This is a genomic window from Candidatus Arsenophonus phytopathogenicus, assembly GCF_056113345.1.
In genome coordinates this window covers 1-57671 of record NZ_JBUIOB010000019.1, presented here as the reverse complement: position 1 = coordinate 57671, position 57671 = coordinate 1, and the positions used below count along the sequence as shown (strand labels likewise).

Sequence of the window (57671 nt, the reverse complement as noted above, 5' to 3'; positions counted from 1 at the left end):
AGACGGAAAAGAGATGGATGGCATCCTCATACTGTTAGGTAATATAGTATTGATTTTTATCATAATATTATGGCCTAAGCTAAAAAAGTAGTTCACACCAGAACGGCATTATCCCCCCTGATCAATATCGCTTAACAAACATCCATATTCATTCATCAATTTTAATATTGAAGGATAACTATATGCAGAATTTAATCAATAACCGGAGAAATCCTATGAATAACGTCCATCAATACCGAACAACGTTACATCATGTAAAAGCTGGTATACAGGTTATTTATCATGGTGAGATGATGAAAATAATTAGATTGAAGGAGAAAAAATTAACAAACAAGGGGTTGATATATCAATTTGATACCGATGGAGAAAGTAAAACATTAACCGGAAATGGCGGCAATAAAATCACTGTATTAGAAAAAATAGACGACTTGCATAAAAGTAAAAGCTGGTATGTTTAGGAGATGAAGTGAAGTATGACCTGATACTCCCAGACCCACCCTGGCAATACCAAAACAAAGCATCAAACAAGGAAAAAAACCCTATGAATGAATCCCCTTTTATCAAAACCAGTGAACTTGCAAAAAGGTACAGAGTGTCAACTCACACTATCAGACTGTGGGCGGGTAACGGATACCAAAGACGGGAAGGTTTTCCACGCCCTCGATTTAGATCTGATGAGCTTAATTTCGCCCGGCAGGATATTCTGGATTGGGAGAGGGGTAAACGATTTGATTAACTTTATTCCACCAGCGCTCATAAGCCTCTCGCTGTTCTTCCAGGTAGGTATGCTTATCGCATACCTGCCAAACTCCCGGTAATTTATGACCTAACATGATCTCAGCAACATGGGGCTGCGTTAACTCCGCGACACCCGTACGCATAGTTCTGCGCAAATCATGAATTGACCAGTGAGTATAGTTCTCAAACCCTCGAGCCATCTTTTTGTTGAGATTACTAATAAAACCAATGTGCCCATTGACACACAATGGTTTTCCCCCAGAGACGCTAAACAAATAATCGCTGCCATTACTCAACTGTTGAGCAGCTTTTATTAGTTTTTCTGCCGCTGGAATGATTGGACGGATAATCGGCTTTTTGCTTTCTCGCCCTGTTTTATGATTTTCGGGCGGTACTGTCCATATTCCTTTAGTCAAATCGTTCATTTTTGCTTTTAGCAATTCGCCTATCCGGCAACCAAACAATAATGCTAATTTGATTATCAAAGCGTTTCTTGGATTGTAGTCTGGCGCATCAATTAACGTAAATAGTACCCTGAGCTCATCGTTGCTCAACACCCTTTCGCCCTGTTGTGCTTTTACCCCTAAATCCTGTGATGTTACATCGATAAGTGGATTTGAAGAAATAATCCCCCTACGTACCCCCCATCGATGGGCGGTTTTGGCATACATTAATAACCGTGCCCCTATCGTAGGTTTTACTTTTACCACCTCTTCGATTAGTGATAACCAGACATGCAGATAAGTTTCGTCATGAGGCAAATTGCCGATCTCGGGGAAAACATAAATTTCAAATGACCGTAGTATCTCGCCAGCTTTTACCTGTGCATTTTTTAGCGATTTATCCCACCAGTCGCGAATAACCAATTCAACCGTGTGCGCATAAATCGACTGTTGTTTACGCGTGCGTTTGACTACTTTAGGGTCTCTGTGTTGTTCCAGTTCATGACGGTAAAAAAGCGCACTATCACGCGCATCTTTTAAACTCATTGCCGGATACGTTCCAATGTCTATCCGATCACCTTTCCCCTGCCAGCGATAACGATATTGAAAAATCACTTTACCTTTTGGAGTCAGGCGAACTGATAAACCCTCTCTGTCTGATTTAGTCACCATTTTAGCTTGCGGTTTGCCACTTACCGCTCTCAACCATGAATCACTCACCGCCATATTTTTTTTCTCCTTGAATCTACTTATTACACGATAATTCATGTACACCAATATGTACATGAATTTGATGACACAAGGATTATAATAGGTGACTAAAAACAATCATTCTATACTGAGATAAAAAATAAAATAATTATAAAACAGAGTTTTAATTATAAAACATCCGTTATCGATGACTGTTAACGGCTATTACTGATAGATGCATAGTATTTGCGCGACTAATAGCAATACCCGCAATTAGATAAGATAGGGTTTTCCCCACTCCGGTTGGTGCTTCAATAACCAGATGACGGCCTTGTTCACCTGGTAATCTCTTAGCTACTTCGGCGATCATTTGCCGTTGGGCAATACGTGGAATAAAGCCGTCAATATAAGTCGATAGCGATTTATACCAAAGACTTATCTGATTTTTAATTGTGTTAGATAGCGCCATAGAAATCTTATATAAAAATATCAACCATTTTGATGAGTATAAAACGATAAAAATATTAAATTTATCATAGTGTTTTATCAATAAGATATAAATTTAATCCAGATTTAATTTCTCACAAAAAATCGATATACTAGTTTTAGTTAACACTCAACCCCAAGTTAAATTATTTGCTTATTATAGAAGGGTATTATGTACGAAGCATTTTTTGTTAGCCCGCAATGGCTTCATCGGCATTTAACGGATGAAAATATTGTCCTAGTTGATGCTTCTGCGCCGCCACCTACCGCTCCAACTGATTATCAGCAACAATATTATCAAGAACATATTCCCAGTGCGCAATTTTTCAATTTGGAGATTGTTGCTGACCAAAGTAATAATCTGCCTCATATGTTACCTGATGAAATAACTTTCACTCAAGCGGTTGAGCAATTAGGCATCAACAATCATCATCAAGTTGTTATTTATGATCAAGGCGCACTATTTTCCGCCCCGCGCGCCTGCTGGACCTTTAAAACATTAGGCTGTAATAATGTCAAAATTTTAGCCGGAGGGCTATGCGGATGGAAAAAAGCAGGCTATTCGCTAGACTCCGGTATGTCTGCGGTACGTGAAAGACAGCAGTTCACTGCTAAATGTATTACTGATCAAGCTTTATCCCAACAACAAGTTATCACCCTTCTTCAACAACCTAATGTCCAATTTATCGATACACGCCCCACTGCCCGTTTCAGCGCACAGCAGCCAGAACCGCGCCCAGGATTACGGATGGGACATCTGCCAGGCAGCAAAATGTCCCTTGGAATTGGTTAGTCAATAAAGGTTGTTATAAATCACCGGCAGAGTTAAAAGCTATTTTTGCCAAACAACAGGTTGACATTATGCAGCCCACAGTCATTAGCTGTGGTTCTGGTATGACTGCCGCTGTAGTATTACTTGCTTTAATACTTTTGGGTAATAAAAATGTCAAACTTTATGATGGCTCATGGGCTGAATGGGGCCAAGATAATGGATGGCCGATTGAAACGAAGTAAGATAAAAACATAATTGCCAGTTTAGCAGTTATTTTTTATATGAGAAATTCTTATTATCTTTAGATAGTGGGCTATGGGCGACCGACCAGACCATGCCGGCGATAAAAAGGACAACGATAGTACCGATTACGGCAACAATAAAACTGCTTAAATTCAAACCATCCACTTTGCCTTTACCAAAGAAGGTACTGATATAACCGCCGACAACTGCGCTGACAATACCGAGGATAATGGTCATGAGAATCCCCCATATTGTAAGCACCTGGCATGACCCACTTAGCAATAATACCAGCGATCAAACCAAAAATAACCCAGGACAAAATACCCATACACACCATCCGAAATATCCAACAGATCAAATAAGTTAAAAAACTCACTTGCTAACATTTCAAATATATGAACACTTTTTAGTAAAGAACCTAACCGCCAGAAATGCAAATAGATAAGCTATTTTTTATCAAAAATTTGTGATAATCATTTTATATTAGTCGATTAGGCGTCTTATAATATATTGTATTTTATGCTGTTTTTTTTAAGTATGTTGTGACAAGTCAACAAAAAGTATGACGTTCAATCATATTAGCAATAGCGGCTGATTTTTTCTCTACTCTGATCTGATTAAATAACTCAGCCGCTTCAACATACTTTTTACGCAAATAACCTAACCACTGTTTAATACGCGCTGCGTGATATTGACCTCTATCACCTTGTTTTTCCAGCTGAATATATTTAAACAGAATTTGCATAACCTGCGGCCAAACCAGCGGTTCAGCTTGATATTTGATCACCTGAGTCCAGGTTAGGAACATGTAATCCACCTCAGCCAATCATCAACGCGTCACAGCCGGTTATCGTCCTGCACTCATTTGCACTATGCCAATCCCAGATTTCGCCATTGGCGATAACCGGTATAGTTAATTTTTGGCGTATCCGGCCAATGGTTAGCCAATCGATTTTTTCTGCCCGATACCCCTCTGCCTTAGTTCGACCATGAATGATAATTTCTGTCGTGCCAACCTGTTGCACCGAATCGGCAATTTCAAATGCCAGACAACGATCATCCCAACCTAATCTGACTTTTACTGAAGTAGGTAAATTCGTAGGTACTGCCGCCCGGATCGCCTTAGCAGCCTGATATATCCGCTCAGGATCCTTTTAGTAGTATCGCCCCACCGCCATGGCCATTAACTGTCGGAGAGGGGCAGCCACAATTGAAATCCACTCCCCAAGAGCCTAACTCTACTGCTCGTGCCGCATTTTCAGCTAACCATTGCGGCTGCTGACCCAGTAATTGAATACGTACTAATGTACCTGATACAGTTTTACTTGCTTGATATAATTCAGGGCATATTCGATAAAATGTTTTGCTTGGCAATAAACTATCCACCACCCGTAAAAATTCCTTGATACAAAGATCATATTCGTTAACTTCAGTTAATAAATGACGCACCAAAGAGTCGAGAGCCCCTTCCATCGGGGCGAGTAATATTCGCATTTATCCGCTACCTGGATTTCTTTGGTGCTAAAGCTTTAGTATTAACGTTGCTGGTTGTCGGTTGTTTTAGTGGGTTACTCTTAGCATAAGAAGCTTTTGTTACCGATTTACGTCTGCGTTGTTTGCTTGCTGGGCTCTTTTTTGGCGTTGGTTCTGGCTTAATAGTCGGATCAGGTTCATAGCCTGCGAGCGCTATACGCGGGATACTCTGTTTTAACAATCGCTGTTAATAAACTTTGCTCATCAATAGCAACTAGCGAAACTGCCAAATTGATAGTATGCCGATAGTTATTCAATGGGTAACCTATTTGATCCCGGCTCGTTACTTTGTTAGTAGTTTACAAACTATATTTCTGGCCGGTGACATTTATGTTGTCCTGTTGACCAATTTTCTTTTATTAGCCACCACCGCCATCATCTTTATTGGGCTCACTGCATTAAAAACACGTCGCAGACTTGATTAGGGAGAGAATATGCTACATCGTCTCTATACACTGATTATCAAAGAATTACAGTCACTACTACAAGGGCCTCAAACCCGCGCAATATTGATCCTAGCGGTTATTTTCCAAATAATCTTATTTCCACTGGCCGCTACTCTAGATGTCACTAACACAACAATAGCTATCTTTAATACGGATAAAGACCAAGATTCGATTGAATTAACACAACGATTGGCAAAATCGACGACTTTCCCTAAAGTATTACTACTCAATAATAATCAACAAGTTGCTGAAAAAATCAATAATCGTAAAGCACTTTTAGTGGTACATTTTCCACAAAATTTTAGTGCTCAGCTGGCACAGGGAAAATCGACGCCGGTTCAACTAATACTTGATGGTAGAAATTCTAATAGTGCTCAAATCGCCGCTAACACAGTTAGCCAGGTTATTGAAAATTATCAACAACAATTAACAAACCAGCAGATAGCGCATAATAATAGCGAATTAATCATTCGTCATTGGTATAACCCTAATCTTGATTATAAATGATTTATTGTTCCATCCCTGGTAGCATTAATTACTACCATTGGTGAATTAGTCATCACTTCATTGTCAATTGCCCGTGAGAGTGAATAAGGCACACTGGATCAGTTACTGGTTTCACCCCTGACTACCTGGCAGATCTTTATCGGTAAAGCAGTGCCGGCATTACTTATTGCCACCTTTCAGGCAACATTGGTGCTGATTATCGGGATTTTTTGTTACAAAATTCCATTTTCTGGTTAATTGTTTGTTTTTTATACTACGATGGCAATTTATGGTTTGTCATTAGTGGGTTTTGGTTTATTGATCTCCGCTATATGCTCAACTCAGCAACAAGCGTTTATTGGTGTGTTTGTCTTTATGATGCCGTCAATATTGCTATCAGGTTACGTCTCACCTATAGAAAATATGCCGGTTTGGTTACAAAATGTCACCTGGATTAATCCTATTCGACATTTTACTGATATTACTAAACAAATTTATTTAAAAAATGCCGATTTGGGCGTACTATGGCACAACTTGTGGCCATTACTGATTATTTCATTATTTACCACAAGCCTGGCTTATTGGTTATTTCGCCGAAAAATTGCCTAAATCGTAAAATAAAAAATCCCGCTAACATTATTTATCAGCAGGATTTTTTTAACAAACAGGTTAAATTAACGGCGATCGCCTAAAATACGTAACATCATTAAGAACAAGTTAATAAAATCTAAATAGAGTGTCAATGCACCAAGAATAGCGTATTTACGCATACCTTCTTGATCACCTCTATCAATTTGGCTGCCCATGTCTTTCAGTTTCTGTGTATCATAAGCCGTCAAACCTGCAAAAATTAATACACCCGCGTAGGTGATAACCAACGTTAAGCCAGAACTTTGCAGCCAAATATTGACCAATGAAGCAATAATTAGCCCGATTAGTGCCATAAATAAGAAACTACCCATACCACTTAAGCTACATTTGGTTGTATAACCATAAAAACTCAGTGCCCCAAACATAGCAGCAGTGATAAAGAAGGTGCTGGCAACCGAAGCGCCAGTGTAGGTAACTAATACGAGAGAAATGGTTAAGCCTGTCAGCGCCGAGTAGAGCATAAACATGGCCGTTGACAGCGCGCCACTCAATTTGGGCAACAGAAATAATAATCCTATGACTAATGCAAATTCAGCAACAATAAGGCCTATCAATACCCAACTATGCGTCGCCAGATACATAATAATATTACTATTATTAATCGCATACCAAGCAACAAAAGCAGTTAATAACAAACCTACCGTCATCCAGCCGTATACTTGCGCCATATAGGTTTGAATACCTGCGCCAGCGCGCTGGACGATTGAATCATTTTGATGTTCAAATCGATCCATGATGATTACCCTCATCACTTGCGTTAAAGATAAAGCCATTTAGTAAACTAAATAGCTCAGTAAACTTAAGTTAAGTCTATCATAATTTCTGGCTAAAACCATGGTTTGATATGCGCAAATAAGAGAAGGTTTTACATTACTTTTACTTTATTTAGCTAAATATCAATAAATTGAAATAAATCCAATAAAAATTGTGTTACCAACGCTGAAATGCGGCTTGATCACTCGCTCTGGCCTCAACCCAACGACTGTTTTGCCCTTGCGCTAAATGCTCTTTTTTACAAAATGGCGCTTTTGTTTTCATATATCCATAATAAATTCTGCCGCTAAAAAAGCAGTGTTACGATGGCCGCTAGTAACTCCAACAAACACGATTTCCTCACCCGGCTGTAAAGTACCAATCCGATGAATAATACAGATACGTTGCAACTGCCAACGACCACGCGCTTCATTGGCAATATCCTGTAACGCTTTCTCTGTCATGACTGGATAATGTTCAAGAGTAAGAGTGTTAATACTATCACCCAAGTTGTGACTACGCACTTTACCGGTGAAAGTAACCACAACCACCGCACCATCATCATGACATTGTGCTAACATTCATATTGTTCACCGACATTAAAATTCGCTTGTTGAATAAGCAATCGTGTATTTGTCATTTATCCTCCCGTTACCGGTGGAAAAAATGCGATTTCATCGCCAGCAGTTAATGGATGATCTGACTGTACAAAGGTATGATTAACCGCAAAAAGCAGCTTTTTGTGTTCTAGTGCTAATGCCCAGCGCTCAACGCGTTGGCTTAATGCATCACCTAATTTCTTCTACGGTAGAATAACGATTTTCTAACTCTAATCTATCAGTGCCTGTCAATTCACGGACTTGGGAAAAAGAAAAGTAATTAAATCATGGTGTTACCTTAAAATCACCGGATTTACCACCCGTTTTTTCCAATAATCTAACCGCACTAATCAGCATATCTTTCTGCACCGCTTTACACATGTCATAAATGGTTAATGCGGCAATTGATGCAGCGGTCAACACTTCCATTTCAACGCCAGTTTTACCGGATAACCGACAATATGACTCAATTCGAATGCGATTATTGCTTGTTTGTACTTCCAGTAAAACTTCCACTTTACTGAGTATAGTGGATGGCAAAGCGGGATCAGATCCCACGTCTTTTTGGCGGCCTGAATACCAGCAATCCCCACAGTCGCAAAAACATCACCTTTATGATGACTACCATTGATAATCATATTAAGCGTCTTAGCATTCATTGTTATAAATGCTTCAGCCCGCGCTTCGCGTATGGTTTCCGCTTTAGCAGCCACACCCACCATATGCGCTTCACCCGCTGAGTTGATATGGGTTAATTGAGACATTTTAAGCTCCTTAAAATCGCTAAAAATCGCATTTATCCCCCAATAATTGAAAGATTTGACGTGATACCACTATCTCCTTGATGAAGAAAATGGCTTGCACGTTTTAACTGTAATTCTGCCCGAATACGTGCTTTTAATGCCTCAGATTGGGATGCATCAACCAATAGATCGCGTAAAATAATACTGCGCTCGCCAAACAGACAGAGATGAAGATGACCGATAGAAGAGACCCGTAAGCGATTACAACTTTGGCAAAAATTCTGCTCATAAGCACCATAGTAATCAGGGTGCTTAAAAACCTGGGCCGGTCCATCAGAACAACAGCGTGGTATTTGCTGCCAATTTTGCTCTAATAAGCGCCGCCGGATCTTTTCGCCTGAGACATGGTGACGACAAAATATTTTATCACTCTCGCCAGTTTCCATTAATTCAAGAAATCGTAGTTGGATTGGCCGCAATTTGATCCAGTTGATAAAACTCGCTAAATTACTGTCATTGATGTTTTTCATCAACACAACATTGACTTTTATTTTGTCATAACCTGCCTCTAAAGCAACATCAATCCCGGCCATGACTTGAAAAAATTTATCTTGCCCGATAATGGCTAAAGACTGTCGCGGATCAAGACTATCAACACTGACATTAATGTCCGTTAAACCGGCATTTTTCCACTGGCTAACATTTTTGGCCAATCGATAACCATTAGTAGTTACGGCAATTTTCTTGATCGCATGGTTTTGTTTGATGGTAGCAACAATGTCAATAAAATCACGGCGCATGGTAGGTTCGCCGCCGGTTAAGCGAATTTTTTCGGTACCAAGCTCAGCGAAAGCTTTAGTCAAAAAAGCAATTTCCTGCAACGATAAAAAGGCTTGATCACCATTCGATTTATATCCATTTGGTAGACAATATGTGCAGCGAAAATTACATACATCCGTTATGGATAGTCTTAAGTAATAGAATTTACGGGCAAAAGTATCAATAAGTTGAGTCATAATAACACCTTTCCAAATACGGGAGATGCAGACATTTCTACCTTGCACCCTGGTGGCTGATAAATGCCACGGCCTTAATACCCTATTTAAATGTTAAGTTCACAAACTTAGGTAAAAAGGCTAGGAGTTAATAACACCACATACAATAATAGCGTAATATGATGATTGCTATAAATCTTATTGCTAAATATTTATAAAAGCGATTAAGCACTCAAATCTATAGGTTGTAATTCAACAAGTTAATCAATTAGCGGAAAATAAAATAGGGGAAGTAATGCATAATCGCAGTATTCTTAATAATTTAGGGCAAGTTGTCGCGCTGGGTGGTGGTCATGGTTTGGGTCGGGTGATGTCATCCCTTGCATTTCTAAATTCTCAATTAACAGGGATTGTCACTATAACTGATGATGGTGGCTCTACCGGTCGAATTCGCCGTTCTGAGGGTGGTATTGCCTGGGGAGATACACGCAACTGTTTAAACCAATTAATTACGGAACCGTCGATTGCATCAACTATGTTTGCATATCGTTTTACCGGTAACGGTGAACTTGGTGGCCATAATCTGGGTAATTTAATGCTAAAATCGCTTGATCATCTCAGTGTGAGGCCGTTAGATGCGATCAACTTAATCCGTAGTCTATTAAAAGTGAAGGCGCATCTTATTCCTATGTCCGAGCAACCAGCTGATTTACTGGCAATCGATTTGATGGGCAATGAAATCTATGGCGAAGTTAATGTTGATCAACTCACCTCACTACCACAAAAATTAATGTTATCTCCTCAGGTAAGTTGCACGCCAGAGGCTCTCGATGCTATCCATAATGCTGATTTGATCATCATTGGCCCAGGTAGCTTTTTAACCAGCATGATGCCTTTATTTCTAATGAATGACCTAACGCAAGCATTACAAGCATGCCGGGCAGCAATCATCTATATTGGTAATATTGGTAAAGAACTAAACCAACCCGCTGCCAATATGCAACTAACCGAAAAAATTGCAATGATTGAAAAACACATTGGCCAACAGAAAATTGATGCGGTTATCCCTGGTCCAGTAACCGATACATCAAGCCTACCAGATCGAATCGTGATCCAAAGAAAACTGGCTGACCAAAATGTCTGTTACCATCATGATCGAGACTTATTGCGCCAGGCTATTGAAGACATGGCACACAAAATTCATCAACTTAAACCTTTTAACTTATCACCATACCCGAATGCCAGCTAACGGCTTGCTTGGCACCCATCCCGCCTTAGAGGGCGTGGCTGCACCGCACTGCGGATAAAAATTGTCTAATGCTTTAAGAATTAGCAACAAACTGTTCACGTAGCAATTGAATTTGATCGCGTAAACTGGCTGCTTGTTCAAATTCAAGATCTTTTGCATAACGATACATTTGCGCTTCTAACGCCTGAATTTTAAGCTCCAATTCTTTGGTCGAAAGTTTCTGATAATCTTCGATAATCGGTGATACTTGCGGTTGTTTATGTTTACCTTTTGCCGATACTGGTACACCGACTTGTAAAATATCGCCAACTTTTTTATTTAAACCTTTAGGCACAATACCATGCTGTTGATTAAAGGCGATTTGCTTTTCGCGACGACGTTCCGTTTCTTTAATCGCTTTTGCCATTGAATCAGTAACCTTATCGCCATATAAAATAGCTTTACCTTTCAGGTTACGCGCTGCACGCCCAATCGTTTGAATTAATGAACGTTCTGAACGTAAAAATCCTTCTTTATCTGCGTCTAAAATAGCAACTAGTGATACCTCTGGCATGTCCAACCCTTCACGCAACAAGTTGATGCCCACTAAAACATCAAATAAGCCTAATCGCAAATCACGAATAATTTCGACCCGTTCAACGGTATCAATATCTGAATGCAAATAACGAACCTTTATGTCATGTTCTTGCAGATAATCGGTCAAATCTTCTGCCATTCTTTTGGTTAACGTTGTTACTAGCACTCGTTCATTTACCGCTGTACGCAAATTGATTTCAGATAACAGATCATCAACCTGGGTGGCTACCGGACGAACTTCAATTTCGGGATCGAGTAAGCCAGTTGGCCGGACAACTTGCTCAATAATTTCATTTGCCGATTTTTCCAATTCATACTTACCTGGCGTGGCAGAAATATAAATTGTTTGTGGGGAAAGTCCTTCAAATTCCTCAAAACGTAACGGGCGATTATCCAACGCCGAAGGTAAGCGAAAACCATATTCTACCAATGTCTCTTTACGCGAGCGATCACCTCGGTACATACCACCAATCTGTGGGATGGCGACATGCGATTCATCAATAACTAATAAACCATCTGCGGGTAAATAGTCAAACAATGTTGGTGGTGGTTCACCAGTTGCACGGCCAGAAAGATAACGTGAATAATTTTCAATACCAGAACAATAGCCCAATTCATTCATCATCTCTAAATCAAACTGAGTACGCTGTGTTAACCGCTGCTCTTCAACTAGTTTACTATTTTCCAGTAGTAATTTACGTCTTTGTGCCAATTCAGTTTTAATCTGCTCCATGGCTTCAAGGATACGCTCACGTGGAGTTACATAGTGGGTTTTAGGATAAATGGTAAATCGCGGTACATTATGTTGGATCTGTCCGGTTAAGGGATCAAAAAGCGCTAGCCGTTCTACTTCCTCATCAAATAATTCAACTCGTAACGCATATTGATCTGATTCGGCAGGAAAAATATCAATCACTTCCCCCCTAACTCTAAATGTTCCTCGCTGAAATGCTTGATCATTGCGGCTATATTGCAAATCAGCCAGGCGGCGTAAGATAGCTCGCTGATCAATAATCATACCTTTGGTCAAATGAAGCATCATTTTTAGATAGCTATCAGGATCACCTAAACCATAAATCGCTGATACCGAAGCAACAACAATAACATCACTCCTTTCAAGCAGTGCTTTAGTGGCAGAGAGTCGCATCTGTTCAATATGTTCGTTAATAGAAGCATCTTTTTCAATAAAGGTATCGGAGCTTGGAACATACGCTTCTGGTTGATAATAATCATAATAAGAAACAAAATATTCCACCGCATTGTCAGGGAAAAAATCCTTCATCTCACTATATAATTGTGCAGCCAACGTCTTATTGTGAGCCATTACCATTACCGGGCGGTTAACTTGCTCAATAACATTAGCGATAGTGAATGTTTTACCCGATCCGGTGACACCAAGTAAGGTTTGATGAGCCAATCCATCATTAAGACCTTCGATTAATTTCTTTATCGCTGCAGGCTGATCACCGGCAGGTTGAAATTCAGCATGCAATTTGAAGACTTTACTCATCTAACCCTCTCTACTAAAAATATTTCTTTATCATACTGGATAAAAAAACAGTTTCATAAACAACCAATTATTTACATATATTTATTATTTTAATAACTTAGTTATCCCCAAGCTTTTTTTACCTTGAATTATATTTTATGCTAATCAGCCAATGTAAAACTTTATTATATATCATTTCAGACTTGATTTTATATAACATGTTAATATTTATAAAATTTTAATTCAGAGCAGAGAATGGCATCAACTGCCCGCCAAGCCTCGTCCCATCTCGGTTAGCGTAACTTTTCTAGATTTAATACACAAAGTTATCCACAGGAATAGTGGATAACTCAAGAAATTCTTTTCAGCATCAATAGTTGTAAGATTTTCACTTGAGCATTGGCAAAAATTTTTGCCAAAAAATAATCACAAAAAAATTTTTTTATAAGCAAAAAAAGAAAAATAGCATTTCATTTATTGCAATTAAGCTAATTCAAGCAAAAGATGGCTAAAGCGGTATAACGCTTCAGCCGAAAAATTATTCCTATTACAGTAGGTTATCTAAATTGACAAATTTGCCAATCGAATGAGATTGCCTATTCGGCAAATGCGGAATAACTCCTAAACATGGCGCTGACAGCCGTTGCTGTAATGTTAACAAATAATCCTGCTGATATTGACCCGGTAAAACAATTTCATTAGCCACCCAGCCTGCCAATAATAAGCCACTTTGCTCAATGGCCTGTGCGGTTAATGTTGCATGGTTGATACAACCCAATTTAATGCCAACTGTTAATATCACTGGCAATTGCTGTTGTATAACCCAATCAGCCAAAGTGTGTTCAGCACAAAGCGGTGTATACCATCCACCAGCACCTTCGACGATAATCCAGTCAGCAGATTGTTTTAATTTATTTAATCCTGTATGCATTATCTGCCAATCGATAAGCTCCCCTGTTAGTTGACTAGCAATATGGGGTGACGTTGCTTGAGCAAAAACGATCGGATTAACATCATGGTAATTCAGTTTCACGCTACTATTTTTTCTTAATAACTGAGCATCTGAATTTCTTAAGCCAATGGTTAACTGTTCACTGCCTGAGGCTACCGGTTTATAGCCCGCTGTTTGATAACCCTGATCGGCAGCTGCTTGTAGCAGCGCACAGCTGACGACAGTCTTACCCACATCTGTATCAGTTCCAGTGACAAAAAAACATCTATTCACGATATAATATTCCATAAACCAGTTGATAAGTTAAGGGAAATTGCTGATTAATATGAGGATAATGATCAACCAGTTTAGCTAACTGGTTTTTTGTCATTAGACCCTGCTGCTGACGCCCATCCGTTAGATAAGTCGCGCCAATACCCTTTATAGATTGAAGTAAACAAGCAAATGTAGGGTAAGTTAAATGCCAGCAACGCTGTTCTAAACTATGCTGCCAATCACGACAAGCCTGCTTAATTTGTTCAAAAGCCATAAAAGAATTAATGTGCCGGTTATTATCAACTTTTTGCCAACACTGTTGTAGCTCTTGTAATGAGCCATCGACTAAAGTAGAAAAAGCAACAACCCCACCCTTTTTAGTAACACGATATAACTCACTTAATGGGGTAGATAAATTACTACACCACTGAATAGCAAGATGACTAAAACAGAGATCAACACTTTTATCGGCGAATGGTAACCTATCCATATCGGCCTGGATATAGCTCATAGCCGCTTGCTTTTGTTGAGCAATGGCTAACATTGATGCAGACAAATCGAGGGCTATAACCCGTTTTCCGGCTAACTGCCACTGCGCACTGAAATAGCCGGTACCACAGCCAGCATCCAGCACTGTGTTACCAGGTATTGCAGATAAGCAATCAAACAGGTGTTGGCCACTTTGTTGTTGAAATAAGGCAATATTGTCGTAATTTTTGGCCGCCCGCCCAAAAGCATGAGCAATCGCTTGCTTATTCATCGGCGTCGTTGTTAAAGAAGTCATTTAATGTTTCCATTAACTGTGCAATATCGGCTAATTGATGATTTGCCATCAAGGTGATCCTTAATCTTGCACTACCCGCTGGTACCGTTGGCGGCCGAATAGCTTGCACCCAAAATCCTTGCTGGCGTAAAAATTGAGATAACTGTAAACAGCGTTGATTACTACCAACAATGAGTGGCTGAATTGCGCTAGCGGAATTTAATAGTGGCAATTGATAGTGGTTAGCTAATTGACGAAAATAATCGATATTGCGCTGTAAATTGGCTCTTAATTCATCTGCTTGACGAATTTGTCTAACCGCCTCAGTTAATGCCACTGCTTGAGCCGGAGGCATTGAAGTACTATAAATCAAATGGCGAGCATATTGCAGAAAATAGTCAGCGGTTTTTTCATCACAAAGCAGTGCCGCACCACTAAGACCAAAAGCTTTACCAAATGTCACCACCAGCAGTTCAGGTTTTATCTTATGTAGATAACAACTACCTCTGCCTTCATGGCCTCTTACGCCAATACCATGGGCATCGTCCACTAATAACCACGCCTGCGCTTGCCTCGTCACTGCCTGCAATTGAGCTAAAGGGGCACTATCTCCATCCATACTAAATATACCTTCAGTAGCAACCAGTGTTTTACCAGTATGATTGGTCGCCAAAAGATGCCTTAAGGCGTCAGGTTGATTGTGGGCAAAACGTTGTAATCTAGCTGGCGATAACATCGCGGCTTCCAGTAAGGATGCATGACTGAGTTTATCGGCCACAATATGATCATTTTTGTTCATTAAGGCCGTTATTACACTTTGATTTGCCGCATAGCCGGAAATAAATAACAAAGCACGGGGGTAACCTAACCAATCGGCAAACTGTTGCTCTAATTGGGCGTGAGCGCAATTAAAACCGATAACATGACCAGAGCTTCCACTACCTGTTCCATATTGGCTTAATCCTGTTTGCCAGGCTTTAATAATTGCCGCATGATGACTTAATCCCAGATAATCATTACTTGAAAAATTGACATACTGCTGTTGTTCAAAGATTAGCGTACACCCATCATTTTTTTTTATTAGCTGCCGCTGCCGCCACAATGCTTGCTGCTTGCGCCTATTAAGTTGACGAGTTAAAAATGTTGACCAATTCATTATATAGTGCCGCGTTATAAAACTGTTCCGTATCCACCTGCATCATCGCTTCTTCCAGCTGCTCAATTTGCTGGTGGTGAGTCAAGGCGGTTTCAATCGGTTGAGGATTAATATTTAGCTTGCGAAAAAGTTGCTGATCTTTATCTTCTTTGGAATTAGCGACCGTCAATAACTTACAGCCATAAAAGAGGGAGTTAGCCCCGGCCATAAAACAGAGTGCTTGCATCTGTTCATTCATCTGTTCACGGCCAGCAGAAAGCCGGACAAAAGAGGTTGGCATCATAATACGGGCAACAGCGATGGTTCGAATAAAGTCAAAAGGATCGACATCTTCATTATCTTCAAGGGGAGTGCCTTTTATTTTTATTAGCATATTAATCGGCACACTTTCAGGAGCCTGCGGTAAATTAGCTAATTGAACCAATAGCGCCGCTCGATCAGTAACCTTTTCACCTAAACCAACAATTCCACCAGAGCATACCTTCATGCCTGCCTGACGAACCACATCAATCGTATCCAGCCTTTCTTGATAGGTTCGAGTGGTAATGATGCTGCCATAAAATTCAGGTGAGGTGTCTAAATTGTGATTGTAATAATCAAGTCCAGCTTCCGCTAACCGGTGTGCTTGCTGATAATTTAATTTACCCAGTGTCATGCAAGTTTCTAAGCCTAACGCTTTGACTTCTTTCACCATGGTTTCGAGATAAGGCATATCGCGTTCATGGGGATTGCGCCAGGCAGCGCCCATACAAAAACGGGTTGAACCGGCTTTTTTGGCTTGTTTAGCCGATTCGATCACTTGCTGGACTTCTAATAGTCGCTCGGCTTTTAATCCGGTTTTATAGCGAGCACTTTGTGGACAATATTTGCAATCTTCCGGGCAGGCGCCGGTTTTAATAGAGAGTAAAGTACTAATCTGGATCTGTTGCGGATCAAAATGTTGACGATGAACTTGCTGAGCTTGAAAAAGTAATGCAAAAAAAGGTAAATCAAATAGTGCTTGTGCATGGCTAAGTGTCCATGGTTTTTCCATCTTCACCATTCTCTCTTATGAAACAAAAAGTATTGCCAGTTTAAATAACTGCGTTATAATGTCAACTAAAACAAATATAATTAGTTTACTATGGATAATAAAAATCGACGATATTAATTTTGATGCGAAACATATTTGGCACCCATACACTTCAATGACCAAACCAATACCAGCCTATCCTGTCGTGCGCGCTTCAGGTGTCGAACTTGAATTAGCTGATGGCAGAAAATTGATTGATGGTATGGCTTCCTGGTGGGCAGCAATTCACGGCTATAACCATCCCGCACTCAATCAAGCCGCTACAGAGCAATTAACGAAAATGTCCCATGTAATGTTTGGCGGCATCACACATCCGGCAGCGACTGCTTTGTGCCGACAATTAATCGATATAACTAATGATAAATTAGAGTGTATTTTTCTGGCTGATTCCGGCTCAGTTGCGGTCGAGGTGGCATTAAAAATGGCATTACAATATTGGCAGGCACGAGGCGAAGCGCGCCGCCAGTTTATTGCCTTACAACAAGGATATCATGGTGATACCTTTGGTGCTATGTCAGTTTGCGATCCGGAAAACTCGATGTATAGTCTTTATCGCGGCTATCTACCCGAACATATTTTCGTGCAAGCGCCTCAATGCGGTTTTTATCAACAATGGCAAGCTGACTCTCTGATCCCATTAGAAAAAATACTAACCGAACAGGCCGACAAAATTGCTGCCATTATCGTTGAGCCGATCGTTCAGGGAGCGGGCGGTATGCGAATTTATCACCCTAATTATTTGACGGCAGTGAGAGAATTATGCGATCACTATAATATTTTGCTGATTGCCGATGAAATCGCCACCGGTTTTGGCCGTACCGGCAAATTATTTGCTTGTCAACACAGCGGCATTGCGCCGGATATTTTATGTTTAGGTAAAGCGCTAACCGGTGGTTATGTTACTCTGTCAGCCACTCTGACCAGCCGTTCTATCGCAGAGACTATCAGCCTAGGTAAAGCCCGCTGTTTTATGCATGGGCCCACTTTTATGGGCAACCCACTAGCCTGCGCGATCGCTGATGCGAACATAACATTACTAAGGAATAGCCCATGGCAAAAATGGGTGAAAAACATTGAAAATCAATTAATGGCTGAACTCTACCCACTGCGAGATCAACCACAAGTTGCTGACGTGCGAGTTTTAGGCGCAATTGGTGTTGTTGAAATGAAAAACCCCGTCAATGTGCCTGAATTACAACGTCATTTTGTCGCTGAAGGAGTCTGGATCCGGCCATTTGGTAAATTAATTTATTTAATGCCACCCTATATTATTACCGCTGAACAGCTGACTAAGTTAACGCAAGCGATAAAAAAAATAGCCATCAAGCTGTAAATTAAAAAATAATTTATTTTTCAATTATATGGGTCGTGATCCACATCGGCCCTTTGCCAACCGGATACCGATCTAATGCTTGTAGCACGCCAGTCACCGCATCTATTTTATAAACCGCAATATGATCGGACTTTTGGCCTGCGGCCAGCAAAAAATGACCGCTTTGATCAATATTGAAGCCACGTGGTTGAGTTTCGGTTGCATAAGCTGCCATCGGCGTTAATGCTAACCCCTCTGCTGTCACCTCGAAGTGGCGTATTATACTGGCAGAACGTTCACTAGCATAAAGATGACGACCATTTGGCGTAATATGGATATCGGCAGCCCAAGGTTTACATGCCGCTCCGGCAGCTAAAATGCCACAATTTTGCTTTTGCTGATAAGGTTCAAATACAGAATATACATTAATGGTGGCATCTAGCTCATTTAAACAATAAAAAGCGTTGTGGTTGGGCGAAAATGCCAAATGGCGGGGCCCTGCGCCTTCATTAGTTGTGATCCGATAGGCAACCTGTTCGGTTAAATGTCCATTGTCATTAATGGTATAAACGCGGATCTGATCTTCCCGTAGACAAGGTACAAACAAGTATGAATTATCAAAACTTACTCCCGATGCATGGGGATGTTTTAAATCGCCAATAACTTGAATTGGTGATTGAGCGATCCCCTGTTGATCAACCGGTAACACCATTAAATTACCCTGATGGTAAGAGGGAATAAATAACCAATGACCCTGATTATCAATTTCAATATGGGTTGGCGTGGCGGGAATATCGGTAATGGCCTGTTGGCTGAGTTTTCCTGCAGTTGAAATAAGATAAGTAATAATCGCAAAATCAGGACGGATACCAACATAAAGGTGTCGACCATCACGACTAATCTGCATCGGCTGTACTTCACCTGGTAATGTCAACTGTTGCAATAATATCAGTTTGCCCTTTTCATCCATTGACCAAACATGAATTTGCTTGCTTTCTGGACTGGCAACATACACCACCTGTTTCATTGCTTAACTCCTCAGAAATGATTCTACAAAATAGCCTCAATTATCATATCCGATTTGCTGCTAAATAATGACAAAATAGCCAAATGGTTAATAAAAAAATTTATTCATCAGCTAACTGATGTCACTATGTTGCAGGTTTTTATAAATTATCACTCTGTGACTAAAGTTTATATTTACCGATAATAATTTCACAACTGTTGAGAGCCATTGAATATAGCCTTATTCAACTAAATTTAGTATTCAGATTATCACCAATTAAATTAAATCCTATAAAAAATCTGTTGCTAAAAAGTAAAAAAATAATATTATATAAATATATAAGATATTTATTTTGTTAATAAAAATTTTTTAACAAAAACGCAATATAATCAATACATCCATTAAATATTTAATATAAATTTCAGATTATTGTTTACTGTAAGCAACATATAAGCCGAGTTTATTTGACCAAGCGCTTTATATAGATTTTATCAGTTTCGCATAATTAAGTCATAAATAACATCAGAAAGCCGTGAGCAAAATTTTAAAATAATAAACCGAAAATATCAGGATGAGCAGATTAACACCATTAAGTGTTAATAAAAAATTAAGGAATAGTAATGAAACCCCGCGAAAATTTAATGGTAGACTTAGAAACCATGGGAATGGGTAGTTGCGCCGCCATTGTAGCAATCGGTGCGGTTTTTTTTGATCCTACAACCGGTGAAACCGGTGCTGCCTTTTATCAAGCTGTCGATCTCTCTTCATCAATGTCTGCCGGTGGAACAGTTAATGGCGAAATCATAAAATGGTGGTTATGCCAATCTAATGAAGCTCGAGCAACGATTGCCAAAAAAAGTTTACCATTAATTGATAATGTTCTGCGTGAATTACATTTCTGGGCGCGCGAAAATGCACAAGAACGAATGGATGGTTTAAAAGTCTGGGGGAAAAGCGCTAATTTTGTCTTAAGAGGCGCTTATGAAAGATCAAATTTAACCCCTTTTTGGCATGTCGGTAATGATCGTGATGTACACACTATTATCGATATAGGAATGAACCGTGGCTTTAATCTACAAAATGAGTTGTCAATGGTTAAAACGCAAGATAATGCGCTTAATTGTGCGCTTTATCAAGTGAACCATGTTGCCAATATTTGGCAAAAAATTATCCAATATGAGGGGTGAAAATTTATTCATGCTAATGAAAATTACCAATGATTAATATCAAATACCAATAAACTCACATTACGCTAAATTATTTGATAAAAGCTAGCTAAGTAGAAATAGCTAGCAATTAATAATAGTAAATATTGCATAATACAAAAGTTTGCAAATCTGATTTGAAATTATAATATTGGTTACTTCACACACTAAAAATGGCTATTAATATTATTTAGCTTGCATATCCACATCGACAACTTGATAAAAAGCATTTGCCGTATCAGCAATTGACCAAACACCTAAAATGACTTGATAACCAGTGCGTTGTGGAACATCACAATCAAAATAAATCTGATCTTTAGCTGGCATCTCACCACCGTCAAAACGCTCACAGAACGGTTTTAAATCAAAAGAGGCACGGGTTAATGATGCATTGGGATTCCAATCCTGTTTAGTAATAAAAAACTCCCATTTTTCTGTTCTGTGAGGCTGGGTTAGCGACCAACGAAAGGTGTTTTTGCCTGAAGTTAGCGGTACTTTTTTCCAGCGATCAACACTTTGTTCGTTGAGTTTATAAAATGATGAATTATCACCACTGGCTATCTTACCATCACGAGCACCGCCTTGCGGAAAACCTTTCGGCCCTTCAGTAGAAATAGGATCATATTCAACAGCGCCACAATTATTATTTTCATGTATCCAACATAAAACTACCCGGCTCTTAGGTTCAAAAATAAAACCATGCTGTGGTTCCGGTTTTGCAGATGCAGTTGCAATATTGGTAGCGCACATGAGTGCTAACGGAGCTAATATTAATTTACTTTTCATTTAATACATCCCTTAAATAATTTCTACTTTTAATAATTAACACTATTTTTATATAACATTACATACAGCTGGCTAAATTATTATGCCAATAAAACTAAAATATCAATTTAATTAATCTATTTTTTGCTTAAAAAACATTTCACTTAAATATAAATAAAATAAAAAAATTAATATATTGGCCTTTATGTGAAAAATAATGACCATCAAATAACAAATAAAAATAATATATTAAATAGGATATAAATATAATTTCAGCAAATCTTATCTAAATTATTCTAACGTTCGTTATATTTAATAATAAGAAATTTAATTCATAAATAATCCATTTTTATAAAATATAATAAATTAATATCTAATTTATCATCTAACCAAAATATCAGTTAAAATTAACAACCATCGGCATAATAAATTTAAATACTAATATTAAAATAAGCTGTTCAGATAGAAGCACTTATTGTTAAAAAAGGCAATAAATATCGATTTAAAATTAACAACATTGACATTAAATTAATAAAATGGCCATCTATTAACTCAACGGGCCAAAATTTTTGCTGCTTATTAATATTCAATTATGTTGCTAGTTTATTATCCACTAAGGTAATTATTTATTTTTTCTGGTTTAGTTAACGACTATTATTCGATATGATTAGATTCGGAAAAATTTATCGGTTTGCACCTGTAAGATAAATAATTTACTAAGTTACATTGTTTAAAATTACTAGCTAGATTAAATGCTATATCACTATTTAATGAGGCTGATTTATGTCATATCGCGTCATCGTTTTAGATCTCGATGGTACCCTATTGGATCCACAAAAACAGATCTTGCCACAATCTTTAGCAGCTATAAAGCAAGCTCGTCGCCAAGGGATCAAAGTTATCATTGCTACCGGCCGCCATCACGCTGCTATTCACCCATTTTATCAAGCACTGAATTTGGATACGCCGGCAATTTGTTGCAATGGTACTTATCTCTATGACTATCATGCTAAAAAAGTGCTGGAATCGGATCCGTTATCAGCAGCAGAAGCGACTAAGGTAGTTGCCTATTTACAAGGTACCGATATCAACCACTTGATGTATGTTGATGACGCCATGCTATATCAACAACATAATGATGCTATTGAACGAACATTGAAATGAGCAGATTCTTTACCTGAAAATCAACGTCCCAATATCCATAAAATTGACAATTTTAATACAGCAATCCAACAAGTTACGGCTATTTAGAAATTTGCCACTTGTACGCCTGATATCGAAAAATTACGTACTTTTAGCCAAACTATTCAACAAGAGCTGGAGCTTGCTTGCGAGTGGTCATGGTTTGATCAAGTTGATATTGCTAAAAAAGGCAATAGCAAAGGTTTGCGTTTACAACGTTGGGTCGAATCTCAGGGTTTAGCGATGAAAGATGTGATAGCTTTTGGTGATAATTTCAATGATGTCAGCATGCTAACTGCCGCAGGTCTCGGCGTTGCAATGGGTAATAGCTGTGATGAGGTGAAAAAACATGCTGATATAATTACCGATCAAAATAGCGCGCCAGGGATCGCTCAAGTGATCGAAAAATATGTGCTATAAAAGGCTGTAAAGCTATTTGCACAACTGGCTAACAATCTTTGTTCACAAATATTGCATCATTAATAGAATTAAAGCCGACGAGTTAGCGATAGACTCTTGATTTGGGCATAAACCCATTTATCCGGCTTTATTTCTAGCTCATCTCTTGCCCAACCCGTGATCCTAGCCCAGATAAAGTAGCTATTTAGTGCTAACTTAACATCCACTTGCTCGCTGTCATCAATGCACTCACTACTTTAACCCTTAATATATTACGAATAGTCGTTTGCGTTGGCTTATCTAAGGTTAAAGAAACGTCTGCGGCATCAATACGGATCCGAACCGATTGACCTAATTGATATTGCAACTGGGGAAGCCACAATCGTTGATCCTATATAGCAACCGATGTCATCGTATAAAGGCTATGATGCTCGATCACCTTAACATTTAATATACTACTTAATGTATCAGCTTGTAACCAGGGACGGAAAACACTGCTCGACCAAATATCAGCTAACGGCGCGACTGCTTCAATTTTACCTGCTGACATAACAATTACATTATCAGCCAGCCGGACTATTTCATCCAGATTATGACTGACATAGAGAATAGGGATTTGGATATCTTGCGATAACTTCTCCAAATAGGAAAGTAACTCTCTTTTGCGTGGTAAATCTAACGAAGCTAATGGCTCATCCATTAATAATAATTCAAGCGCGGCAATAATGTTTTAATACCGAGCAATTGAACAATATCATCAAAGTTTGATTTCATTGCGCCAGACATGCCATATTGCAAATTACCTTTGACGCTATAATGTGGAAACAGGCGCGCATATTGAAAAACATCACCCATTTTACGCCTTTCTGGTGGTACAAACAGATCTTTATCCGTATCGACTAAAATCCGATCATTAAAAATAATCTGTCCTTTATCAGGTCTGGTAAGCCCACCTATCAGATTTATCAGGGAGGTTTTGCCAACACCGGAAACGCCAAAAATAGCGGTGATCCCTTGAGTCGAAAGTGCGGTATCAACAGAGAGCGATAAATCCCCTAGCTGCTGTTGCAGACGCAAAGCTAACACATTGCCCCCAAGCGTTTTCTGCCACAACGAGTTAACCATTCAGAAAAGCGTAACGACAGCAAGGCTCAGATGATAGCAATAATACATAAACGAGCCGCGGCTATTTCTGCGCCTGGTGTTTCAATTAGAGTATACATGGCTAATGGAATGGTTCTGGTTTCACCTGAAATATTAGAAACAAAGGTAATCGTGACACCAAATTCACCTAATGAACGAGCAAAAGCCAAAACCATACCAACAATAATTCCCGGTAAGATGATCGGTAAGGTGATGGTAAAAAAAACCGTAATGGATTAGCGCCTAATGTTCGGGCGGCTTGCTCAAGGCGTCTATCAACGCCTTTCAATGCTAATCTTATTGTTCTAACCAACAATGGAAAAGCGATGATAGCAGCAGCTAAAGCGGCACCTCGCCAACTAAAAGTAAAACTAAATCCAAACCAATCGTATAGCCATTCACCCATTGCCCATGGCGACCAAATGACATTAAAAGCAGATAACCTACCACTACTGGCGGTAATACTAGCGGTAAATGGATCAGACTATCGAGTAATGTTTTGCCCGGAAAATGACAACGCGCCAAGATCCAGGCCATTAATATTCCTAAAGGCAGACTGACCAATACCGCAACACTCGATACTTTTAAGCTTAAAATAATAGCTTGCCACTCATATTCACTTAGCATCTGCAAGAATTAATTTCCTATAATGGAGTAAAACCATAATATTTAAATATTGCCGTCACGGCCGGCGTTTTTAAATAGGCAAAAAAATCGTTAACCTGATTAGTCTGATGATTTTTAACAATCGCCATCGGGTATTCGATAGCGTTATAACTGTTCTCTGGAAATATGCCAACTACTTTAACCTTTTTACTCACCCCCACATCAGAGCCATACACTATGCCTAAAGGTGCTTCATTCAACTCAACTAATGCCATACCACTGCGAACATTATTGGTTCTGGCTAACATCGTATCAACGGTTTTCCAGGCGCCTAAAGCAACTAGTGCCTGTTTAGCATAGATACCAACCGGGACATGATCAGGATCACCGACAGCAATTCGTTCACCATTGGCAAGTGTGCGCCAATCGGTTTTTTGGCTAATTGTGATTGGTTTTAGTGTTGAATTTATTGGCGCAATAAGGACTAAATTATTACCTAACAAAGTATGGCGACTGGCATTAACCATAAGTTGTTTCTGTTGCACATAATCCATCCACTGTTGAGCAGCAGAGATAAAAATATCGGCCGGATCACCCTGTTCAATTTGTCTGGCTAACGTTGAAGAGGAAGCATAAGAAGCAATAATTTTAGTATTATGATCCTTTTGATATTGCGTTACGATATCATTTAAGGCATTGGTTAACGATGCGGCAGCAAAAACGGTCACTTTATTCTCCGCCGCCCAATTTTGGCCAATGACCAACAAAAAAAGTGCAACCGTTGCCATTATTTTGGCAATATATTTTTTCATCATTGATACCTTTTTCATTATTTTTATCGTTATATATCAGGGTATAACGAATAATGAAAACCGTATGATATCGATAAAATTAAATTGTCCTAGTTAGTTAAAAACAGTGGTAAACAGAATAAATGAGCGGTATAACAATTGCTAAACATCTGTTGTTAAAAAATAATTAGCAACAAAATACAAATAATTATATCATCTTGATAGTTAATAAAAAAATCAGCTTAAAATTTCAATGGCTAGAATTAGCTGATAAAAAACCGTTATTTTGCTTATCATTTAAAGAAAGTTATTTATACAAATTTTATTTATTAAAGAATATAAAAAATTGGCAATTAATTATTAGAGGCCTAGCTAATTAATTCAATATTATCTTCCACCCTGCTATAATTGTGTCACCATAAGTTAAATAATGATATTTTAAAAATAATAAACCGCTAACCCTTGCTGAATAAAATAAAACAACATTGGACAATCTATGAACGACAAACCATTATCATCGGCAACAAACATAGATCAAGGACAACTCAAACGAGGTTTACAAAATCGCCATATTCAACTAATTGCTATAGGTGGTGCCATAGGCACAGGATTATTTATGGGCTCAGGCAAAGCTATCTCTTTAGCTGGCCCATCCCTTATTATTTATTTAATTATCGGCTTTGTTTTGTTTTTCGTAATGAGGGCCATGGGGGAACTACTCCTTTCCAATTTAAATTATAAATCCTTTAGTGATTTTTGTGCTGAACTATTAGGCCCATGGGCCGGCTTTTTCGTTGGCTGGACTTATTGGTTTTGTTGGGTGATCACCGCAATCGCAGAAATTGTTGCTATTACTGCCTATATTGGTTACTGGGCACCTGATTTTCCGCCCTGGCTGACTTTATTACTTTGCATACTCTAGTTATTAACCCTTAACCTGGTCTCGGTTTCCTTATTTGGTGAAACAGAATTTTGGTTTGCGATTATCAAAATCATTGCCATTGTCTTTCTTATTTTGATTGGCGTAATATTAGTGATTATCGGCTTCAAAACGCCTACCGGTCATATTGCATCCTTCAGCCACCTGTGGAATGATGGCATCTTTCCCATGGGCATTAACGGTTTTTTTGCCGGTTTCCAATTAGCCATCTTCTCTTTTGTTGGTATTGAAATCGTTGGCGCCACCGCTGCCGAAACGCGCGATCCAAATCGAGTGTTACCAAAAGCGATCAGTGCCATTCCGTTTAGATTTATCGCCTTTTTCCTTTCTTTAGTGGTTATTATGTCAGTCACCTCTTGGCGTGAGATTGCTGCCGATAAGAACCCATTCGTCGAATTGTTTGTCTTAATTGGTGTACCGGCTGCGGCCAGTATTGTCAAATTTGTGGTGCTGACTTCAGCCGCTTCCTCTACCAATAGTGGCGTCTTTTCCACCAGCCGGATGTTATGTGGGCTAGCCAAGGAAGCCAATGCCCCCAGCCAATTTAGTCAATTATCGAATAAAGCAGTGCCAGTTAAGGGATTATTTTTACCTGCTGTTGCCTGAGTATGGCAGCGTTATTGTTATATATTTGTTTTTAATACTATTTTTTGTGTTTTTTTTAATATTGCTAACCTTAGAAAAAGATACTCGCCAGGCGCTATTGGCGGTACCCATTTGGTTTGCGATGTTATTAATTGGTTATCAAATCGCTAAAAAACGTAAAACTTCTTGCTAATTAATCTAACCATGGTGGTTTGCCTAAAATCACCATTTTCAAGTTACCGATAAAATAATTAGTGGCTAAAAATAGCATCAAGCCATGAAATCATTACTATTGATCGGGTTATATAACAACGTCGATGCATTAGTTAGCAAAACGATAAATTTAGCGCGTCTATTAGTTGCGACTTATTGACTGGCTTTATACTCAGCTTCCGCTTTAATAAAGCGTTTCACTGCGCTCTGGCTAGGGGCGGTAGTTAAAAGGCTAACGACAACAATGGCGATTGAGGCAAAAATAAAACCGGGTATAATTTCATACAAACCAAACCACTTATATTGCATCCATATCAATACCGTTAAGGCACCGACCAGCATACCGGCTAAAGCACCATAGCGATTCATACGTTGCCACAAGACAGAAATTAAGATCACTGGACCAAAGGCCGCGCCAAAGCCCGCCCAGGCGTTGCTAACCAAAACCAATACTTTATTATTGGGATCACGAGCAATAAAAATAGCCATTGCCGCCACCACTAACACCATGGCACGACCAACCCAAACTAACTCTCGCTGGCGAGCTTTAGGTCTGATAAACGGTTTATAGAGATCTTCAGTCAACGCACTGGCACAAACCAATAATTGACAACTTAAGGTGCTCATCACAGCAGCTAAAATGGCTGATAACAATATGCCGGCCAGCCATGGATTAAATAAAATAATGGCTAATTCCATGAATACCCGCTCAGGATTAGCCATAACCGCACCGGCAACGGCGGGATGCAGATCAAAATAAGCAATGGCAAAAAAACCAACCGCAATCGTGCCTGCTAAGCAGAGTACCATCCAGGTCATACTAATACGCCGTGCCCGGTTAATAGTTTGCGCTGATTCAGCTGCCATAAAACGTGCTAATATATGCGGTTGGCCAAAGTAGCCCAAGCCCCATCCCAATAAAGAGATAATGGCAACAAAATTTAATCCTTTAAACATATCTAGATATGCGGGATCTTTATTGTCAATGAATGTTACCGCGCTGTCCAAGCCACCGACAGCAAAAATCACCATGATTGGTGTTAACAATAAGGTAAAAATCATCAAAGTGGCTTGTACCGTATCCGTCCAGCTAACGGCTAGAAAACCGCCCCAAAAAGTATAAATAATGGTGGCTAATGCACCTAGCCACATCGCTTGCTGATAACTTATGCCAAAAGTATTTTCAAACAGTAATCCGCCGGCAACCACACCGGAAGCACAATAGATAGTAAAAAAAACCAAGATCACCAAGGCCGAAACGATACGCAACATTTTACTTTTATCTTCAAAGCGGCTGGTAAAATAGTCAGGTAATGTAAGAGAATTATGATTATTTTCGGTTTGCACGCGTAATCGCCCAGCGACTAATCGCCAATTTAAATAAGCGCCTAAAGATAAGCCGATCGCAATCCAGCTTTCCGCTATTCCGCTTAGAAAAATAGCACCCGGTAATCCCATTAATAACCAACCACTCATATCTGATGCACCAGCAGAAAGCGCCGTTACTACCCCACCTAAACGACGTCCGCCTAAAATGTAATCATCAAAACTAGTTGTTGAGCGATAGGCCCAAAAACCGATTAACAACATCACAAAAATATAAATCACAAACATAATTGTCATTGGGTAGCTTAATGTCATCTGTCCCTCTCCATCGTTTTTCTCTTTTTTAGTTTTGTTATGTTAGTATGCAGGCATGTAAGTTATAATTTTGAATTAACAAAAATTAGACTTATTTTTAACGCATAAACTGACTTTTTATTTTCCTATTTTTCCTGAAATTTTATTTTGATGAAAATATAATCAACTCAATAAATAAACCATAAAATAACAAAAAATTAATAGTTGTTGGGGCAATAATCAGAAAACTAGCCACAAATGTTAATTTGTTTGGTGATATATTTAGTTAAATAATTATAACATTAATTAAATTAATATTTTTTTATTTATGTTTCAGCAAGATATAACAATACTTATAATAAAATCTATTTTAATTAATACAAAAATAGATTGATTTCACATTTCTCACACTTTCATTAGTTAACAATATTGCACCAAATTAAAACATAAAGGATATTGTTAAATTACCGACTTCTAACTATCAGCAAAAGCATAAGAATGAGTCGCCGCATAACTGCAGTCATTCTTTCTGTTGATAAAGTAACCAGATAAGGTATTGAAACAACTTTACAACGCCTGGAACTTAGATCGATTAGTTAACAGGACAGGCAATATTTAATTATCTTAGACACTTTGATAATGAGGAAACTATGGTTCAATTCCCGGCTACCCAAGTTAATGAAAAAGAAAATTCATCTAATGACATCGCAATATGCCCTAAAACAGGAAAGCCCTCCTTTTTAAATTTTGCACAGCATATTTTACCTCAATCCGCAAAACGCTCAGCGATCACTGCAGCCTATCGATTACCTGAAACACAGCTATTACCTCCATTACTGCAACAGGCACAGCTACCAGAAACTGAGACCCAAGCGGCTTATCAGCTAGCAAAAAAATAGTGTTGGCCGTTCTAGTTTAGTCCTGAGTTTATTACAGCAATTTTTTCTCTCGTCGCAAGAAGGGATTGCGCTTATGTGCCTGGCTGAAGCACTGCTGCGCATCCCCGATAACGCTACCCGTCACATATTGATCCGCGACAAAATTAGTGGTAGTGACTGGCAGTCACATATTGGACAGAGTTAATCATTATTTGTTAATGCCTCCACCTGGGGTCTGCTAATTACGGGCAAATTAGTTGCCAGCCATCATGAAACTAAACTTACCAGTGCTCTTAACCGGATCATTAGTAAAAGTGGTGAACCCATTATTCGTCAAGCTGTGAATATGGCAATGCGGTTAATGGGTGAGCAATTTGTCACTGGTGAAACCATCACAAAAGCACTAAGTAATGCGCATAAAATGGAAAATAAAGGTTTTAGCTACTCGTATGATATGTTAGGTGAAGCGGCCTTAACCGAAGAAGATGCCAAAAGCTACATGGCTGCTTACCAACAAGCCATTGATGCCATTGGTAAAGCTTCCCACGGCAAAAGCATTTATGCCAGTGCCGGAATTTCCATTAAACTGTCTGCCCTCCATGCAAGATATTGCCGGGCTCAATATGAGCGGGTGATGTCTGAGCTTTACCCTCGTCTGTTAACATTAACCTTACAAGCACGTCATTACGATATTAGCATTAATATTGATGCTGAAGAAGCTGATAGATTGGAAACTTCCCTCGATCTGTTAGAAAAGCTGTGCTTCGAACCGCAACTAGCCGGCTGGGATGGAATTGGCTTTCTCATTCAGGCATATCAAAAACGCTGCCCCTATGTTATCGATGAGCTTATCGATTTAGCGCAACGCAGTCAGCACCGTTTGATGATCCGACTGGTAAAAGGCACTTATTGGGATAGTGAAATTAAACGCGCGCAAATAGATGGTCTTGAAGGTTACCCGGTCTATAGCAGATAGCAGAAAAATTTATACTGATGTCAGTTATCTGGCTTGTGAGCGTAAATTGCTGTCGGTGCCCAATTTGATTTATCCCCAATTTGCCACCCATAACGCCCATACCTTAGCCACGATTTATTATATGGCTGGTGAAAATTATTATCCTGGCCAATATGAATTTCAATGTTTACATGGCATGGGCGAAGGGCTATATCAACAAGTTATCGGCGCCATCGCCGAAGGTAAACTTAATCGTCCCTGTCGTATTTATTCGCCAGTCGGTAGTCATCAAACCTTGTTGGCTTACCTAGTGCGCCGTTTACTGGAAAATGACGCAAATACGTCATTCGTTAATTAGATTGCCGATCCTAATATTTCATTAGATAAACTGGTAGCCGATCCAGTGCAACAAGTGCTGGCGGCAGCTGAAACGGCAGGCCAACTGGGTTTGCCACATCCACAAATCCCACTGCTCCGTGCGTTATATGGCAGCAAACGCCTCAGTATTGATTTGACTAACGAACATCATTTGGCGGCACTGGCGCAGACCCTACTGACCACCCCACTCTGTTATCAGGTTAAACCTTTACTGGCTGGAGAACCGCCCTCGCTGGCTGAAATTTCAGCCCGACAGCCGATCACTAATCCGGCTAATCTGGACGATATCGTCGGCTATGTCCATGAAGCAAGCCTAACCGACGTCGAGCATGCGTTGGAAATTGCTACTGACGCAGCTACTCGCTGGGCGACGATCCCCGTCATAGAACGAGCTGCCATTTTGCAACAAGCGGCTAGCCTGATGGAGCAGCAATTCTCCCGTTTAATTGGCGTATTGATCCGTGAAGCCGGCAAAACCTCTTTAGTAATGCCATTGCTGAAGTGCGCGAAGCGATCGATTTTTTGCATTACTACGCCGTACAGATCAGTGATAATTTCAATAATGCAAGCTATTCGCCATTAGATGTGGTGGTTTGCATTAGTCCGTGGAATTTCCCACTGGCGATTTTTAGCGTCCAAATCGCTGCCGCTTTAGCTAGCGGTAATAGCGTATTGGCCAAACCGGCATAGCAAACACCGATTATTGCCATGCTAGCGGTTGAGTTACTGCACCAGGCGGGCATCCCCCTCGATGTTCTCCAGCTGCTGCCCGGTAGCGGCGAGCAAGTGGGTAGCAAACTGATCAGTGACAAGCGGACGGACGGTGTGATGTTTACCGGTTCCACCCAGGTGGCCAAACTGATCCAGCATAATCTTGCCGGCCGACTCAATGCTCAGCAACAACCTATTCCACTGATTGCCAAAACCGGCGGCTTAAATGCCATGATTGTTGACTCATCCGCACTGACGGAGCAAGTTGTCAATGACGTTATCATTTCAGCCTTCGATAGTACCGGTCAACGCTGCTCTTCCCTACGTATTCCTTGTATCCAGGAAGAGGTCGCTGAACGCACACTGACGATGTTAAAAGGCGCGATGGCCGAATACCAAGTCGGTGATCCTAGCCAGCTGGCAACCGATATTGGCCCGGTCATTGATAGCGAAGCACAGCAGAATATCGAACAGCACATTGCCCAGCTGCGTCAAAGGAAAAACCCTGTATCAGGCTGAGCAAACTAGCCAACAGCATGATAATTAATGGCAACAAGGCACCTTTGTCCGACCCGCCTTAATTGAAATTGACCATTTTAATGAACTGAAAAATGAAATTTTTGGCCCAGTACTACATATTTTACGCTTTAAGCGCCATCAACTAATCAGCCTGTTCAAACAAATTAATGACTCAGGTTATGGCTTAACTTTAGGGCTGCATAGCCGTATTGATAAAACTATTGCCGACGTTTGCCAGACAGCCAAAGTAGGTAATATTTACGTTAACCGCAATATGGTCGGTGCGGTAGTTGGGGTACAACCCTTTGGCGGAGAAAGACTATCGGGTACCGGGCCAAAATCCGGTGGCCCGCTTTATCTCTATCGAATGCTCAGCCAAAGACCCTCTACCATCATGGATAAACTGCTTACGCCACCAGATAATCGCTATCCAGTAAAACATGGCCAACCATCATTGCAGCCATTAACGCCCTTTGCTGCCTTCTGTGATTGGGCAAAAAACCGCCATCATGCAACTGTTGCTGCTTTTATTGACCACTATCAGCCATTGACCGCAACCGGCATCTGCCATCAACTGCCCGGCCCAACCGGAGAGTATAATAGTTATAGGCTAGTGCCCCGTGGGCGGATTTTGTGTCTGGCGGAAACAGAAGCGGATGCAGTGATCCAACTGGCAGCGGTGTTAGCTATGGGATGTCAGGTGCTATGGCCAAATAATGGCATCCAGCAGCAATTGCAGGCAGAGTTGCCTGATTTAGTCAACCAAATGATCAGGCTAACTGATAATTGGCAACTAACCGACTGCCAATTTGATGGGGTTATTTTTCATGGCGATCGCCATCAGTTACAAACCATTTGTCAGGCAGTGGCTGAGCGTGACGGGCCAATTATTTCCGTGCAAGGATATCAATCTGGAGACCAGCAGTTATTCCTTGAGCGTTTAGTCCATGAACGAGCTGTCAGTGTCAATACTGCGGCGGCCGGCGGCAATGCCAGTTTAATGACACTAGAATAATTTTTCATTTCTAACAATAAAGCCTTAGCGATTTGCTAAGGCTTTATTTATCTAATAACTGTGAAATAATTTAGTTTCTATCCATAGCAACCTTATGCTGAGTGACCAGCCCGCCAGCCTAAGAATTGCTCATATTTACGCAACGCAATATTGTAATTACTAAAGGCAGAGTCGGTCATTTTATCCTGCATCAGAGCCTGAATTTTTTCAATCTCCAATTCAGCAAGCGGAAATTGCATTTCACTTAACAACTCATCCAGCCGACGCAGCCGCACCACATATTCGCGTACGGTACTATGGCTCATTTCAGTCTCTTTAAACAGATACTGTTTAAACGACATAATATCAAAATAGCCAATATCACTATTACAATAGATTTCACTACAAAAACGACATAACGCGGTAAATTTATGCTGTAACTCGGCCCAAGCTTGCCCATCAACCAGCTCGGTCATCGCTGAAATCGCTTCTTTATTCAGAATTTGATCATTAAACACCAATGAAATCCGATCAAGGGTTTTGTTACAGTGTGCGCAGTGAATTTGACTATGTTTATAGTCTTTAATATAACGGCTCAGCGGCCGCTTCTTTTGGTTAGAAACAGACATATTAGATAAGCCCTGTGTGTAAATCGTAAACAAAAAAATAAAAAATATTATTTATCTGGATTTAAGCGCGCTCGTAGCCGTTTTATCGCCTGGCTATGTAGCTGGCTGACGCGGGATTCCCCGACATTCAACACCGCGCCTATCTCCTTCAGGTTCAGATCTTCTTGATAATAGAGCGTCAAAACCATTTTTTCCCTTTCAGGCAAACATTCTATCGCCTTTATAATATTTTTGCGAATATCAGTTGCTATTAAAGTTTGCAGCGGATTTCGCTCGTCGTCAACCTCAATCATCGGTTCTCAGCTCTCACCATGCATTTCATGCCACTCATCATAAGAGCATAATTGACTATTGTTGCTATCATGCAATAACTGCTGATACTCCGACAGACCGATGTGCAACTTATCACCAATCTCCTGCTCGCTCGCCGGCCGGCCTAGCGCTTGCTCAAGCTGCTGCATCACTTTGGCCTCTTCCCGCGCCAGACGGCGCACACTACGCGGTACTCAATCGCGGGCGCGTAATTCATCTAACATCGCGCCACGCACCCGTTGCACAGCATAAGTGGTAGCGGTACCTTGCATAGCATCAAACCGCTCTAATGCCTCCAGCAGACCAATACCGCCAGCCTGAATTAAATCATCCAGGATGCAACTCATACCCTGAGCCTAATGTATCACCTACCGCAAGACTAGAACCACCAGCATCAGTTATTTTAACGTTAGCTGCATCCAAGGCAGTTGTGACAGTAGTTCCGGTGAAAGTTAGTCGGTATCAAGTCCAGCTGCTGTTGCTGCAACTGAGTTATACTGCATTGTCGCTGTTGGTATCGTTCCCGTTGACGGTGCCGTTCCCACCGCGGCTGCTGCGAATACATTTAAATCAATATCTTTAATATCTAGAGTAGCGATAGTGGTTGCCGTTACATCTACCTCAATTTGTTCACCATAGTTGGCACCCGTTTGCAGCAGTATCTTACCAGTGGTATCTAATGTTTTATTGCCGTTAAACTCGGCTTGCTTAATAATACGGCCAATTTCTTCTATACGCTGTTTTACTTCATTTTGCAGTGTGTCAATATCTTTTTTTGAGTTAGTACCGTTACTGGCCTGCACCGCTAAATTACGGATCGCCTGCAAGTTATCATTCACCTGTGACAACGACCCTTCGGCGGTTTGTGCTAACGAGATACCATCATTGGCGTTACGCGTCGCTTGTTTCATACCCATAATGTTAGAAGTCATACCATTGGCAATTGACATGCCGGCCGCATCATCTTTGGCACTGTTAATGCGCAGGCCAGTAGATAGACGTTGGATAGTGGTGCCCAAGTTATTTTGGGTTTTATTTAATGCTTTTTGCGCATTTAACGCAAACATATTGGTATTGATAACCAGAGCCATAATAATTCCTTTATTTAAATTTAACTTTTTAATTGGCCAAAACGTTTGGCTGTTTTGATTATCGTCACAGCGGTTTGATACTTTAATTTTTTGTAGCAATAAATTAATTTGGCCTGATTATTTAACTTCTATTAACTGAGGCCGATAATCATGGTAATCAGGTTTAACTAATCAAATAGGATAGGGAAAATCATGTCAAATATGACTTCGTTGGTTGTAGGATCAGGCATGCCAATTGATCAATTGCTGGATAGCCAATGAAAAGCAAAGATTGCGACCGTTAAAACAGAAGCAACAAAAATATAATCAAAAGATCAGTGCTTATGGTTCATTGCGGGCTCAGTAGGATAAATTACAACAAGCCGCTGAATCATGAATGAAGTTTGATAAAATTAGCGACACTTCAGTCAGTAAAATCATAAGACGGTAACCGTTAGCAGCGACGAAAAAGCGGTGGCTGGTAGTTATGAGGTGAAAGTTGAGCAACTGGCGCAGGCCCAATCATTAGCCACCACTAAAGTTGATGATGTAAAGAAAAAATTGGCTGGCCCTGTTACTGTAGGCCAAGAGCGGATATTAGTTATCAAACAAAACAGTGAAAAACAGCCGCTGGAAATTAAATTAAGCGAGCAGCAAACATCACTAATTGAGATCCGTGATGCCATCAATAAAACCGACAGCAATGTCAGTGCCACCCTGGTGAAAATAAAAGAGGGTGAACACCAATTAGCACTCACTGCCAAAAAACCGGCACCGATTCGATAATGGAGATTGAAGTTAAAGGTGATAGCGAGCTAAATAAGGTTTTAAATAATAGCAAAATGCAACAAATCGTTACTGCAAAGAATGCTCAAGTAACCATTAATGGTATCAAAATTGAGCATAATAGTAATGAAATTAAAGACGCGCCTGAAGGGATTACATTTACCCTGGTTAAAACGGCAGAAAAAGATAAAGCTGATCAATCAATATCAGAAACCGTCACTGTGGCTCACGATATCGAGCCGACTAAAAAGGCGATTAAAAACTGGGTTGATGCTTACAATAATCTGCATAGTTTTTATAAAACACAAACCAAATATGAGCCAACTAAATTAGGTGAAGCGCCTTCTGCCAATAATGGCGTGCTATTAAACGATAGCAGTTCAGCAATGATCTTCTCACAAGTAAAAATATGACCTTAAATGTGCAAAATCTGCCGGATATGAATCATTTGAACCATTTTGGTATCGGTTTTAATCATGAAGGCAAACTCACTATTGATGATAAAAAACTGGATAAAACACTAAAAGATAACCCGGCGAAAGTTAAACAATTTTTTATGGGCGATGGTGAAAAAACCGGCTTTGCCACTGAAACCTTTAATTATCTTAAAAAGACGCTGGGGACCCTGGAAGGCCCACTCCACCTCACCACAGAGTCACTGAATCAACAAACAAAAATACTCGATGTGAAAATGGAAAGTGCGCAAAAGAATATTGAAACAAAACTTAAAACTCATCGGGACAAATTGATTGCGATGGATAAAGCCATCAGCGAGATAAAACAAAGCAGCAACTCTTTAATAGCCTTATTGACGAAATAAATTATGAATACATCAGCAGCTGAAACTTTATATGCTCAGGTTGATATTGAAAGCCAGGTTTTAAATGCTTCCCCTTATCAGCTAGAAATTTTATTTGATGGCGCCTTGAGTGCCTTAAAACGAGCGGTAATTTATATTGAACAAAATAATATTCAGCAAAAAAGCCGTGCTATCTCAAAAGCGGTTGGCCAGGTGACGGCGTTAGGCGCCATTGCCGGATTGCCTGAGCCTTTACAGCAAAAATTAACTAACATGTTGCAAACAATATTGCGTGATGAAAGTGAAATTCGGCAATTAATGCATAGCAGAACGAATCAACTGGCAACCTTTATTAGAGAGACCGCTCAATAGCAACAGCTGCAATGCTATTATAATCCGGTCGAACAATAAGTTTATGTGACTTAAATTATCAACTTTATTATTAAGCTAATCATCAATATCGCCCCAGTTTTATTCACTCAACAAGGGTCAATTTTATCTGTATAAACAAAAAAGACCGCTATAAGCGGTCAAAACATAATACCAGGGTAGGTAAATGATACATATTTTACTGTGGGAAATAATAAATCGGCAGGCTTTTGGATTGGCAGTTTAGCAAACAGTTAAGCCCAAATGCTCCTTGCTTACTCCAAAAATCTCCTTTGCTTGTTGCTATAGTTTATTCCTGAATAATAAGTTCTTTTATGGTTGATATTGGCTGATGATTTAAATTTTTATTACATTTTTGCGCTGTAATTATGCTTAGTAAGTAGTTTAAACCATCATAATTGTTTATTTTATTAATAATTATTTAATTTATTGTCTGTCATATTTTAATAAAGAAAATACGCAACACGATTTATAAATTCAAACAGTTTTTTTTCCAGCAAAGATTAATATAATTATCTTTAAATTTAATTAGTTACCATAAACAACAACCGCCTAAATTTTTTATTTATAATTTTAGCTGATCATTGCTAAAGACCAGCAGATAAATAACGCTAAAAAATGTTAATTGAAAATTCAACTTTACTTACGCTATTGGCAGAAATATTTGTCGCCAGGTAGAAAGATGCCGATATAAAATACTAGTAACATTATTTTATAAGCAACATGACTTATTTTTTACAAAAAAGATTGAAATATATAATTATCAACATAAAATAATTACGCAAATTATCAATAATTTAAGTCGATATGAATACTTTGATTAAAAATTTTTGCCCCGTAGTGATTTTTTGTTTATTTTCAAGTGACTAAGTTTCTACTGATCTTTTTACCGATCACGGCTGTCAATTAAATCCAAAAATTACACCAACACGGCCTGGTAATGTATGCTGCCCTGCAGATAATCCAGATGAATACTATTGCTATTTTTCATCTAAACAATCGGTTCAAGATAAAAATAATCAGTAATCGTTGATTAAAAGCAACGGCTGGTTAATATCAAATAAATTTTTCATTTTCTATTTAGTCAACTCAATCTTGACGATGAGTTTGGCATAAAGTTAAAAATTAAGTAAAAAAACTTAATTTTTAACTGAATTGTCAGTAATAAATATATTTAATATAGAAAGATATATTTTAAATATTATTAGCAAATAGAATTTGATATTTCCAGCTTAAAAATTTAATTACTTGTGATAATAGATTACAATCATTCACTTTTATCAGTCAGTAATTTCGTTGCTATTATTTATAATACCCGAATTTATCAGTACCATATAATAAAAAAAATAGCCACTTATTGGTGGCTTAGTATTAATAAATGCCCTTTAAACCGGCATATTCATGATTTCCTGATAGGCGCCAACTAACTTATTTCTCACCTGAATGCCAAACTGAAGTGATAAACTGGCCTTTTGCAGATCGACCATCACATCATTGAGCTCAACCCCGGGAGTTTCCAACGTTAATGCCTGGGCTTTCTGGCTGGCGCTCTGGCTTCTGGTTTGCTTGTAGGGCTTAAAATGAGTTGATGCGGTTGCTTTGTTGCAAGAACAGCTTTTAAGATTTGCCAGACTGATTGTTTCGTTGATTCGTGGAAGAGTAAGTTATCTTCCAGATGCGCCTCCTGCCTATTATCTCATTTTATGCACTTGAAATTTTCTATTGACACTTTTGGCAATTTGCCACGCTTTCCAGCCTTGCCATTGCCAACTGTCCAGTAGTGACCTATATCGCTAAATTGCATTTTGAACATGGGCGGCTGGGATAACATTTTCAGGCAATCCTGTTCTGATAGTGCTTTGTCGCTAAAGCGATACCAATGAACAGGTTCGCCACCACCCTTAACAATGGTTGCTTCGATTTGGTATTTCATTGGGGGTCCTGATACGAATAATTTAAGCGTAAGACTAAGCGGCTTTTTTGCGTGAACGGTAGCTTTCCCAAGTGAACGTGAGTGTACAACCCCCTCCGTCATTCATCCTGTCCATAACTCGCTCGCCAACAAAGGTTGCTAATTCTTCCTTGGGCAAATTACTAATTAATATCGTTGGCTTTAAGTTTTCATAACGACAGTTAATAATTTCAAATAAAATCATTTTTTCTACATCACTACCGAATTGGACACCCACCTCATCGATGATAAGCAGGTCTGGTGAAGCGTACATTTCAATCACATCTGACTCACGTTCTTCTGAATCCTTCGCCCACGTCGCCTTAAAATTTCGGGCAATTTTAATCGCTGATGTCAGCCTGACCGAAGCCATGAAGTTTTCGATAATCGATTTCCCTATTCCAATTGCCAAATGGTTTTTCCCTGTCCCTGGCTTACCACACATAACCAATCCGCCCCCCTGTTTCAATCTTTCAGGCCATTTTGCAGCATAGGACTTACAAACAGCTAAACACTGTCTGGCGTAACTATTGACAGGTTCATAGTTATCCAAAGAAGCCATATCAAACCGTTTCGGAACATTGAACAATCTTAGTAAATCAAGTTTGTCCTGATGAACTCGCTTGCGCTCAACCGCCCGCTGCTCCTGCTCTAGCGCTGTTATTTTTTCTCTCAGGCATTCAGGACATTCACCTTGTGTTTCTATCCCTCTCAAACTCAACAATTTTCGCTTGTAGGTTTGATATTCTCCGTGTTTCTCACAAGTGATAGTTATCTCCTGCACGACAGTATTTTCTATCACTTTCGGTTTTTGACGTGTTTCTTCCAACCGAGTTTTCAATGATTCTATTTTTGTTCGATAGTCCATGTTAAACCTCTGCCCATGAGGGAATTTCGGTTTGACCATAATCAAAATGCGAAAAATTAGTCACCATACCTGAAACCTTTCGAACAGGATTTCTTACAGCCTGTTTGTTCTGGTAATTCAGTTTCTGACTCGTGGTGATAAACCACTTCTTCGGTTTTTCGTGTTGATACTCAATATCCAGCCTCAGTAATTCACTGGGCAGATCGAGATTAGGGTAAAGTTTTTGCCAATCAGCGAAGTCTTTGTGATTGAGGCGTATCACCTTTCCCTCAAACGCATATTTTTCTGACATCGAATGAACATCAGCAGATATTTCTTCCCCTTCATCCTCACAAGCCATTTTTTCGGCTTGGGTGTTATAGGGAATCAGCAGGATTAAAACTGTGCTTGCACTGTACTTGCACGGTACTCTTCTTTTTCCTATTTATTTTCAGTAGGTTGAAATAATCCATCATGTTCCTGAACAACAGTCGGCGACAAATTGTTTGGCTGTTCATCCTGTTTAGAAGTCAATGTCGATTGATTATAACCAACATGAGAAGTGTTTAAATTTTGTTCGTTCGTTTGTTGGGTTTTAGGTTTTAAGTGCTTGTCAGATTCTTGCACTGTATTAGTATGGTGCTTTTCTGATGCTGCTTTATTATCAACAAATTGAGTCATCTATTCAGGGATTTCACTGGGTGACTCTTTACAATGAGGATTTTGATGTTTCTTCCAATTATTAATTTGGATGTAGTCATTCCCATCAACTAAATACCGAGTGATAAAATTTTTTACTGTGTAACTGGGACAATAACTTTTCACAATTCGCTTCATCATAAGGTAATACCATTGCTTTTATTTTACGGGGCTTATCTTCAAGGCGACCTTCTCTATCCGCAATCATCCATAATCCCGCGAACGCTAGGATCTCTAGTTTATCACCAAACCAATGCTGCGTAATCGCTCTGGCTAACGCAATACGAACCAAACTGGTCAGTTCCGTTACCTCTTCTTGTTGTGCCGCATGCTCTGCTAAGGTTTCAATGATGGTGCGCATATCACGTATCGGCACCTGCTCACTTAATAAATTTTGTAATACTTTATGAAACAGCGTTAAATTGATCACATCAGGCATTAGATCCTGCGTCAGTTTCGGTAACTCTTTACTGATCCGTTCATAAAGCTGCTGCGCTTCCTGGCGACCAAATAATTCACTAACAAAGCGATTTAACAAATGATTAAAATGCGTCGCGATTACAGTACTAGCTGCAACCACCGTATAACCTTGCACTTGCGCCTGTTCACGTAATCCTTTATCGATCCAAATAGCCGGTAAACCAAAAGCAGGCTCTTGGGTAGCATCACCGATCAATTCCCCGATAGCACCACCTGGATTAATTGCCAACCAACGCACTGGATAGGATCCCCCCCCCGACCAATTTCTACCCCTTTCATTAAAATACGATAGACTTCCGGTTTAAGCGCCATATTATCGCGAATATGTAACACCGGCGATAAATAACCTATCTCTTTGGCAAATTTTTTGCGGATGCCGCCAATTCGATTAAGTAGCTCGCCATTTTGTCCCTGATCAACCAACGGGATCAAACGGTAACCAACCTCCATACCCAATGGATCTTCAGGCTGAACATCATCCCAACTAACCTCTACCGCCTGGTAACGCTGTTCAAACTTTTGTTGTTGCTCAACATCAATTACCGGTTTGGCCGAGCGTTTCATCAATTTCCAACCAATAAAACCTAATACCAAAGTAAAGAGCAAAAAAACAATATTTGGCATACCATCTAACACAAAGCGGGCGCCTACCTCTGCTATTCGACCGGCACCTTTGGTGATCACCATAAAGTTAATCAGAATCAGGATAATAAAAACCACAATGCCAATCGCAAAATTACCACCCACCAGAAAATGACGAAAGGATTCAACAACCTTACCTGCCGCCGCCGATCCGGTATGTCCCTCTAACAAAATAACTCGGGTTGAAGCCACATTGAGTGATAGCCGTAATAAAGTGGAAAACAGCAAGATTGTTGGAAATGCCGCAAATTCAAGGGTGCGCTTGGTAAACATGACCACTAATAATACCATAATCGAGAGGGCGATATTGAAAGTGAACAACATATCTAATAAAAAAGGCGGCAATGACAATACCATCATGGACAAAATTAATAAGATCAATATTGGTCCGGCTAAAATTTGCCATTGAGTATCTTTTAAGTCTTTAGGTAAACGCAATCGTGAGGCTAAGTTAGAAGTTAGCCATGAGTATTATTATCTCCTGCAAAATCCAGTCCCTGAGGTACTGATACATTGGTTGGTTTCTTTGGTTTCAATCCGCCTTCTCGCTGCCAACGTCTGAGCTGATACACCCAGGCCAACACCTCTACTACCGCGGCATAAAGTGTTGCCGGAATATGACCACTGACTTTGCTATGGCGATAAAGCGCTCTTGCCAAGAGGTGGTGCCTCCAGCACTGGAATACGATTTTCTTCACCCAGTTGCTTAATATTTAATGCAATTAATCCAGCCCCTTTGGTCAATACTTTAGGTGCTTGCATGTTTTGATTGTCGTACTGTAAGGCAATTACATAGTGAGTCGGGTTAGCAATAATAACATCTGCCTTTGGCACATCAGCCATCATTCTACGGCGGGAAATCTCTCGCTGTTGCTGACGAATACGTGCTTTAATGTGTGGATCGCCCTCTTTCTGTTTGAATTCATCCTTGATTTCTTGGCCAGTCATTCTGAGTTTTTTCAAATGGCTGAGCAACTGATAAATAAGATCAAAGCCGATTAGTCGAATAAGCATAAAAATGGCAATATAAGCAGCAAATATCATTAATTGTGTCGCCTGAGTTAATGCCAGATAACGCGGTTCGGTGACTAAATGAAAAAAGTGAGTAAAATTGACCCACACAAAAAGGCTGATACCAACAGAAACTAATATAACTTTCAATAATGCTTTAAACAGTTCCGCCAATGCATTGATTGAAAATATGCGTTTCAATCCAGAGATTGGGTTTAATTTTTCAAGTCAAATTTAATCGACTTAAAATTAATATGTATACAACCAAAAAACTAGGCGCTGCAAAAGCGATTAATACCAATCCGGCTATAATCGGCAATAATGCGTTGAGGCCGATTTTAATCGTCAAACACTAATTTAGGCAATAGGTGACTATTGTATAAAATATATTTATTAAAATAGAAAGTCTGTGAAAAAAGTGTATGGAGCTTTTGATAACAATAATGGCCACAAACCCAGAATAGCGAAACACCGGCAATTAACATGAAAAAAAACTTAATTCACGGGAACGAACAACCTGGCCATCTTCCTTTGCTTTTTCCTTTTTTCGGGCAGTAGGTTCTTCGGTTTTTTCTAAATCACTCTCTTGTGACACTCCCTTTTACTCCGTTAATTTTCTTTTGACAAAGGAAAGGCGCTAAGCTTGCCATAATAAAATCAACTTAAAAAGAAGATAACAGAGAAAGAATAGTTATTATTTTCGCTATTAGCTCAGATGGAAAAATTATAATAAGATAAACATAGTTAATATTTCTTCACTATGTAAAATCATTAAGCTATGGCTAATATCCATTGATATTAATTTGCTGATATAACAATGAATGATCGTTTTATCTATTTTGCTTTTTTCAGTGTGTAAAAATTACAATCATGAGGAAAATGTATAACTTGACTAAAACTATTAATATTTCACATCTTTATAAAATGAATCTATACTTTATAAACTAGATAAATATTATTTGGTTAGGGATTATTATGAGAAAATTACTATTAATTTGTAGCATGGGTTTATTCACATTTATCATCACTGCTTGTTCAGAAGAAGAAAAAAAAATCGACTATATCGGTGCAACCGATACCTGTAAAGCTTATTTCTCTGAAGTTGATTCCTTAGTTACTAAGGCTTCTGAAAACCCACAAACCAAAGCACAACTTGATTCTATAAAAAATCAACTTGAAGATGGTAAAAAACAGATCATTGCCCTGCCTAAAGATCAGCAAGATAAAGCTTGCCGACAAGGCATCGATGCGATGAAGCAGATAAAGCAGTCGTTAAATATGAAGTAAATAATACTCGAACATTATTTTAGAAGAGATACATTGCTTATTTTATTTTGAATAATCTTGTATCTCTTTTATTTTTGTTGGCTATTCTAAATCATCAATAACCATAAATGCCCGCGGACTATCTACCGCAAGTCTACCAGCCAGTTTCTAAACTTAACGCTATAAGATTCAGCTTTTTTATGTTACCTACTTGCTTATACTTCATTCTTATGTTTTACGCCATTTATTGAATAATCTGTTCAATTTTCTGCGCAAAAATCCCAGCAGCAAAATATTTCACCCCATATCTGCTGGCTTCGACTTTAGATACAACAATAATGTCTTCCATCCTATTAACCACAATATTCAGTGGGTAATAGGACGGATCACACTTTTTAATCATTTCTTGCACAAGATAAGGCGCTGCCGCACAACCAAAAACGCCCTTGTTCGGTTGTTGAGCCAGAATTTGTCATATAACTTTGCGTATTGACACTATTTAATCTAAAAAACTATCTAATCAGATTTTCAACAAAGATAGTTCTATTGTTATAACTGACAAAAGCCAGATTTTGCAGCATAAATTTTAACAAAAAGTGAATAACCACAACGAATAATGACCTTATGAAATATTAAAAACAACAATATTTGTGCCATCTCATTCAAAACGTTCTTCTGCTTTATGAAAATATTTGATAAAACTCGTCTAAATAGTTATTTATTTTTTCGTTGAGGTAACATTATCTACCATTGTCGGTAGATAACGTTACTGATGGTACTAAAGCAATTACGAATTCTTCAATTGACTGCTTTTTTCTCTACTCTCTTTTGTAAGCTGTGGCCGCTGATTTTCATGAATAATTGCGGCTTCACGCTCTTTGTTTAACACCAAGATACTAATTCGACGATTAGCGGCTGCCGCTGAATTGGTTTCTAATGGTACCGTTGAGGCCATGCCTACCACACGGATGATTTTATATTCTTTCAAACCACCACTAATTAATGTCCGGCATGAAGAATTTGCCCTATCTGCCGATAATTCCCAGTTACTATAACCATAACCATAACCATAACCATAACCATAACCATAACCGCCCTTAGCATATGGGGTACTATCAGTATGGCCAGCAAGACTAATTTTATTCGGATAATCATTTAATACCGGTGCTAAAATATGGAGAATGTTTCGCATGTTTTTGTCAATTACCGCACTGTCGATGCCAAACATAGGCCGACTTTCACCATCAATAATTTGTATCTGTAACCCGTCCTCCATCAAATCTATTAATAAATTAGATTTTACATCCTGCAAACGAGGATCATTCATAATTAATTGTTCCAGATCCTGTTGTAATTTTTTAAACCTTTCTGGTTCACTGTCTGGTAGCTGAATAGTCTGTTCTACTGCTGTATCACCGTCTTGATAAATAATTTCTTGGCCACCACCAGGTATAGGGTTAGTAACATCACTACTATTAGTGCCTTCATTTAATGAAGTTTTCAGTGGCGTACGAAAATAATCGGCAATACGAGTCAGTTCCTGAGGACTAGATATGGATAAAATCCACATGACTAAAAAGAAAACCATCATAGAGGTCAATAAAATCTGCATAAGCAATTTTCCACGAGTCAGTGCGATGATAACCTATTTTTCTACGCCGTTTTTTCTTGATGATGATAGTAGATTTTGCTGTTTTCATAATCAATAATCTTTAACATCAACAGAATTGGTACCGATCTGATTTTTCATACTACGCACATGATCCTCTAATTCGTAAAAAGAGGGCCCATCATTCAAAAACAGCGTCTTACGACCAAACTCTACCGCAATTCGTGGGGCATAACCATTAAGGGAGGACAGTAAAGTGACTTTAATACATTCCATCATCTTAATTTGTTGATGGCTCTTTTGGCGCACCAAATTTGCTAATGGTGAAATAAAACCATACGCCAGTTAAATACCCAGGAAAGTTCCTACCATCGCATTACCGATTAATATTCCCATCTCGCCGGCAGGTCTATCAGCGGAAGCAAGGGCATGCACCACCCCCATCACCGCGGCAACTATACCAAAAGCAGGTAATAAATCACCTAACATACTTAAACTAACCGCAGGGATTTCAACCTCTTGTTCAAAAGTGGCAATTTCTTCATCCATCAATGCTTCAATTTCATGTGCATTCATATTGCCAGTAATCATTAATCGCATATAGTCAGTTAAAAAGCTCATTAAATGCGGATCATTTAATAATTTAGGATATTGAAAAAAAATGTCACTTTGATGTGGATTTTCAATATCTCTCTCCAACGATAAAACACCTTCTTGGCGCGATTTTGTTAGTAGTAAAAATTGTAGCGCCATTAGATCCATGTAAATTATTTTATTATATCGCGAACTTGTTAGTAATTTTGGTAATACGTTCAATGTTGTTTTAATCGCTTTGCCATTATTCGCTACAATAAAACCACCTAAACCAGCCCCTAAAATAATCAAAAACTCAGCCGGTTGATAAAGAGCAGACAAATGCCCCCCAACAAGTAAATAACCAGCTAATACTGCTCCAATAACCACAAGATAGCCTAAGAATACAAGCACTTCATATTCCCTTTATTGATTGATGAACTAGAGATCCCTATTCAAAGCTAACATACTGGCCTATAAGAGAGTTATGGTAAACCTAAACCATAATTCTCTATTTTATAAGTCCAGTTGCTCCACTACTGAATTTTCCCCAATACTTGCGGATGAATATCGGCAAATTGACAAGAATGTTTACGTTTTTTGATTGCTCTTGAAGGTGGTTGGCATAAACTACAAGCAAAAATGTTCACTGGTTGGTGTGCATGGGTAATAAAAGTTCCACCACAACAGCGACAAGTTGATGGTTGCAACATGCCACTATCAACAAATCGAACTAGCGTCCATGCCCTTGTCAAAGCAAGTATAGGTGGTTTACTAGGTTCAGTGCCGCATTGTTCTAGATACAAACGATAAGCCCGTACGACAGCATTTATTCCCCTATAATGACCACTGGTTAATAAAAAGCGATAAGCATTATAAAACATAGAAGAATGAATATTTTGTTCCCAAGTCATAAACCAATCGGTTGAGAATGGCAACATACCTTTAGGTGGTGGATTACCCGGTAATTCCTTATATAACTTAATTAATCGTCCTCGGCTGAGTTGAGTTTCACTTTCCAACATTTGAAGACGTGCACTAAATTAATTAAATCTATAGCCAAATGGATATCTTTTGCTTCTTGAACAATACTTTTACTCGTCATAATTATGCTCTTCTTTTTATCGATTTATCATTTTCCGATAATTGTTGGAACAAATGAGTTGATAATAAAATTCCGGTGTGAATTTGTTGTAGATTATCAACACGAGATTCTTTAGTTAATTGTTCAATCGTTTCGCTATTGTTAAATCTAAAATTACATATTAATTGATTAGTTTCAGCTAACTTAACTAACTGTGGTAATGTCAAACTAATCAATGAATCTGCCGTTTCCTCGGTGATACCCAGTCGAAACATAGCGGAAGCTTTTTCTTCCTTAATAAGACGTTGTGCAAGTAATAAATAAGAAAGATTAATATCGTAAATTTGCTTCAATGAATCTGCTGTGTTCATATTTTTATACTCATTTATTCTATTTAGTTAAATTTGCTGGTGTTTTGCTATAAGAGTACTTACCATTAATGACATCTAATGGGTTAAATTACTTTTATTCGGCCGCTAAAAATTGCTCTATAAATCTATCTTAAAAACCAAAGTCTTATGGTCATAACTTACTTCAATATTTGTAAATTGAATAAAAATTCACACTTAATAACGAGAATAAGCTGCATCTTTATAGCTGATTCTTACGATTATTCAGTTGTACTTAGGCTATTTAAATTTAACGTTATGTTATATCAAAAATAGCCGGCTTTTGTTATTAAACTCAATATTAATTTTTTTTATTAATTTATCTACTCAGAAAAATAGAATAATAACTAAGGTTATTTTATTAATGTAATCAATTAATAAATATTAAAATAACCATTAATTAGCAATACTTGAAATAATAAATGCAACATAACAACAAGCAGATTATAATGCTAAAAAATCAGAAAAAAACAATACTCATGCAAATGGAAAAAACAAAAATACGACATTTATCATTGTAAACTATTTTTTATAAATTTTATTTACGTCGAGAATGAATAATAATTCTCTTACTTATGAATATCAGTGACTCATATTGAATTTAAAAATAATTTATATAATTCAATATATTATATAAGTAAAAATCTAATTTAATAAAATTTTTAGGCCAAAAATAACATTGAAGATATTTGCATATAAAAAATTACTTATTTTACGATAAAAAATATATCATTCTTGATATAAAAATGTTTTATAAAATAAAGATATTCTTAATAGAGATGTTTTTATTTAAAATTTAGAATATATAATACAAATAATAAAAGAAATATTTTTAAAAATATAATATAAAAATAGTAATTTTTTAGTAAATAATACCTGGTCTTATAGGCTTATAAAGCATATTTAGTTATAAATTATTTATTAAAACAATTATCAATTTAATCAGCTTTAAAAACCCTTTACCCATGGCAAAGATACTCAGTGCAGAAATAATAATTCACTAGGTTAGGAAGATGTTAATTTATATTTAATCTATCTCTTTTGGTATCACATAAATACCTGCACCTGCCGTATTCTCATTAAAAAACCAAATACCAGTAGGATATTCAGGCAACTCAATTAAATACATTATTCCCTCATTAAAAGGCTCTATTAATCGAATAATACCTTCTCGCATCTGCTCGCCATCAGTCTTTACTAAAACGCTATCATTGATTTTCATCGGTTATGCCAAAAAATTGAATGTTGTACCAAAAAATTTTACTACAAAATAATAAAGAAGCCTGCCGCTTGCACGACAGGCTTCAAGAAATCCATTTATTTAACTAATCTTAAAGAGCAGTTACATTCGCTGCAGCTGGGCCTTTCGAACCATCTTCAATAGTAAATTCTACATTTTGCCCTTCAGCCAGGGTTTTGAATCCATTTCCTTGAATGGCAGAGAAGTGAACGAATACATCTTTGCTACCATCAGAAGGAGTGATGAAACCAAAGCCTTTAGATTCGTTAAACCACTTCACTTGACCCTTCATTTTGTCAGACATGTGCCTTTTCCTATATAACTAATAAACATTGCCGCTTTCGGCAGGTATACAAAAGCCTACATCACTATTTAATTCATGGAAGCACTCAGCAAGAAACGGTCGAAAGGCTATCAAGGATAACGCTACTCATAACACATTAACTTAAATGTCGTAAATAAAATATATTTGTTTATTAGGCTTCCTCCCATTAACGCACGAGTAGTTAATAATATCAATAGTTTTATGCTTTTGTTTAAGAAAAAAATCGAATTTTTTCAAGAATATTCTTCGTTAACCCAATAAATTAATAAAAAAAACAAAATGATCTAAATAAATTCATAAATATAAATTTTTTTTCTGTTTGGGGCGATTTCTAATCAATAGAAATTTTGTTTAAAATAAGAGAAAAAAGGTATGTCGATAACCCAAGCAATTTAATATGCTAGTCTCAGGGTTTAGATTCATCTATAAATCTAATCAATTAAGGTAAATATCATGGATATGATAAAAGTAATCCTGAATGAAAATCTCTGCCAAATAAATAAACAGCAAAACCGTAATAATCGGCCTTATCTAAATTGGCAGTTTATTACTGCGCATCCATACCTATGTATAGGAATGGTCATGACTTACTTGCTAACAGCGATTCTAATCTATCATACCTCGTACTTTGGTTTGTACTGGACAATCGGTTTTATACAATTTTTTCTTTTGCCCGCAGCTGCATTACTGTTTGATATCCAACCAACATACCGCTTTAAGGATATTGGGATACTAGATTTACGTGTATGTTACAATGGTCAATGGTTTGTTACTGAAAAAATATCAGATACTGCAATTAACAAAATACTTGCTGAGCCAACTATCAACAATGCAATCAAAACCGAGTTAAAACGTCTTATCAAGCAAAAAAACAAAATAACATTTTATGATATATATCTACTTGCATACCCACCTAATTCAATAAAAAATCGCTCATAATTCATATAAAAGTCATATAATATCAGATAAATAGTTTGTTTTTGATGCAATGTGATTACAGTATAAACAAACAGTAAAAATATTATATTTTTAACGTTGACAGTGGTGCAGGACATCGTTAGTATGCAGCCAGCTTTTTTAGCTAGCTTAATTCCTCCATAGTGTAGTCGGTAGAACGGCAGACTATTAATCCGTATGTCACTGGTTCGGGCCCAGTTGGAGGAGCCAAATACTTAAAGCCCGCAATCTTGCGGGGTTTTACTTTTTAGTTAACATACCATAATTATACGCCGCCAAAATTTACTTGTTTTTCATCCAATTCTTTTAGCTAATACAAAATACGCCACTCAATTTGGTTAATTTTTTAAACTTCTACAATATAAGCTAACAAATAAAAACATAAAGCTTAAATATCAATTACTTAAAAATATATAGCTCATTTAATATACGCATTTACACGTAAAAACAAGCGATTTCACTCACTATAAATCAATTACTTACGGCTTATAGTGAGTTCTAATTTTAAAAAACCACTTACACTCAACCAACAACTAATAGTTAACAACTTCCTCCAACGTTGGTAATATGATGCCCGTTGGATTGGACTGTTTTTTTGCGGTGAATAATGCTTAATGGAAATCTAAGCGACCAAAAAGCGGTTAATGCCAGACAAAAAAGATAGTGAAGTATGGATGGCAAGGCTAGCAAACGGCACAGGCGACGCTTGGCGATTTCCAGACGGTGAAATAGTGCTTGGCTTTTTTGAGGCTGAGAAAAAAGCAAAAGAGGTGGGCGCGATGCTTGAAGAACGGAAGAAATCCCGGTTTAGTCCGAGTCATTGAAATATGCCCCTGAGCAAGTAGGGGCGCGTTTTAAACTAAAGCTGGATTGAAAAATGAGTAAAAAATTCACCCCAACACCACACGATGCTGTGTTTAAACAGTTTTTAAGCGAGAAAGAGACGGCTAAAGACTTCTTTGATATCTGGCTACCGGATGAGATTAAGACGCTGTGTGATTTAGATAGCCTCAAAGTGAAGTCAGGCTCATTTGTCGATAGTGAAATGAAAAACTACCAGAGTGATATTCTCTATTCTGTCAACACCCAACAAGGGCAGGGTTATGTCTATCTGCTGATTGAGCACCAATCCACGCCGGATAAACTGATGGCATGGAGACTTATGCGTTATTGTATGGCTGCTATGCAAAAGCATTTAGAGGCTGGACACAAAGAGTTGCCGCTGGTTTTTCCTATCCTGTTCTATTGTGGTGAGAAAAGTCCGCATTCGTATAGTACTGACTGGCTGGATTGCTTTAATGGCAGAGATATTGCCGAAAAAATCTACACCAAACCGTTTAAGCGGGTTGATGTCACCACCTTAGATGACGGTGAGATTATGCAGCATAAACGAATGGCGTTATTGGAGCTCATCCAAAAACACATTCGACGACGGGATATGACGGAGCTTATGAATGAAATTGTCACGCTGTTGTCGTATAATTATTATACCGATAATCAGGTTATCACTATGTTTAACTATCTCATTCAGGAAGGCAACTCGAAAAAACCAATGGAATTTATCACTGAGATAGCCAAACAATCAGAGAAACACGAAGGAGCACTTATGACTATTGCTCAACAAATTGAAGAAATTGGAATTAAAAAAGGTATTCAGCAAGGTTTACAGAAAGGATTACAAAGAGGTATTCAACAAGGGAAAATTGAGGGCATCCAAGAGGGTATGCAACAAGGGAAACTTGAAGGTATTCAAGAGGGGGAAAAACAGGCTTCCATGAAAATAGCGCGCCAAATGCTAGAAAGTGGTATGGACAGGCAATCTGTGATGAAATTTACGGGTTTGACTGATGCCGAATTGACTGCTCCCTGCCCTAAAGGACGAGGATTCCCACTTCACAGAGACGAACCTAAGCCACAGTAAGCGATTTAGGATTTATAGTCTCTCCATGGGCTAACACTGCTAGACCAGCAGCTTTTATATTTTTGGCGGCGTTAACATCGCGATCATGGTCAGCTCCACATTCAGGGCAGTGCCACGACCTAACATTTAACGTCAATTTAGGTAGCGTATATCCGCAACAGTGACAGCGTTTTGACGAAGGGAAAAATTGATCTATGGCAACTACAGAACGCCCTGACCATTCCGCCTTGTACTGTAACTGGCGTACAAATTCACCCCAGCTTGCGTCTGCTATCGCTTTAGATAGTTTAGGCATCATTGATGACAAAACGCCTGAAATTACCGTTCAATCGCCTCCAACGCTGCTAATAGGATGCCCCTTGAATGGGGCAGTTTGTTTACGCCGGTTTTTTCGGCCAGTCAATATCTGGCGCGGTGGTGGTATCAATATCATTCAGTTTCACGCTGTACATTTCCCAGGCCCGTAGCGCGGTTTTTTCACTATTGGTCGCCATCCCTAAACGTACTTTACGGTCAAGCAAGGTGATTTTTGATTCCGCTTCGTCGATTAACTGGTGTTTTGTTTGATTTGCGGTGTTGATTTGGTCCGCTTTCATCGCCTGAGTATCCGTTACCCATTTTTTGCCATCCCATTTATCGAATTGTGTTGAGGGCACTAATAAAGTGAAGCCGGTTTTTATCTCGCCGGGGTAATCAACGGTATAGGAAGCACGATTGAAGGTATTGTATACCGTCTTGCCGCGGTGGTCTGGCACGTATCGCCACTGGGTGCCGTCAGCACTGCGAACAACAGCAATGTCGTCATTATCGGGAAGCTCTGGCGCATCGATATACGAATATTGGCTGACACTAACCCCTTTGTACACTAATTCCATTGTCGCGCCAAAATATTCATACGGCGGTTCATGACTCGACATATAGGTTTTTATCCAGCCTCGGTTTTTAGCGAAACCGTTTTCATCGATTTCCGCTTTGGGTATTTCTGTACTGTATTTCACTATGCAGCCCTCACTATGTATAAAAATGCGATATTTCGTGGTCGGTTTTCGTGTGCGGTGGGGACAACACGAGAAGGATCAAAAGACGTGATGGCACCCCAATCATCATTCTCCCCGCCAGCGACTCTTGCGCTGAAAGTCTTGTCTACGCTAAAGGCGCCGTCCTCGGCAACAGGAGGCCAATTCCACCCGCGGCGCACATAGCCAATACGTCCGGTGATATTGCGTATAGCGTCCCCTTGATTGCTTAGTACTTTTCTATCTGGGTCAGCGTGTCCGTCTAAATCCAGACCTCGAATAAATTCACCGCACAAATTCGGCAATATCCCAGAAGGATAGGCTTGAGCTAACTGGGGATAGTCGACTGTCGTGAACGTCTGACCTCGGCACACAAAGTACCCATCCGGTGCGGTGGCGTGTGGCCAAGGAATCGGCGCGCCAACCGGATAATTGTTAATCGCGTCAACATCCGCGGTTAATGCCAGTGTGCCATTCGCGTTGTATGGAATATCGATTATTCCTTTTCCATAGGCAAAAAACGCACTATTAGGAGAAGTTTGAAGCGCGCACACAACACCATCTTTTCTTTCTATCATCAGGCCGGAGTAGTCTTTGCCACTTTTGATAACGATATTGCCGGTTCTGAGTACTTCCTGTGAATTTTTCTTGGCATAGTTGTCGTCACAGGCTTTTTGGCTTAGCACTCTATTGGTGGCGTTACCTGTTTGCTGCACGATATTTGCGGCAAAAATAGCGTCTTTTATTGACTGCCACTGGGTGGTATCGGTTAAGGGATTTCCGGCGTTGTTTTCGGTCTTTGATAGATAGATATTGCCGTCAGACAGACACACTGCGCCTTTGTTGTAAGTTTGCTTCTCAGCATATTCAGCAATACCGTTCTGGTAGAGGTGGGTTACAAGAGAACTGATTGTGAATCCCACCGCATTAAAATCCTGCATGGTGGGCAATTCTGAAACAGGCACAATTCCCCAGCCACGCGCAAAATCGGCATTGATATTTTTCTCAAGATTGTCGGTGATTTCTTTTGAACCAATACGGCCTTCGTTCTCGTTTTGCTTCCACCTGCAAACGGTTGAATATCAATGTTGGGTCTTTTAATCTTCAATGTTATGTTCCTATGTTAAAAAGGTTTTCTTGGCAAAATAGCCAAGTCTTGCTTCGGGATCCGCGTCAAAACGGCTGTACCACGAAATGGCATTTTTATGCCCCTTAAATCCAAACGTGCCTTTGGGTTCCTGAGTTACAGAACGCCAATTTCCGACGCCTCGCGGACGTGGGAGTAAGTCAAGCCTTAAGATGAATTCCAGCCATTCCCTGTCTGCTCTGGGCGTAATGACGATAGTGACGACTCGATGTTCTGGCGGTCAATCAGATAGCCCTCCCCCGCAATCACAAAACGCACCGCCTGCTGGAGTGACGACAGGCTGACATCGCCTGTTTGCGTGGCGGTAGCGAGGGCGGTGTTTTTGATGATTTTGAGCTTAATCAGGCTGCCATATTGCTTATCGGGCAATTTCAGTGGCAAAAAATCCTGGGCAAATTTGGATCCGAAAGCCACCTTGTTTTTTCCCGCTCTTTTCGACCAAACGGCAACGCTTTACCGTGATTTTTAAAGCCAAAAAAGCCTTCGCAAGCTCGCCACTCGGCCTGGAGCGCACTGATACCTGACCCAAGAACCGATAATATCCAGCGGGTCACCTTGGGCTTTTTCAAGATCGAAGGCTTCCCGAAAGGCATCAACGGTATCAAAACAATCCGCGAACACATTAAAAAGGGCGGAGATTTCCGCCCTTGCCTTGGGTTTGGTGTAATACTGCTTAATCAGCAGTTTTTGATATTCGGCTTCGAGACTCACGTGACCACCTCATTAACGGTGATGTTGTCACTGACGATGTTGAATTTCTCGTCGACATCAGCTTTTAAAATAGCACTCGTCCACGTGTTACCGTCTTTTGAAATCGAAAGGTCTGAAACATAGTAAGAGCGTGCAATCCGGTTCAAAATACAGTAAAGCGCAGTCACCTTGATATTCCCGCCAATGCGATAAACGGACTTGACCAGTTCGTCTTTAATCTCCTGTATCGGCACAGGCTCGTTGGCTTTTTCACGCGTGGCGGTCAGTTTAATCTTGATTTCCATGATTTTCGGTCGGTCAAATCGGTACTCATGCACCACCTCAAAAACCGTGCCGTCCGCTCTGGCTATCTTGTCGGTGTATTCGCCTTTGATCGTTCCTTTAAGGCCCGTTCCGCCTGTTTTGTTGCGGGCGATGCAATCAACAATTGCTTGATTTTCACCCCCTTCAACAATTACCCAAATCGAATGCGGCGGAAGTATTCAACGCGTCAGTCTCATTGCGTGGCGTTTTCTGTACACTCACTGCATCGGTCACGCCTTTAACCAGATCTAAACGGGCAGCAATGCCGCCTATCGTGCTTTGACTGGCATTTTCAAAGGTTTTTAACCGTCTGCGACGTAACTCACTATCACTTTCGTTTTCCTTGCGTAACAGCCCGTTGATTCTGGCTGGTAATAATCAAGGTGGAGACCTTCGGCTTGTTCCGGCTTTAAGTTCTGATAGAGCTTTTGCACCAGTACCAGACATTCGTGGGCAATCCGGCTATAAATCGCAATGCGCTGCCCGTCAGGGGCGTCTTGTGAAACATTGATGTCACTGCCGTAAATTGTCTTAAACTCGGCAACTCCAAGGTTTCAATCAGTTCGGGTAATGTCGCAATCGTGATACCGTTTTCATCGAGCTTGATATTCACTGGCTGACCTCCTGATCGAGGTTGTGTGTTCGGTTAAAGACATCGGTATAATCCAACTGAACGTGTGCGGTGAAGTCCTGGAACGGTGATGTTGAGCTTATCGATGCGCACAACGCCATTTGTCCCTAATGCCACCTTGTAGATTTCACGGCGCAACGTTTCGCCCGTACCACGACTGCCAAGCAGTTGCAGCCAGTCCAGACCAAACTCAACATCTAGCCACCAATCGGCTTTGAAACACTGGCAAACGCGTTTCGATAATATCTGGTGGATCGCTTCGCTATCAATCAGGTAATCATCAAGCGAATGCCCAAATCGCCAATCGTTGTGCTCGGTTAACTGTGCTGTTTTCACGAAAATCACCTTCGGGTTAATTGGGTTTTCCGGTGCTGCCATTGCCTGTTTCTACGCCTCCGTGCGTATGATTGCCTGACATCGATATTGCCTACCGTTAACGATTGTTGGCAGCGATAACGCCTTTCACAACATCAAGATTGCCGTTAATTGTGACGTTGAGATCTACGTGAATATTGTGTGTAAAAACGTGGTCACCTGCGGTTGTCGCCACCTTCGGTATCGCAAAGGCCCCGTCATGATTGCACAGCCCCAAAAGGGCGCACGAATCGCTATAATCATGCAACCGATTCTCTGCTCCTCGCACGTTGTCGTTGCCGGTGCATATTGACCAATTATCGATAGACAACTATCAAAGGTGAGCAAAATGCAGTAATCGCCCACGGCGACCGGATAGGCGGTGTAGCTGCCGCCCCCTTGTGACGAAGAGACAGGGACATTAGGAAAAAACCGGGAAATTCGATTGCGTGAATTTCATCATTAATCACTACGTTCTTTAACGTGACAGGCTGGCAATCGACGGTGGTTTGGTTCACCTTAACCACCCTAGCAATCAAGGCACAGCCCATCTCAGATTTGATATGATTGGCAATGGTTTTCATCAGTTCGATATTCACGCCTTACTCTCCTTCACCACCACGTAGTTTTTTTCCTGCTGGCATTTGCACGTCATCGCCCAACTCGCGGTGTCACTTTCACTGCGTAGTCAATCGCGCAAATGCGATAAACGCCGTTAAGATGTGGAAACCTTGCTGTCTATCGCTACCTGATAACCAATTGACACATTGGGATTAAAGGACGCTTTTAAAGGCCAGCACGTTTTTGCTTCGTCCAGCGTGGGCGTTTCCATCAATCCGTGATGATCATCAATTCCGCTTTCCCGTTTTGCACCTCGTTTCGTCTCAAAATATGAAGCTGTCCGTTGTCAATATAGAGTTGCTCCTTTTCGTCTTTGAGCTTGCGTAATTCATCAAACGAAAAGCCCGTCAGGATTTTGGGGCGACTTAACGGCAATTGCGCGGTCACTTTGCCTTTTTTCACGCCTGTCATGGTACTCACAGCAGCATCGACCGCCTCAGACTTTGAGGTTACGGCTTTGCTAATCGTTGCCGTGCGAAAAGCAAAACCGCCGTCGGCAATTTCCAGCGTGGTGACTATCTCAGTGCCTTGCTTTGATCGTGTGACTTTAGTGACAGAGCCGGAAAACAGGAAGCTTCTAAACCCGTGGTCACATAACCTACCGCAAGTTGAGCGA

Annotated in this window: 47 protein-coding genes, 1 tRNA gene, 22 pseudogenes and 1 riboswitch (1 of these 71 running past the window's edge); of the genes and pseudogenes, 21 read left to right on the top strand and 49 right to left on the bottom strand. The window is 39.5% G+C overall.

Going from position 1 to position 57671, the window contains the following annotated elements:
- Both AC01GB_RS14780 and AC01GB_RS14775 read left to right on the top strand, forming a co-directional pair.
- On the top strand, positions 1 to 91 hold the 3' end of the coding sequence (locus AC01GB_RS14780; protein ID WP_474452504.1) for a hypothetical protein. The gene continues 164 nt to the left of window position 1, outside the view; the window shows 91 of its 255 coding nt (coding positions 165–255); the start codon falls outside the window, past its left edge; it ends in the stop codon at positions 89 to 91.
- 124 nt (positions 92 to 215) lie between these two features.
- Entirely contained in the window at positions 216 to 458 is a 243-nt protein-coding gene (locus AC01GB_RS14775) for a hypothetical protein (protein WP_474452503.1), read from the top strand.
- Positions 459 to 680: 222 nt separating this feature from the next.
- Here the strand turns inward: AC01GB_RS14775 and AC01GB_RS14770 are convergent, their stop codons facing one another.
- Together AC01GB_RS14770 and dinG are read right to left on the bottom strand one after the other, a co-directional pair.
- A complete protein-coding gene (locus AC01GB_RS14770; RefSeq protein ID WP_474452502.1) occupies positions 681 to 1907 on the bottom strand; it encodes a tyrosine-type recombinase/integrase in 1227 nt (408 codons plus the stop codon).
- 178 nt (positions 1908 to 2085) lie between these two features.
- Positions 2086 to 2340, bottom strand: a pseudogene (gene dinG, locus AC01GB_RS14765) (ATP-dependent DNA helicase DinG); the annotation flags it as partial.
- Between the two features lie 189 nt (positions 2341 to 2529).
- On the opposite strand from dinG, the pseudogene sseA reads away from it, so the two are divergent.
- Positions 2530 to 3371, top strand: a pseudogene (gene sseA / locus AC01GB_RS14760) (3-mercaptopyruvate sulfurtransferase).
- A 28-nt stretch (positions 3372 to 3399) separates the two neighbouring features.
- On the opposite strand, the pseudogene AC01GB_RS14755 reads toward sseA, so the two are convergent.
- The 3 genes and pseudogenes from AC01GB_RS14755 to AC01GB_RS14745 all read right to left on the bottom strand — a co-directional run bounded on the left by AC01GB_RS14755 (position 3400) and on the right by AC01GB_RS14745 (position 5086).
- Positions 3400 to 3700 (bottom strand): annotated as a pseudogene (locus AC01GB_RS14755) (GlsB/YeaQ/YmgE family stress response membrane protein).
- Positions 3701 to 3922: 222 nt separating this feature from the next.
- Positions 3923 to 4866 (bottom strand): annotated as a pseudogene (gene dusC, locus AC01GB_RS14750) (tRNA dihydrouridine(16) synthase DusC).
- A gap of 7 nt (positions 4867 to 4873) precedes the next feature.
- Positions 4874 to 5086: a hypothetical protein gene (locus AC01GB_RS14745; RefSeq protein ID WP_474452944.1), complete on the bottom strand. Its 213-nt coding sequence runs from the start codon at positions 5084 to 5086 to the stop codon at positions 4874 to 4876.
- A gap of 46 nt (positions 5087 to 5132) precedes the next feature.
- On the opposite strand from AC01GB_RS14745, the pseudogene AC01GB_RS14740 reads away from it, so the two are divergent.
- Together AC01GB_RS14740 and AC01GB_RS14735 are read left to right on the top strand one after the other, a co-directional pair.
- Positions 5133 to 5330: pseudogene (locus AC01GB_RS14740) on the top strand (ABC transporter permease); the annotation flags it as partial.
- A 9-nt stretch (positions 5331 to 5339) separates the two neighbouring features.
- A pseudogene (locus AC01GB_RS14735) lies at positions 5340 to 6446 on the top strand (ABC transporter permease).
- Positions 6447 to 6511: 65 nt separating this feature from the next.
- Here the strand turns inward: AC01GB_RS14735 and AC01GB_RS14730 are convergent.
- The 5 genes and pseudogenes from AC01GB_RS14730 to moaA form a co-directional block, all read right to left on the bottom strand.
- Positions 6512 to 7222 (bottom strand): Bax inhibitor-1/YccA family protein, encoded by a 711-nt coding sequence (locus AC01GB_RS14730; RefSeq protein ID WP_474452501.1) that lies wholly within the window; start codon positions 7220 to 7222, stop codon positions 6512 to 6514.
- A gap of 196 nt (positions 7223 to 7418) precedes the next feature.
- Positions 7419 to 7881: pseudogene (gene moaE / locus AC01GB_RS14725) on the bottom strand (molybdopterin synthase catalytic subunit MoaE).
- Positions 7882 to 8092 (bottom strand): annotated as a pseudogene (gene moaD / locus AC01GB_RS14720) (molybdopterin synthase sulfur carrier subunit). It abuts the pseudogene before it with no gap.
- Between the two features lie 33 nt (positions 8093 to 8125).
- Positions 8126 to 8604 (bottom strand): annotated as a pseudogene (moaC, locus tag AC01GB_RS14715) (cyclic pyranopterin monophosphate synthase MoaC).
- 32 nt (positions 8605 to 8636) lie between these two features.
- Entirely contained in the window at positions 8637 to 9599 is a 963-nt protein-coding gene (gene moaA, locus AC01GB_RS14710) for a GTP 3',8-cyclase MoaA (protein ID WP_474452500.1), read from the bottom strand.
- Positions 9589 to 9738: riboswitch (molybdenum cofactor riboswitch) on the bottom strand. Its footprint overlaps the gene before it by 11 nt.
- Positions 9739 to 9873: 135 nt before the next feature.
- Between moaA and AC01GB_RS14705 the strand changes: the two genes are divergently transcribed.
- Positions 9874 to 10827 carry a gluconeogenesis factor YvcK family protein gene (locus AC01GB_RS14705; RefSeq protein WP_474452499.1) on the top strand — a complete coding sequence of 318 codons (954 nt, stop codon included), beginning with the start codon at positions 9874 to 9876 and terminating at the stop codon, positions 10825 to 10827.
- A 73-nt stretch (positions 10828 to 10900) separates the two neighbouring features.
- On the opposite strand, the gene uvrB is transcribed toward AC01GB_RS14705, so the two are convergent.
- From uvrB to bioB, 5 genes are all read right to left on the bottom strand, one after another.
- Positions 10901 to 12913: an excinuclease ABC subunit UvrB gene (gene uvrB, locus AC01GB_RS14700; RefSeq protein ID WP_474452498.1), complete on the bottom strand. Its 2013-nt coding sequence runs from the start codon at positions 12911 to 12913 to the stop codon at positions 10901 to 10903.
- A 526-nt stretch (positions 12914 to 13439) separates the two neighbouring features.
- Positions 13440 to 14117, bottom strand: a complete 678-nt coding sequence (bioD, locus tag AC01GB_RS14695) for a dethiobiotin synthase (protein WP_474452497.1) — start codon at positions 14115 to 14117, stop codon at positions 13440 to 13442.
- Complete coding sequence (gene bioC / locus AC01GB_RS14690; RefSeq protein ID WP_474452496.1) at positions 14110 to 14883, bottom strand: malonyl-ACP O-methyltransferase BioC; 774 nt, start codon at positions 14881 to 14883, stop codon at positions 14110 to 14112. The genes bioD and bioC overlap by 8 nt, the downstream gene beginning before the upstream one ends.
- A complete protein-coding gene (gene bioF, locus AC01GB_RS14685; protein WP_474452495.1) occupies positions 14852 to 16018 on the bottom strand; it encodes an 8-amino-7-oxononanoate synthase in 1167 nt (388 codons plus the stop codon). Before bioF ends, bioC begins: the two co-directional genes overlap by 32 nt.
- The gene (gene bioB / locus AC01GB_RS14680) at positions 15984 to 17051 is read right to left on the bottom strand and encodes a biotin synthase BioB (protein ID WP_474452494.1); all 1068 of its coding nucleotides are present in this window, start codon (positions 17049 to 17051) and stop codon (positions 15984 to 15986) included. Before bioB ends, bioF begins: the two co-directional genes overlap by 35 nt.
- Positions 17052 to 17109: 58 nt before the next feature.
- Between bioB and bioA the strand changes: the two genes are divergently transcribed.
- Complete coding sequence (gene bioA, locus AC01GB_RS14675) at positions 17110 to 18423, top strand: adenosylmethionine--8-amino-7-oxononanoate transaminase (RefSeq protein WP_474452493.1); 1314 nt, start codon at positions 17110 to 17112, stop codon at positions 18421 to 18423.
- 13 nt (positions 18424 to 18436) lie between these two features.
- On the opposite strand, the gene pgl is transcribed toward bioA, so the two are convergent.
- Positions 18437 to 19429, bottom strand: coding sequence for a 6-phosphogluconolactonase (gene pgl, locus AC01GB_RS14670; protein ID WP_474452491.1), 993 nt, complete (start codon positions 19427 to 19429; stop codon positions 18437 to 18439).
- 599 nt (positions 19430 to 20028) lie between these two features.
- On the opposite strand from pgl, the gene AC01GB_RS14665 reads away from it, so the two are divergent.
- Complete coding sequence (locus AC01GB_RS14665) at positions 20029 to 20595, top strand: 3'-5' exonuclease (protein WP_474452490.1); 567 nt, start codon at positions 20029 to 20031, stop codon at positions 20593 to 20595.
- Between the two features lie 204 nt (positions 20596 to 20799).
- Here the strand turns inward: AC01GB_RS14665 and AC01GB_RS14660 are convergent, their stop codons facing one another.
- Positions 20800 to 21399 carry a lytic polysaccharide monooxygenase gene (locus tag AC01GB_RS14660; RefSeq protein ID WP_474452489.1) on the bottom strand — a complete coding sequence of 200 codons (600 nt, stop codon included), beginning with the start codon at positions 21397 to 21399 and terminating at the stop codon, positions 20800 to 20802.
- A gap of 762 nt (positions 21400 to 22161) precedes the next feature.
- On the opposite strand from AC01GB_RS14660, the pseudogene AC01GB_RS14655 reads away from it, so the two are divergent.
- Positions 22162 to 22980 (top strand): annotated as a pseudogene (locus AC01GB_RS14655) (pyridoxal phosphatase).
- Between the two features lie 68 nt (positions 22981 to 23048).
- On the opposite strand, the pseudogene AC01GB_RS14650 reads toward AC01GB_RS14655, so the two are convergent.
- From AC01GB_RS14650 to modA, 3 genes and pseudogenes are all read right to left on the bottom strand, one after another.
- Positions 23049 to 24045, bottom strand: a pseudogene (locus AC01GB_RS14650) (TOBE domain-containing protein).
- A pseudogene (gene modB, locus AC01GB_RS14645) lies at positions 24039 to 24729 on the bottom strand (molybdate ABC transporter permease subunit). The pseudogenes AC01GB_RS14650 and modB overlap by 7 nt, the downstream one beginning before the upstream one ends.
- Positions 24730 to 24746: 17 nt before the next feature.
- Positions 24747 to 25520 (bottom strand): molybdate ABC transporter substrate-binding protein, encoded by a 774-nt coding sequence (gene modA, locus AC01GB_RS14640; RefSeq protein WP_474452902.1) that lies wholly within the window; start codon positions 25518 to 25520, stop codon positions 24747 to 24749.
- 475 nt (positions 25521 to 25995) lie between these two features.
- Here modA and AC01GB_RS14635 point away from each other — a divergent pair.
- Positions 25996 to 27217 (top strand): annotated as a pseudogene (locus AC01GB_RS14635) (amino acid permease).
- 173 nt (positions 27218 to 27390) lie between these two features.
- Here AC01GB_RS14635 and putP read toward each other — a convergent pair.
- Positions 27391 to 28878, bottom strand: a complete 1488-nt coding sequence (gene putP / locus AC01GB_RS14630) for a sodium/proline symporter PutP (protein WP_474452488.1) — start codon at positions 28876 to 28878, stop codon at positions 27391 to 27393.
- A gap of 575 nt (positions 28879 to 29453) precedes the next feature.
- On the opposite strand from putP, the pseudogene putA reads away from it, so the two are divergent.
- Positions 29454 to 33313: pseudogene (putA, locus tag AC01GB_RS14625) on the top strand (trifunctional transcriptional regulator/proline dehydrogenase/L-glutamate gamma-semialdehyde dehydrogenase); the annotation flags it as partial.
- 92 nt (positions 33314 to 33405) lie between these two features.
- Here putA and fliZ read toward each other — a convergent pair.
- The 3 genes and pseudogenes from fliZ to AC01GB_RS14610 form a co-directional block, all read right to left on the bottom strand.
- A complete protein-coding gene (gene fliZ, locus AC01GB_RS14620; RefSeq protein WP_474452487.1) occupies positions 33406 to 33921 on the bottom strand; it encodes a flagella biosynthesis regulatory protein FliZ in 516 nt (171 codons plus the stop codon).
- A gap of 47 nt (positions 33922 to 33968) precedes the next feature.
- Positions 33969 to 34568: pseudogene (locus AC01GB_RS14615) on the bottom strand (RNA polymerase sigma factor FliA); the annotation flags it as partial.
- 117 nt (positions 34569 to 34685) lie between these two features.
- Positions 34686 to 35324: a flagellin N-terminal helical domain-containing protein gene (locus tag AC01GB_RS14610; protein ID WP_474452486.1), complete on the bottom strand. Its 639-nt coding sequence runs from the start codon at positions 35322 to 35324 to the stop codon at positions 34686 to 34688.
- Between the two features lie 235 nt (positions 35325 to 35559).
- Between AC01GB_RS14610 and AC01GB_RS14605 the strand changes: the two genes are divergently transcribed.
- The 5 genes from AC01GB_RS14605 (at position 35560) to AC01GB_RS14585 (ending at position 37260) form a co-directional block, all read left to right on the top strand.
- Positions 35560 to 35670: a flagellar cap protein FliD N-terminal domain-containing protein gene (locus tag AC01GB_RS14605; protein ID WP_474452485.1), complete on the top strand. Its 111-nt coding sequence runs from the start codon at positions 35560 to 35562 to the stop codon at positions 35668 to 35670.
- Positions 35671 to 35777: 107 nt separating this feature from the next.
- Positions 35778 to 36089 (top strand): flagellin hook IN motif-containing protein, encoded by a 312-nt coding sequence (locus AC01GB_RS14600; protein ID WP_474452484.1) that lies wholly within the window; start codon positions 35778 to 35780, stop codon positions 36087 to 36089.
- Complete coding sequence (fliD, locus tag AC01GB_RS14595) at positions 36089 to 36502, top strand: flagellar filament capping protein FliD (protein WP_474452483.1); 414 nt, start codon at positions 36089 to 36091, stop codon at positions 36500 to 36502. The genes AC01GB_RS14600 and fliD (AC01GB_RS14595) overlap by 1 nt, the downstream gene beginning before the upstream one ends.
- Complete coding sequence (gene fliD, locus AC01GB_RS14590) at positions 36499 to 36909, top strand: flagellar filament capping protein FliD (protein WP_474452482.1); 411 nt, start codon at positions 36499 to 36501, stop codon at positions 36907 to 36909. Before fliD (AC01GB_RS14595) ends, fliD (AC01GB_RS14590) begins: the two co-directional genes overlap by 4 nt.
- Positions 36910 to 36912: 3 nt before the next feature.
- Positions 36913 to 37260: a flagellar protein FliS gene (locus tag AC01GB_RS14585; RefSeq protein WP_474452480.1), complete on the top strand. Its 348-nt coding sequence runs from the start codon at positions 36913 to 36915 to the stop codon at positions 37258 to 37260.
- A 1403-nt stretch (positions 37261 to 38663) separates the two neighbouring features.
- On the opposite strand, the pseudogene fliE reads toward AC01GB_RS14585, so the two are convergent.
- From fliE to flhB, 7 genes and pseudogenes are all read right to left on the bottom strand, one after another.
- Positions 38664 to 38828: pseudogene (fliE, locus tag AC01GB_RS14580) on the bottom strand (flagellar hook-basal body complex protein FliE); the annotation flags it as partial.
- 146 nt (positions 38829 to 38974) lie between these two features.
- Positions 38975 to 39211, bottom strand: coding sequence for a DUF1187 family protein (locus tag AC01GB_RS14575; RefSeq protein WP_474452479.1), 237 nt, complete (start codon positions 39209 to 39211; stop codon positions 38975 to 38977).
- A gap of 34 nt (positions 39212 to 39245) precedes the next feature.
- Positions 39246 to 40097: an ATP-binding protein gene (locus AC01GB_RS14570; RefSeq protein WP_474452478.1), complete on the bottom strand. Its 852-nt coding sequence runs from the start codon at positions 40095 to 40097 to the stop codon at positions 39246 to 39248.
- A gap of 1 nt (position 40098) precedes the next feature.
- Positions 40099 to 40437 (bottom strand): hypothetical protein, encoded by a 339-nt coding sequence (locus tag AC01GB_RS14565; RefSeq protein ID WP_474452477.1) that lies wholly within the window; start codon positions 40435 to 40437, stop codon positions 40099 to 40101.
- 80 nt (positions 40438 to 40517) lie between these two features.
- Positions 40518 to 40757 (bottom strand): hypothetical protein, encoded by a 240-nt coding sequence (locus AC01GB_RS14560; protein ID WP_474452475.1) that lies wholly within the window; start codon positions 40755 to 40757, stop codon positions 40518 to 40520.
- Positions 40758 to 41004: 247 nt separating this feature from the next.
- A pseudogene (locus tag AC01GB_RS14555) lies at positions 41005 to 42335 on the bottom strand (FHIPEP family type III secretion protein); the annotation flags it as partial.
- A 20-nt stretch (positions 42336 to 42355) separates the two neighbouring features.
- Positions 42356 to 43503: pseudogene (flhB, locus tag AC01GB_RS14550) on the bottom strand (flagellar biosynthesis protein FlhB).
- 380 nt (positions 43504 to 43883) lie between these two features.
- On the opposite strand from flhB, the gene AC01GB_RS14545 reads away from it, so the two are divergent.
- Complete coding sequence (locus tag AC01GB_RS14545; protein WP_474452474.1) at positions 43884 to 44195, top strand: DUF5339 domain-containing protein; 312 nt, start codon at positions 43884 to 43886, stop codon at positions 44193 to 44195.
- Positions 44196 to 44961: 766 nt separating this feature from the next.
- Here the strand turns inward: AC01GB_RS14545 and AC01GB_RS14540 are convergent.
- The 7 genes and pseudogenes from AC01GB_RS14540 to cspE form a co-directional block, all read right to left on the bottom strand.
- Complete coding sequence (locus AC01GB_RS14540) at positions 44962 to 45744, bottom strand: OmpA family protein (protein ID WP_474452473.1); 783 nt, start codon at positions 45742 to 45744, stop codon at positions 44962 to 44964.
- Positions 45722 to 45874 carry a hypothetical protein gene (locus tag AC01GB_RS14535; protein ID WP_474452472.1) on the bottom strand — a complete coding sequence of 51 codons (153 nt, stop codon included), beginning with the start codon at positions 45872 to 45874 and terminating at the stop codon, positions 45722 to 45724. Before AC01GB_RS14535 ends, AC01GB_RS14540 begins: the two co-directional genes overlap by 23 nt.
- A gap of 2 nt (positions 45875 to 45876) precedes the next feature.
- Positions 45877 to 46770 (bottom strand): annotated as a pseudogene (gene motA, locus AC01GB_RS14530) (flagellar motor stator protein MotA).
- 122 nt (positions 46771 to 46892) lie between these two features.
- A pseudogene (gene flhC / locus AC01GB_RS14525) lies at positions 46893 to 47467 on the bottom strand (flagellar transcriptional regulator FlhC).
- Entirely contained in the window at positions 47464 to 47811 is a 348-nt protein-coding gene (flhD, locus tag AC01GB_RS14520; RefSeq protein ID WP_474452471.1) for a flagellar transcriptional regulator FlhD, read from the bottom strand. Before flhD ends, flhC begins: the two are co-directional and overlap by 4 nt.
- 1045 nt (positions 47812 to 48856) lie before the next feature.
- On the bottom strand, positions 48857 to 49051 hold the full coding sequence (gene dsrB / locus AC01GB_RS14515) for a protein DsrB (protein WP_474452469.1): 195 nt from the start codon (positions 49049 to 49051) through the stop codon (positions 48857 to 48859).
- 109 nt (positions 49052 to 49160) lie between these two features.
- Positions 49161 to 49373 carry a transcription antiterminator/RNA stability regulator CspE gene (gene cspE, locus AC01GB_RS14510; RefSeq protein ID WP_026823671.1) on the bottom strand — a complete coding sequence of 71 codons (213 nt, stop codon included), beginning with the start codon at positions 49371 to 49373 and terminating at the stop codon, positions 49161 to 49163.
- A gap of 474 nt (positions 49374 to 49847) precedes the next feature.
- Between cspE and AC01GB_RS14505 the strand changes: the two genes are divergently transcribed.
- The 4 genes from AC01GB_RS14505 (at position 49848) to AC01GB_RS14490 (ending at position 52272) form a co-directional block, all read left to right on the top strand.
- Positions 49848 to 50333 (top strand): YlaC family protein, encoded by a 486-nt coding sequence (locus AC01GB_RS14505; RefSeq protein WP_474452467.1) that lies wholly within the window; start codon positions 49848 to 49850, stop codon positions 50331 to 50333.
- 152 nt (positions 50334 to 50485) lie between these two features.
- Positions 50486 to 50561: transfer RNA gene (locus AC01GB_RS14500), tRNA-Asn, on the top strand.
- A gap of 434 nt (positions 50562 to 50995) precedes the next feature.
- On the top strand, positions 50996 to 51175 hold the full coding sequence (locus AC01GB_RS14495) for a hypothetical protein (protein WP_474452465.1): 180 nt from the start codon (positions 50996 to 50998) through the stop codon (positions 51173 to 51175).
- Positions 51176 to 51228: 53 nt separating this feature from the next.
- Positions 51229 to 52272, top strand: a complete 1044-nt coding sequence (locus AC01GB_RS14490) for an Rpn family recombination-promoting nuclease/putative transposase (protein WP_474452463.1) — start codon at positions 51229 to 51231, stop codon at positions 52270 to 52272.
- Here AC01GB_RS14490 and AC01GB_RS14485 read toward each other — a convergent pair.
- From AC01GB_RS14485 to AC01GB_RS14435, 11 genes and pseudogenes are all read right to left on the bottom strand, one after another.
- Positions 52259 to 52564, bottom strand: a pseudogene (locus tag AC01GB_RS14485) (RNA-guided endonuclease TnpB family protein); the annotation flags it as partial. The gene AC01GB_RS14490 and the pseudogene AC01GB_RS14485 overlap by 14 nt on opposite strands.
- A gap of 85 nt (positions 52565 to 52649) precedes the next feature.
- Positions 52650 to 53270, bottom strand: coding sequence for a tail fiber assembly protein (locus AC01GB_RS14480; RefSeq protein ID WP_474450041.1), 621 nt, complete (start codon positions 53268 to 53270; stop codon positions 52650 to 52652).
- A complete protein-coding gene (locus AC01GB_RS14475; RefSeq protein ID WP_474452462.1) occupies positions 53270 to 54253 on the bottom strand; it encodes a phage tail protein in 984 nt (327 codons plus the stop codon). Before AC01GB_RS14475 ends, AC01GB_RS14480 begins: the two co-directional genes overlap by 1 nt.
- 329 nt (positions 54254 to 54582) lie before the next feature.
- Positions 54583 to 54849 (bottom strand): hypothetical protein, encoded by a 267-nt coding sequence (locus tag AC01GB_RS14470; protein WP_474452461.1) that lies wholly within the window; start codon positions 54847 to 54849, stop codon positions 54583 to 54585.
- A 51-nt stretch (positions 54850 to 54900) separates the two neighbouring features.
- Complete coding sequence (locus tag AC01GB_RS14465) at positions 54901 to 55146, bottom strand: baseplate wedge 1 family protein (RefSeq protein ID WP_474452460.1); 246 nt, start codon at positions 55144 to 55146, stop codon at positions 54901 to 54903.
- Positions 55143 to 55430: a hypothetical protein gene (locus tag AC01GB_RS14460; protein ID WP_474452459.1), complete on the bottom strand. Its 288-nt coding sequence runs from the start codon at positions 55428 to 55430 to the stop codon at positions 55143 to 55145. The genes AC01GB_RS14465 and AC01GB_RS14460 overlap by 4 nt, the downstream gene beginning before the upstream one ends.
- A 428-nt stretch (positions 55431 to 55858) precedes the next feature.
- On the bottom strand, positions 55859 to 56062 hold the full coding sequence (locus tag AC01GB_RS14455) for a hypothetical protein (protein ID WP_474452458.1): 204 nt from the start codon (positions 56060 to 56062) through the stop codon (positions 55859 to 55861).
- A gap of 33 nt (positions 56063 to 56095) precedes the next feature.
- Positions 56096 to 56416, bottom strand: coding sequence for a contractile injection system sheath initiator (locus tag AC01GB_RS14450; protein WP_474452457.1), 321 nt, complete (start codon positions 56414 to 56416; stop codon positions 56096 to 56098).
- A 16-nt stretch (positions 56417 to 56432) separates the two neighbouring features.
- Positions 56433 to 56498 carry a hypothetical protein gene (locus AC01GB_RS14445; RefSeq protein ID WP_474452901.1) on the bottom strand — a complete coding sequence of 22 codons (66 nt, stop codon included), beginning with the start codon at positions 56496 to 56498 and terminating at the stop codon, positions 56433 to 56435.
- 253 nt (positions 56499 to 56751) lie between these two features.
- The gene (locus AC01GB_RS14440; RefSeq protein WP_474452456.1) at positions 56752 to 57033 is read right to left on the bottom strand and encodes a hypothetical protein; all 282 of its coding nucleotides are present in this window, start codon (positions 57031 to 57033) and stop codon (positions 56752 to 56754) included.
- 232 nt (positions 57034 to 57265) lie between these two features.
- Positions 57266 to 57671: pseudogene (locus AC01GB_RS14435) on the bottom strand (hypothetical protein); the annotation flags it as partial.

Bases quoted from the DNA above. Each gene is read 5' to 3' on its own strand.
- AC01GB_RS14775 (WP_474452503.1), top strand. From the start codon at position 216: ATGAATAACGTCCATCAATACCGAACAACGTTACATCATGTAAAAGCT.
- AC01GB_RS14770 (WP_474452502.1), bottom strand. From the start codon at position 1,907: ATGGCGGTGAGTGATTCATGGTTGAGAGCGGTAAGTGGCAAACCGCAA.
- AC01GB_RS14730 (WP_474452501.1), bottom strand. From the start codon at position 7,222: ATGGATCGATTTGAACATCAAAATGATTCAATCGTCCAGCGCGCTGGC.
- moaA (WP_474452500.1), bottom strand. From the start codon at position 9,599: ATGACTCAACTTATTGATACTTTTGCCCGTAAATTCTATTACTTAAGA.
- AC01GB_RS14705 (WP_474452499.1), top strand. From the start codon at position 9,874: ATGCATAATCGCAGTATTCTTAATAATTTAGGGCAAGTTGTCGCGCTG.
- uvrB (WP_474452498.1), bottom strand. From the start codon at position 12,913: ATGAGTAAAGTCTTCAAATTGCATGCTGAATTTCAACCTGCCGGTGAT.
- bioC (WP_474452496.1), bottom strand. From the start codon at position 14,883: ATGACTTCTTTAACAACGACGCCGATGAATAAGCAAGCGATTGCTCAT.
- bioF (WP_474452495.1), bottom strand. From the start codon at position 16,018: ATGAATTGGTCAACATTTTTAACTCGTCAACTTAATAGGCGCAAGCAG.
- bioB (WP_474452494.1), bottom strand. From the start codon at position 17,051: ATGGAAAAACCATGGACACTTAGCCATGCACAAGCACTATTTGATTTA.
- bioA (WP_474452493.1), top strand. From the start codon at position 17,110: ATGTCAACTAAAACAAATATAATTAGTTTACTATGGATAATAAAAATC.
- pgl (WP_474452491.1), bottom strand. From the start codon at position 19,429: ATGAAACAGGTGGTGTATGTTGCCAGTCCAGAAAGCAAGCAAATTCAT.
- AC01GB_RS14665 (WP_474452490.1), top strand. From the start codon at position 20,029: ATGAAACCCCGCGAAAATTTAATGGTAGACTTAGAAACCATGGGAATG.
- AC01GB_RS14660 (WP_474452489.1), bottom strand. From the start codon at position 21,399: ATGAAAAGTAAATTAATATTAGCTCCGTTAGCACTCATGTGCGCTACC.
- modA (WP_474452902.1), bottom strand. From the start codon at position 25,520: ATGAAAAAATATATTGCCAAAATAATGGCAACGGTTGCACTTTTTTTG.
- putP (WP_474452488.1), bottom strand. From the start codon at position 28,878: ATGACATTAAGCTACCCAATGACAATTATGTTTGTGATTTATATTTTT.
- fliZ (WP_474452487.1), bottom strand. From the start codon at position 33,921: ATGTCTGTTTCTAACCAAAAGAAGCGGCCGCTGAGCCGTTATATTAAA.
- AC01GB_RS14610 (WP_474452486.1), bottom strand. From the start codon at position 35,324: ATGGCTCTGGTTATCAATACCAATATGTTTGCGTTAAATGCGCAAAAA.
- fliD (WP_474452483.1), top strand. From the start codon at position 36,089: ATGGAGATTGAAGTTAAAGGTGATAGCGAGCTAAATAAGGTTTTAAAT.
- fliD (WP_474452482.1), top strand. From the start codon at position 36,499: ATGACCTTAAATGTGCAAAATCTGCCGGATATGAATCATTTGAACCAT.
- AC01GB_RS14585 (WP_474452480.1), top strand. From the start codon at position 36,913: ATGAATACATCAGCAGCTGAAACTTTATATGCTCAGGTTGATATTGAA.
- AC01GB_RS14575 (WP_474452479.1), bottom strand. From the start codon at position 39,211: ATGAAATACCAAATCGAAGCAACCATTGTTAAGGGTGGTGGCGAACCT.
- AC01GB_RS14570 (WP_474452478.1), bottom strand. From the start codon at position 40,097: ATGGACTATCGAACAAAAATAGAATCATTGAAAACTCGGTTGGAAGAA.
- AC01GB_RS14565 (WP_474452477.1), bottom strand. From the start codon at position 40,437: ATGGCTTGTGAGGATGAAGGGGAAGAAATATCTGCTGATGTTCATTCG.
- AC01GB_RS14560 (WP_474452475.1), bottom strand. From the start codon at position 40,757: ATGACTCAATTTGTTGATAATAAAGCAGCATCAGAAAAGCACCATACT.
- AC01GB_RS14545 (WP_474452474.1), top strand. From the start codon at position 43,884: ATGAGAAAATTACTATTAATTTGTAGCATGGGTTTATTCACATTTATC.
- AC01GB_RS14540 (WP_474452473.1), bottom strand. From the start codon at position 45,744: ATGTGGATTTTATCCATATCTAGTCCTCAGGAACTGACTCGTATTGCC.
- AC01GB_RS14535 (WP_474452472.1), bottom strand. From the start codon at position 45,874: ATGAAAACAGCAAAATCTACTATCATCATCAAGAAAAAACGGCGTAGA.
- flhD (WP_474452471.1), bottom strand. From the start codon at position 47,811: ATGAACACAGCAGATTCATTGAAGCAAATTTACGATATTAATCTTTCT.
- dsrB (WP_474452469.1), bottom strand. From the start codon at position 49,051: ATGAAAATCAATGATAGCGTTTTAGTAAAGACTGATGGCGAGCAGATG.
- cspE (WP_026823671.1), bottom strand. From the start codon at position 49,373: ATGTCTGACAAAATGAAGGGTCAAGTGAAGTGGTTTAACGAATCTAAA.
- AC01GB_RS14505 (WP_474452467.1), top strand. From the start codon at position 49,848: ATGGATATGATAAAAGTAATCCTGAATGAAAATCTCTGCCAAATAAAT.
- AC01GB_RS14495 (WP_474452465.1), top strand. From the start codon at position 50,996: ATGCCAGACAAAAAAGATAGTGAAGTATGGATGGCAAGGCTAGCAAAC.
- AC01GB_RS14490 (WP_474452463.1), top strand. From the start codon at position 51,229: ATGAGTAAAAAATTCACCCCAACACCACACGATGCTGTGTTTAAACAG.
- AC01GB_RS14460 (WP_474452459.1), bottom strand. From the start codon at position 55,430: ATGGAAATCAAGATTAAACTGACCGCCACGCGTGAAAAAGCCAACGAG.